The following is a 44,505-nucleotide window of genomic DNA, read 5'->3' on the forward strand; positions in this document are numbered from 1 at the left end:
ACGGGCGTCAACTGCTCTTTTTAGGCTAATCCGTCGTCGATGACGAGATGGCTCCACACCTCCAGGCTGCCTCGCCGCCTCGTCCGTGGCGGGACCGAGCTCATCTCGTTGCCGGCCGGCGCCAGCAGCTCGCGGATCCGCTCCAGTGAAAGCCCAGCCTGCTGCCACTTGCGGATCTCCAGGAGTTGCTCAGCGTGGCGCTGACCGTAATGCGGTCCGCGGCCAACCCCGAAGGGACGGTCCAGAAGACCGAGCTGCACGTAGTAGCGGACGGTTCGGCGTGGCAACTCGGCAAGGGCCGCCAGCTCGTCCAGTGTGAAGCGAGGGTTCTCAGTATCCATGCCGCAAAATATAGACACCAGAACTGATAATTTCTAGTGTCTATTTTATGCAGCGAATCGGGCCCAGCCTTCGCCTGCCAGTGCCGGGAGGAGTTCCGGAATGTCTGCTCCACGAAGCAGACAACTTCAAGTCAACAGTGTGGCTCCAAAAAATAAGCGTGTTGCCGCGATGAGATGGCGGCTACTGAATCGTTTGCTGGCCAGAGCCGGTTACCGCGCGCTGCTCGGGACCGTAACCTGGAACCACAATGAGACAATCAGTCGCATAGTGAGCTCGGGAGACGAATGTCGCTGTTACTGAGTGCCCGATGTCGCACCGGAGCCGTATCGGATACCCGCTTCTCGGAGGAGGATGGGTGGAGTGTCCCTCGCCCATTCGCCAAGCGCTGCTTTGTAGGCGCGAACGCCAGCCGCGCGCGTCGGGTATTAGATGCGGTTCTGCCGCTGCCGGTCGACGTGCTTATGGCAGCTCAGGGTCGTAACCGATCCGTCAGTCGCCGGACGGCGGGTGACCGGTATCAGGATCGAAGAGTCACCGCCTTTCGGGCGCTGGGTGACCGGTCCGGGCAGGTTGCGGGCATCTGCGAAGTATCAAACTGAACGAGGCCCCCGCATCCGCTGGGCAGATTAGCGACGCTGGAATAGTGTGGCAAGGATGGCGCGGATTAAGCCGAGACTGTCCGTTGAAATAGCATGAGCGACAACATCCGCCTCTCGGGCCGCAGTGCTTGCTCTCGCCGACACCGGCGCAGACGAGATCGACCGTAAGCTGCTTTCGCAGGACATTGACGCATTGAATCCCCGGATAGAGTCCGAATCGCCGATCGCCGACGACCGGATCGCCAAAGCAGCAAAGCAGCTCAAACGTCCGCCACAAGCGATTCGCGAGCGCTACGAGCGATCAGCGAAGCAGTTCGGCCTCAAGCTGGAGTGAACGGGCTCGTGGATCGAGAAGCTGTAAAATCGCGGCACCCCACGCGCCGTTTCATGGCTCGCGCCGAAGTGCGCGAGGGAGACCATTCGCCGGCGGGTCTTGCTCATCTTTGCGGCCGCGCCGCCGCCCCTCGACCGGCAGCGCTCGCGCGGACTGCCGTCCATCGGCACGACTGCGGAGCTGCATGATCGGGAGTTCGCGTCCCTTGCTGAGCTGCGCCCGCCCGGCAGCGGCGAGGACGGCACGGCACACCCCGAAACCGGCTGGCCCCAACTGTCGCACATGCATCTGCCCGCACCCGCCCGCCTGGCACGAGAGCGGTTAGAGCATCAAGGGGCTGGAGCGCCTGATGGGTGCGCTGCTCCAACTCGATGGCCAAACGGTCACTTGGTCCCAGCTCAATCCAGTTCGCCCTGAACTTGCGGGACCTTTAAGGTCTGTCCGCGGTTCCGCTCCTGCACGCTGGCGATGTTGCCGCATTCGGCGGGACCACGAGGCGCGACGAGACGCTGTCGCCGTCGCGTCGCGGCAGCATGCCCTTCCGAACGGATATGGTAATTTGGCGCTCGGTCCACCGCGACAGCTCGGAGGCGATGTTGGCCGGGACCGCCCCGGGCGAGGTGCCCGAGGACGACATCCAATACCTCATCGATCTCGGTCTCTGTCGGATGGCACCGGGTCGGGGCCTGACGATCGCCAATCCGATCTATCGCGAGGTCCTGCCCCGCATCTTGGCTTTTACGCCGCAGGCATCTTTGCCGCAGACCGCCCCGACCTGGCTGAATCCCGACGCGAGCTTGAACCCCGACCGCCTCCTGAACGCCTTCCTGGCCTTCTGGCGCCAACACGGCCAACCACTCTTGGGCAGCGCCGCCTAACACGAGATCGCCCCGCATCTGGTGCTCATGGCCTTTCTGCATCGCGTGGCCAACGGCGAGGGTACGCTCGAGCGCGAATATGCGATCGGCTCCGGCCGGATGGATCTGTGCTTGCGTTACGGGGCGGTCACGCTCGGCATCGAGCTGAAGGTCTGGCGCGACGGTGCGCACGATCCGTTGGCCGAGGGGTTGGTGCAGTTGGATGGGTATCTCGCCGGTCTTGGGCTCGAGGCGGGCTGGCTCGTGATCTTCGACCGCCGCACCGGCCAACCGCCGATCGCCGAGCGCACGAGCAGCGTGGAGACGCACAGCCCTCAGGGCCGACATATCCGCGTGGTGCGGGCTTAAACCGCGCTCAGCGCGGTATGCGATGCTTTTGGACGGGATCGGCCCCGGCAGGCTTGACGGCCATTGGAGTCTGCACGGTTTAAAACTGCCGCATCTTGATGTTCAGCGTCTGGATCCGGTAGGCGATCTGGCGCGGTGTCATGTTGAGCAGTCGCGCGGCTTTGGCCTGGACCCAGCCGGCCTCTTCCAACGCGGCGATGACGCGCTCGCGCTCGTCGAGATCGGGGTCGTTGAAGTCGATCGTGGAGGTCTTTGCGGGTGTGCTCGGCAGCGGCTCGCTTGCGAGCGCCGCCACGTTCAGGCCGGTCAGCTCGATCACGTCGCGGTCGATGATCCCCTGCTCGCTCATGACCGCGGCGCGCTCCATGCAGTTCTCGAGCTCGCGGACATTGCCGGGCCAGTCGTGCCGCATCAGGATGCGCAGGGCGCTGTCGGTGATCGAGAGCTCGCGCCCCTGCATGCGCGAGACCTTGTCCACGAGAAAGCGGGCGAGGTCCGGGATGTCCTCGATGCGCTCGCGCAGCGCGGGCATTCGGATCGGCATGACGTTCAAGCGATAGTAGAGATCCTCGCGGAACTCGCCGGCGCGCACCTCGGCCTCGAGGTCGCGATTGGTCGCTGCGATGACCCGCACATCGACCTTGAGCGTGCGACCGCCGCCGACCCGCTCGAACTCGCCCTCCTGCAACACACGCAGCAGCTTGGCCTGGAAGGCGGGCGTGATCTCGCCGATCTCGTCGAGAAAGAGCGTGCCGCCGTCGGCCTGCTCGAAACGGCCCTTGCGCTGGCTGATGGCGCCGGTGAAGGCACCCTTCTCATGGCCGAAGAGCTCGGACTCCAGCAGATTGTCCGGCAGCGCCGCGCAGTTGAGCTTGATGAAGGCGGCGCGGGCGCGCGGCGAGTTGTAATGGATGGCGTTGGCGATCAACTCCTTGCCGGTGCCTGATTCGCCCCGAATCAGGACCGTCGTGTTCCATTTCGCGACTTGGCGCACCTGATCGAAGACCAGGCGCATGGCGTCGGTGTGCCCGATGATGCTGTCGAAACCGTGGGTGCCTTTGACCTCGCGGCGAAGCTTGTCGCGCTCCTCGCGCAAGGCTTGCTGCTCGGCCTCGACGGTGCGGGCAAGTCGGACGGCTTGACCGATCAGATTGGCGACCATCTCCAGGAAGCGCGCTCGTTCCTCGAGCAGTCCGTCGGCGACGGGGGGCTGGGCTGCAAAGACGCCGATCGCGCTCCCTTCGCCGAGTCGGATCGGCACACCGATGAAGGGCAGGTCCGGATCGTAGAGACCGAGTCGGTCGAGGAAACGCGGCTCGTCGCCGATGCGCGGCAAGATCCACGGCCGATTGCGCGACAGGATGCTGCCGATCACGCCCTCGCCGGGCTGGTAGGCGATCCGGTCGGCGGCGTGGGGGTCGTCGGTGTGGAGCGCGCTGATCAGCAGCTCGCCGCGATCCTCGCTCAGGAGACTGACCATCCCGTGTCGAAGGCGTCCGCGCTCGTGCAGGACGCCGAGCACCTCGCGCAGGGTCTGGCGCAGATCGAGCGACCGGCTGAGCACGGAGCTCACCTCGAAGAGTGCGCTGAGTTGGGATTCGAGCAGATCCAGCCGGCAGGCTTGCTCGGCGCTGCCGGGGACGGGGAAGTCGGCATTCATGTGGGTTCGTGCAAGCTCAGTCGTCGGCGGAGACAGCAGTCAGTGAGAGGCGAATTCGGCAGCCATCGGTCATCTTCGGGTCGACCTCGATACTGCCTCCGTGGGCGTTGACGATCTCTTGACTGAGGGCGAGACCCATACCGGCCCTGCCCCGACGATTGCGCCAGCCGATGTAGAAGGGCTCGAACACGCGATAGCGGTCTTCGGACGGGATCCCGGGTCCGTTGTCTTCGATCTCGACCTCGACGGCCTCGTCGACCCGGCGGGTGGTCAGGCGCAGCTCGCGGTGCGCGCGGCCGGATTCGCAAAGTGCCTGAATAGCATTGTCGATCAGGTGCTTGAAGAGTGCGCGCAACTGGTTCTTGTGGCCCGGCAGCTCGGGCAAGACGTGCGCCGGGCGCCAGTCGACCACGATTCCCGTCGCCAACAGGCGGTCGGTTTCGAGCTCCAGGACTTGGCGCAGGAGCTCGTTGACGTTGACCATGACCCCGGCCTCGCGCGGCTCCTCGGGCAGTGCCGAGGTCAGGGTCGCGAGCGCCTTGGCGCCGGACACGCTGATCTGGTCAAGCATCCCGGCGAGCGTGTCGACGTTGCCGGCACCCCCGCGCACCATGGCCGCGGCGGCATTGATGACGTTGAGCGGGACCTGGATCTGATAGATGGCCGCGGCGAGCGCCTCGCGCATGCCGTGCATCAGCTGTTGCTCGGCAAGCCTGGCGCGCAGGTTCTCCAGATGGGCGCGCTCGATCTCGCGCCGCCGCGCGGTGACCTCGCTGGCCAGGAGCAGCAGACGCCGGTCTCCGGGGGCTTGGCGACCGAAATAGGTCCGAGCACTGGCGTCGGTCTCCTCGACAGGGGTCCCGGAGCAGGCGAACCAGCGTGGCCCCATCGAGCCCGGAATCTCGATGGCGACCTCGACATCTTTGAAACCGCGCCCCTCCAAACAGGCGGCAAAGGCATCCACGCCGAGCTGCTCGCTGACCGCCGCACGAAGGACATCGGCCGGCTCCTTGCCGCGTAGGTCACCGAACAGCTTCTTGTACTCCTGATTGTCCAGGATGATCCGGCCCTTGCTGTCGAGCAGGACGACGATCACGGGGGCCGCATCCAGAACGGTCTCGATGCGGGCCTTCTGTTGACGCAGCGCCCCCTCGAGCTCGTGAACCTTGGTCGCGTCGCGATGCATCCCGAGGAAGTACTGCAGATCTCCGTCGCGATCCAGGACCGGGGAGATGATCAGCTCGGCCAGATAGTCGACGCCCGCCTTCGTGCGGTTGACCAGGGTGCCGGTCCAAGTTTCTTTGCGCTGGATGGTTCGCCACAGCTGTTGGTAGACGCTGAGGGGTGTCGCGTTGCTCGAGAGGATCGACTCGTTCTGGCCGAGAACCTCCTCGCGGCTGTATCCGGTCAAGGTTTCGAAGGCACGATTCGCATAGAGGATCGCCGCTTTGTGGTTTGTGATGGAGATGGCTACGGGCGACTGCTCGACCGCCTCGAAGAAGAGGCGAGGGGGCAGCGGATCCAACGCATTGCCGCCCATCAGCGTCAGCGCCTCGACGACCTCGATCGGGGTCCCGTCGGGCGGGGAGGCCAGAAACTCGCCGAGTGCGTTGATGACGACCTGCTGGACGGTGTCCGGGGCTTCTCGGACCGGCACGGCGCTCTCCTGAATACGGATTTGGGTCAGTTGACGAAGCAAAGTTGATGCCGTCGGGCGTCAAGACGATCAGGCGGCTCCGGCCGGACCGCCGATCGATCCCTGTCGGCCGCTCCCACTCGATACCCCTGTGAGTTTTACGACATTCGCCGCGCAGTGCAACATGGATTTCTGTTGCCACCGCGACAGCCGGGATTTCGGCAGTCTTCCGGCGGGCATGTCGGCGACCGGCTCGGCGCGGCCTCAAGTCTCTGAGCGCTCGCCGATATTGGCCCGGTGATGGCGTCTCCGCGGTGCCCGCGGCTGTCTGCGGCGGACTCCCCGCGCAGCAGGCCCCGACACATGGCACTGCATTTGCTGAAGGTCGGACATCAAGGTTGGGACCCAAGGGCGTTCTCTCGATGGGCGAGTATGTCATGTTGATTCTCGGCACGGCGTTGGTCAACAACGTGGTGCTGGTCAAGTTCCTCGGACTCTGTCCCTTTATGGGGGTGTCGAACAAACTCGACTCGGCCTTGGGAATGGGCCTGGCCACTACCTTCGTCCTGACCCTGGCCGCGGTCGCGAGCTGGCTGCTCGAGTACTTCGTGCTCCAGCCGCTGGACATCGGCTTCCTGCGCATCCTGACCTTTATCCTGGTCATTGCCGCGGTCGTGCAGTTCACCGAAATGGCGGTGCGTAAGCTCTCGCCGGCACTTTATCAGGTGTTGGGGATCTTCCTCCCGCTCATCACCACCAATTGCGCCGTTCTGGGCGTGGCCCTGTTGAACGTCCAAGAGGAGCATGGGTTCCTCGAAAGCGTCCTCTACGGGTTTGGCTCGGCGCTCGGCTTCACGCTGGTCATGCTGTTGTTCGCCGGGTTGCGTGAACGCTTGGCGCTCGCGCAGGTGCCGGTTGCCTTCGCCGGAACGCCGATCGCCTTCATCGCCGCAGGGCTGCTGTCGCTGGCCTTCATGGGCTTTGCGGGGCTTGCGTGAAACTCCGGAACGCGCTCAGTGCGACAGGCAAGGATTGGTGCATCCCTGGGCGTCCGGTCCAGTCAACGGCCCTGGTGGGGCGCGTTCCGGAGGATGAACCCTTTGGGGATGCGGCTCACTGCATGGGCTTGGCGGTTTTCGAGACAGATGTCGAGAGGGTTCGGGCCGGGTTTCGGCAGGCAGTGGACTGCCCGTCCCTAGGGCACGGACCGGACCGCAACCGACACGACCGATTCTTATCCGAGATCAGAACACGATGATTGCAGCGATCTTCAGCCTCACGACACTCGGCCTGATTCTCGGCTGGCTCTTGGGCCTCGCCGCGCGCTACCTGAAGGTCGAGGGCAATCCGCTCGCCGAGCGGGTCGCCGAGCTCTTGCCCGGCTCGCAATGCGGGCAATGCGGTTATCCCGGCTGCGGGCCGGCGGCCGAGGCGATTGCCTCGGGCGCGGCCCCCGTGACCAGCTGTCCGCCCGGCGGCCGTGTCTTGGCCGAGGAGCTGGCGGGTCTCCTCGGGGTCAGCGTCGATCTGTCGGGCGTCGCCGACAAGGCGCCGGCGATCGCGCATATCCACGAGAACCTCTGCATCGGCTGCTGCAAATGCTTCAAGCGCTGCCCGACCGACGCGATCATGGGGGCCAACAACATGATCCACAGCGTCTTCGCCGACGCCTGTACCGGTTGCGAGCTGTGCTTCGACGTCTGTCCAACCGAGTGCATCGAGATGCGCCCGGTGACGCCCACGCTGCAGACCTGGTACTGGGCAAAGCCGAGCGCGCTGGCGGCTTGATCAAGGGCCTGAACCACAAAGGCACAAAGAACCCACATGAAACTCTTCAAGATCCGCGGCGGCGTGCATCCGCACGACAACAAGCACCTTGCGGCCGAGCAGGCGATCGAGGATCTGCCGATGCCTGCGCTGCTGCATATACCGCTGCAACAGCATATCGGCGCGCCGGCCAAGCCGGCCGTGCGTCGTGGCCAACGGGTGGCCAAAGGCGATCTGCTCGCACTCAGTCAGGGTGCCATCTCCGCCCCCGTCCATGCTCCGACCTCGGGTCGCGTGATGGGGGTCGGCAGCTACCCGGCGCATCATGCCTCGGGACTCTCGGTGCGGACCGTGACGCTGATGCCCGACGGCGAGGATCGCTGGTCGGACGAGATCCAGGGCGTCCCTGACCCCTTCGCCCTCTCGCCCGAGGAGATCTCGGCACGGGTCGCGGCGGCCGGTATCGTCGGCATGGGCGGGGCGACCTTCCCGTCGGCGGTCAAACTCAACCTGCGCACCCGCTATCGGCTGCACACCCTGGTTATCAACGGTGCCGAGTGCGAGCCCTACCTGACCTGCGACGATCGTCTGATGCGCGAGCAAGCCGACGCGGTCGTCGACGGGATCCGCATCATGGCGCACGCCCTGGGCGTGGAGCGCATCGTCATCGGCATCGAGAACAACAAGCCCGAGGCCCAAGCGGCGATGGCCGTCGCCGCATCGGTGGACCCGCGGATCCGCATTGCTCGTCTGCCCACGCGTTATCCGATGGGGTCCGAGAAACATCTGGTGCAGGCGCTGACCGGTCGCGAGACCCCTGCGCGCGGACTGACCGCGGACATCGGCGTCGTCGTGCACAACGGCGCCACCGCCTTTGCGGTCCACGAGGCGCTGCGTTTCGGGCGGCCGCTGGTCTCGCGCGTGGTGACCGTCAGTGGCGCCGCCATCTCCCGGCCGCGCAACCTCCGGGTGCCGCTGGGTGCGCGCGTCCAGGATCTACTCGACTATTGCGGCGGTTTCACCGAAGAGCCGACCGAGTTGATCAGCGGCGGTCCCATGATGGGTCAGCCCCTCCCGAGCACCCGGGTGCCGATGGTCAAGGGCAGCAACGGCGTATTGGCGCTCACGGCGGCCGAGGTCGCGCGGCACGAGCCCATGCCCTGTATTCGCTGCGCGACCTGCGTGCAGGCCTGTCCCTGCGGACTGGTCCCGCTCGACATGGCCGCGCATACCCGCGCCGGGGACCTGGAAGGCGCCGTGAGCCTCGGCCTGATGGACTGTATCGGCTGCGGCTCCTGCGCGTATGTCTGCCCGGCCCACATCCCGTTGGTGCAGTTCTTCAACTATGCCAAGGGCGAGATGGCTGCGCGCGGGCGTACCAAGCAGAAGCTCACCGAGACCAAACGACTCGCCGAGCAGCGCGCGGCTCGGATGGAGGCGATCAAGCAGGCCAAGCGCGAGGCCATGGCCAAACGCAAGCGCGAGGCCGCGGCACAGAAGGCAACCCCAGCGTCCACCAAAGTGTCCGGGGTCGAGCTGCCCGCGGCCGAGCAACCAGCGGCCGCCGCGGAGGCCTGAGATGCAAATCGAGACCCCGGCAGCACTCGCCGGCCCCTACGCTCACGCCCGCACCAGCATCCAGCGCACCATGGGTCTGGTGATGCTGGCGCTCTTGCCGGCGACGCTCTTCGGCTTCTGGCAGTTCGGCTGGCCGGCGATCTTTCTCTTCTTCGCCACCCTGAGTACCGCGGTACTTGCCGAGGCGGCCTGCCTGCGGATCGCGGGCAAGCCGCAACGTCCATACCTGCTCGACGGCTCGGCCCTGCTGGCCGGCTGGATCCTTGCGGTCAGTTTGCCGCCCTGGGCACCTTGGTGGATCGGTGCGGTCGGCGCCCTGCTGGCCATCGTGGTCGCCAAGCAGGTCTTCGGCGGGCTCGGTCAGAACCTCTTCAATCCGGCCATGGTGGCTCGGGTAGCACTCTTGATCTCCTTTCCTTTGGAGATGACCAACTATGTCCAGCCCATGCCGCTGTTTTCCGCCGATGCGCCGGGATTCCTGCAGAGCGTGGGGATCAGTCTCGGTCAACCGGGCTTCGATGCCGTCAGCGGCGCGACCCTGTTGAGTCACGTGCGCACCGAGCTCAGCCAGGGCCTCACCCTGTCCGAGATTCTCCCCGACATGGGTTACCTCTTCTCCGGCGCCGTCGGAACCATCGCCGGCAGCATGGGCGAGACCTCGGCCCTGCTGATCCTGCTCGGCGGGCTCTTTCTGCTGGCCAAGCGGGTCATCACCTGGCACACGCCGGTGGCCATGATCGGCAGTCTCGCGATCCTGGCGACCCTGATGAATCTCTATGACCCGGAGCACTATGCCGGCGCCCTCTATCACATCGTCTCGGGCGCGACGCTGCTGGTGGCCTTCTTCATCGCGACCGACCCGGTGACCTCGCCCGTCTCCAAGATGGGTCAGATCATCTTCGGGGCCGGCTGCGGCGTCCTGGTCTATGTCATTCGGACCTGGGCCGGCTACCCGGAAGGTGTGGCCTTCGCCATCCTGCTCATGAACGCCTGCACCCCCATGATCGACCACTATATCCGGCCGCGGGTCTACGGACGCGATCGTCGGGGCACGCCGATCGAATACGCCGACAACGCCGAGATGCGCAAATGACAGCCGTCGCCGAACCCAGCTATCGCAAACGCATCGGCTACCAGGCCGGTCTGCTCGGCGGCTTCACCCTGATTGCCGCGGCCCTCCTGGTGATGGGCGATATCGCCACGCGCGACACCATCGCGTTGCGCAAGGCCGAGGATCTCAAGGCGTCGCTGGCGGAGGTCATCCCGCCGGCGATCCACGACAACGATCTGCTGGCCGATCCGCTGACGCTCGAGGGGCCGGACGGGTTGCCCCTGACCGTCTACCGCGCACGACAAGGACTTCAGGTCACCGGGGTCGCCTATCGGGTGAGCGGAGTCGGCTATGCGGGCCCGATCGAGCTGCTGCTTGGGTTGGATGCCGCCGGAACTGTCCTGGGGACGCGCGTCCTCTCGCATGCGGAGACACCCGGGCTCGGCGACAAGATGGAGGTCGCCAAAGGGGACTGGATCCTGGGCTTCAACGGCTTGAGCCTCGGCAATCCGCCGGCCGAGCGTTGGGCGGTGAAGAAGGACGGCGGGGATTTCGACCAGTTTACCGGGGCCACCATCACCCCGCGCGGAATCCTCGCCGCCCTGCGGGGCGGGCTGGAGTTCTTCGCGACGCACCGCGACGCCCTGACCGCCTCCGCGGTCCTCCAGGTCGACAGCCCCGACGCGGCGCGCCCCGCACCGACCCAGCCGGGATCCTAGCCCTGCAGCACCTTAGCGCGAGACATTCCGCGAGATCATGGTACCGAGGCTCAGATGAACACAGCGACAGACACCAAGGATCGAACCCAGTGGGGCAAGATCGCCCGAGACGGCTTCTGGGACAACAACGTCATCCTGGCCCAATCGCTCGCCCTCTGCCCGCTCCTTGCGGTGACCGGGACGGCGACCAACGGGCTCGGCATGGGATTGGCGACCACCGCGGTGCTGGTGGCGTCCGGGCTCATGATCTCCTTGTTGCGTGGACTCATCACGCCCGACGTGCGTATCCCGGTCTTCGTCCTCATCATCGCGGTTCTGGTGACCCTGGTGGACCTTGGGCTCAACGCCTGGCTTCATGATCTGCACAAGGTCCTCGGGCTCTTCATCCCCTTGATCGTCACCAACTGCGCGATCCTGGGGCGCGCCGAGTCCTTCGCCTCGCGCAATCGGGTCATGCCCGCGGCCTTCGACGGGCTCATGATGGGTGTGGGCTTCACCTTTGCCTTGGTCCTGCTCGGTGCGATCCGCGAGATCATCGGCAGCGGCACCCTCTTCGCCAACGCAGCCTCTCTGCTCGGCGAGGGCATGGCGTTCCTGGAGCTTACCTTGATCCCGGACTATCGTGGTTTCCTGCTCGCGATCCTGCCGCCGGGCGGGTTCCTTGCGCTGGGCTTCCTGCTCGCGGGGAAGCGCCTGCTCGATACGAGGATCGCAGCGGCCAAGCGGATCCGGGCCACGGCCGGCGCGGCCGCCTGAAGCTGATCCGATCGCGTTCCGGCTCGCAGAGAACGCGTACCTTGTTTTTGAACGATCGAGGATTCGAGCAATGCACGTCGGTGTCGCCTACGCGGACAAATTCAAGCAGACCTGGCTGAAGCTCGATGTTCCGGACGGGAGCACCGCACGCGACGCGATCGAGCGGTCGGGTCTGCTGGACCAATTTCCGGAGATCGATCTGGCGGAGAACAAGGTCGGCATCTTCGGGCGCCTGATCAAGCTCGAAACCCGACTGAGCGACGGCGATCGGGTGGAGATCTATCGGCCCATCACCGCCGACCCGGAGACCGTCGAGCGACGCGACCAGCCCGGCGAGGACGACGCCGACTGAGCACCGGACGGGCGGCGCGAGGCGGCCCGTTGTCCTCGGTTGATTCGGTATCCGCCATCTCGTAGCATCGCACACAGGCTCTTCCGCCTTTGGCTACCACTCTAGGCCGGCGGAATCGATTCAACACAGAGGTTCGCCGTGTTCTCCAGGCTGACACATTGGATCGAGCAACGACCGGCGCTGCATCGCGCCGCCTTGCGTCTATGGCGACTCTTCCCGCCGAAAATGGCGGGCCTGCTCAAGCGCTTCATGGCCCGCGACTGGATCGTCGGCGCGGTCGGTGTTTTGGTCGATGCGAGTCGATCGCCGCCCGAGGTCCTTCTGATAGAGCACAGTTATCGTCGGCGTGGCGCCTGGGGTCTGCCGGGCGGGTCACTTGAATCCATGACGCAACGTCCGCGAGATGCCGGGGACGCAGGGCTGCCGGACGACGTGCTCGAGCGCACCATGGAGCGCGAAATCTTCGAGGAGCTCGGCATCGACGTGACCGGGATCCGCTTGCTGCGGGTCGATGCGATGCCGTTCGTGGAGGAGGAGCCGGGTTCGAATCGGCTCGATTTCTATTTCGCCTGCGAGCCCGCGATGGGCTTCGAGGCGCTGCGCCGGCAGATCGATTCGGGTGCCTTTGTTGCCCGATCCCCCGAGGTGACGAGTGCCCGTCTGGTGCCCCTGACCGAGCTTGAGCGCTACGACCTCTACTCCCCGCACGCCCGCCTCCTGCAGATCGATCTGCCGCGCTTGCGTCCCGATCTTGCCGTGTAAGAAGCCGGCTGCTTGGTGCGACGAGGCGGCCTGGTGCGGCGAGGCCGCCGTCAGCGGGCAAGCTCCCGATACAGGGCTAGATACTGATCCAGGATGGCCTCGCGACTGAAATCGCACTGCACCCGGGCATGGCCGCGCTCGGCGAGGCCGGCCATGAGCATCGGGTCGTTCAGGACCTCTCGAATCCCCCCGGCGAGCGCGACCGCATCCGCGCAAGAAACGGCCCACCCGTCTTCGCCATGCCGCACGATCTCCCGCGCCCCGCGAAAGTTGGCCGTCACCAAGGGCTTGCGCCAGGCCCATGCCTCCAGGATGACATTGCCCATCGGCTCCTCGTCCAAAGACGGGAAGACGACGAGATCCGCCATCTGCAGATAGGCCGATGGATCCTTCTGCCAACCGGTCCAGAGGATGCGTTTATCCTGTCCGACCTCGATCGCCTGACGATGCAGCGCCGGCCCCAAGGGTCCGTCGCCGACGATGATCAGACGCAGCGGTCGCCCCTCGATCGTCTCCGGGAGCCGAGCCATGGCGTCGACGAGGTGCCGATGTCCCTTGAAGCCGACCAGGCGTCCCAAGGTGACCATCACCAGTGCTTCGTCCGGGACGCCATGCCCCGCACGCAGCTCGGCCACCTGCTCGGGCGCCACCGGATGCACCGGCTCGGCAAAGTTGTAGATGTGATGGACCCGATCCGCCGGCAGGCCGTTTTGGATCATCCAATCGCAGAGCTGCTTGGTGTTGCCGATCCAGCCGTGGGCGTTGCGAAAGGGTCCGAGTGCGTAATAGCCGCCGAGCCGGGCGAGATGGACCGGCCCTTTCGACGGGCTCAGGTGTGTCAGCCGGGTGGCCCGTCCCATGTAGGTCTGGACGATGTCCGGGCGCACCCGGGCAATGGTGCGCGAGACGGCATCGCGCGAGAGCGGATCCCAGGTGGTGAGGAAGGGCAGGCGATGGACCTGGAGCGATCCGTAGTCGAGATCGTCGAGACCGCTGCCGCGGCGGATCGCGAGGTCGACGGGTGCTCCGCGCTCGGCGAGCGCAAGGCTGAAGCGGATCGCCCAACGCTCGGCACCGCCGAGGGCCTTGCTGGCGACCATTTGGAGACTGGATGGATCTGACATAAGCGACTGTAGCAAGGTCAAGAGGAAATTCGTTACCCCGGCCCGGAGCGCAGCGCAGCTTCGCGCGACAGCTCCCGATAGACCGCGAGGTTGCCGTTCACCATGGCGTCGATGGAGAACTCGCGTGCCATCAGGGCCTGTCCGCCTGCGCCGAGTCTTCGGCGACGATCGGGGTCGGAGAGCAGGGCCTCGAGCGCGGTCCTCAATGCCGCAATGTCGCCGGGAGGCACCAGAAGCCCGTTCTCGCCGTCGCGCACGGCCTCCGGGATGCCGCCGACGCGGCTCGCGACGATCGGCACGCCGGCGCTTGCGGCCTGGAGCAAGGAGACGCCGAGCCCCTCCATGCGCGCCGGGTGGACGAGGAGATCCAGGCAGGGCATAAGCTCGGCGAGGTCGTCGCGGAAACCGAGGAGCCGGACACGTCCGGTCAGACCCTTCCGGTTGATCTGTGCTTCGAGCGCATCCGCAAGCGGCCCCTTTCCGAAGAAGAGCACCCGCAGGCTCGGATAGCGATCCATCAACGGGGGCAGCGCCTCGATCAGATCGGCGTGCCCCTTGCGCTGAATCAGTTGGGCGACGACGCCGATCAGGAGGGCATCCTCGGGCACCCCGAGCCGGGCGGCGATCGACGCCCGTGCGCAGGGGCGGGCGTAGGTGGCGTAATCGACCGCGCTGCGCACGACCCGCAGCTTCTCAGCCGGCAGCCCCTCGGCAAGCAGCACGTCGCGAATCCCCTCCGAGATGGCCACCACGCGATCGAAGAGCCGGTACTTGAGCGCGACCAGCCAGCGCGGCTCGGGGTTGTCGACCCGGCGGGTGTGGATGACCGGCACGTCGCTCAGGCGGGCCGCGATGCCGCCCATGACGTCGGCACCGATGCGGCTGTGCAGATGTACCAGATCCGGTCGGCTCGCACGGATCAGGCGTCTCAGACGCATGACCATCGCCAGGTCCAAATCGCCGCGCATCCGAAGGCCATAGACCCGCGCAACGGGCGCAGCGGCCTCCGCCAAGGCGCATTCGGCGGGGCAGGCGAGCAGATTCTCGTGACCGCGCGCGGCAAGCCCGCGCAGCAGGTGCAGCACCTGATAGGACCCGCCGTAGAGGTGACGTCCGCCCTCGACATGGAGGATCCTCACGGCGCAGCCCCGAGCACGCCGCGGGCCGCGTCCAGGATTTCGTCGATCGTGATCAGACGCATGCAGGTGAAGGCCCCGTCGCAGGTCGGGCGACGTTTGCAGGGCGAGCAGTCGAGCTTGTGATACAGCACCCGCGCGTTGGCGCGGGTGGTGTCCAGATAGGGACAGGTCGAGCCGAAGAGGAGCAGGCTCGGGGTGCCGAAGGCGATACCCATGTGACCCAGGCCGGTGTCCACGCCGATCAGGAGCGATGCGCGCTCGATCAAGGCCGCGGCCTCGATGAGGCTGGTGCGACCCGTGAGGTCGACCAAGGAAGTGTCGGCGGCATCGCTGATCCGCGTCGCGGCCTCGCGATCCGCCGGAGCGCCGAGCAAGACCGGCGTCAGGCCGAGATCCGCCTGGATGCGCGCAGCCAGCGGTGCCCAACGCTCCTCGATCCAGTGTTTTTGCGGACGCGTCGTGAAGGGGCAGAGCACCGCATAGCCGTCGCTCAAATCATGCTCGGCGATGACCCGATCGGCGAAGTCTGCCTCGGTCTCGCCGTAATACACGGCCATCGCGAAGTCATCCGCCGGCAGACCCAAGGTCTGTGCCAGATAGAGATACTCCGATCCGATACGCCGGGGATCCCCGCCGCGCTGAACCGTGCGCGTCATCAGCCATTGGCTGCCCTCGCGCGAGCCCAGACCGATCCGTTCGCGAGCACCCGAGAGCCGGGTCAAGGCGCCGCTCTTGAGCAATCCCTGCAGGTCGATGGCGAGGTCGAAGCGCCGCTCGCGCAGAGTCGTCCGCAGTGCCGAGATACCGGACATCAGCTCGCGCAGTCGCCGCTCGCGCCACAGGCGCCGCCAGTGGCCGAGCGGACAGACGACGACCTCGTCCAGATCAGGATGTCGGTCCAGCAGGGAGCGATACTCGGGCTGCACCAGCCAGGCAATATGCGCCTGCGGATAGGCGCGTCGCAGGGCCGCGATCAGGGGCGAGGCGAAGACGATGTCGCCGATCGCCGAGAGCCTGACGACGAGGATCTTCACCCGCGATCGTCCCCCGGCGGCTCCGTCAGCTTTGCGAGACGGAAGCTGTAGGCCGCGCCGACGAGCAGGATCCAGAAGACCATCCAGTCGCTGCGCACCACGCGATAGTTGAACAGATTCCAGATCAGCACGAAGACGAGCGTGACCAGGAAGAGTCGGCAGAGATCTGCGGGGAGGCGTCCGGCGCGACATTCGTTGCCGGTCGAGCGCACCAGCGCCCAGACGAGCGCGACCGCCAGCAGCAAACCGACGCTGCCGAACTGAAACAGGGTCTCGGCATAGGCGTTGTGCAGGTGCGGCAGCCAATCGACGTTGTCCATGAGGGTGTCCGCTCGTCCGCTCGCGGCGATCCATTCGCGGCTGGTGCCTGCACCCCAGCCGAACCAGGGGCGTTCGCGCCATTTCTCGACGGTGAAGAGCAGGGCATTGACACGCAGGCCGACCGGATCGGAGGTCACCTCGGTCACATCGCCGCTGATCACCTGTTGCAGGGTGTCGGTCTGGTCGGTGAGGCGCATCTCGATGGTTTGATACTGACTCGACAGGATGACCCCGAGAGCGGCGGCGACCAGCAGGATCGGCGGCCAACGTCGGCGTGTCGGCGTTGCCGGCGTCGTCCGTCGCGCCCGCCATTCCAGAAGTATCAAGACCACCAGCCCGCCGAGGAAGGCGAGCCAGGAGCCGCGCGACTGCGACAGGAGTAGGCCCTCCAACAGGATCATCAGCCACATGGCCCAGAGCGTCACCGCGAGCCAGCGCCGCCAAGGTCGGTTGCGCACGGCCCAAAAGGCATGACGGGTTGCGAGGAGTCCGAGCGCACCGAGCCCGGCGAACATGCCGAAGGAGATCGACGGAAGGTAGGCATCGAACCGGGTCGAGAAGAAGGTGGCGTCGAAGGTCGCCCAGTCGATCTTGCGGAAAGTGGCGAGGGTGAAGCCCGCGAGCCCGAGCATCAGAATCAACCGAACCCGATCCGGCCGCCCGGCGGCCCAGTAAGCGAGGGGGATGAAGAGCAGCAGCTTTACCCAATCCGTCGCGTTGTCGATGACGGCCTGCGACAGCGCCGGGGTCGGCTCCGAAAAATAGGTGATCGCGCTGTGCACGGCGACATAGAGACCGAAGGCCAGGGCCAGCAGGGCGACTGGATCCCGCGCGAGGCGGCGCCAGGCGTCGAATCGGATCAGGAAGACCAGGCTCAGCAAGACCAGGCCGACGGTGGCCGGCGTGATCCCGAGCAGCCCGAAGAAGGCAAAGACATAGAGGCCGACGAGACCGGCGCGAGACCAACCGTCGGTCGGCGCGATACTCGGCTTGATGCGGGGCGTATCGGGCAAGGGCTGCGTCTCGACGGGTTCTCGGGATGAGGATGTCGCCTCGGGACGGGTATGATACGCGCGATCGCGCACTCGAGTGCACCGCTGCGCGGGCCACGATGGACGTTGCCGGCGGTGCATCGTCAGCCTCCGAAGCGCCGAGCTGCCCGCGTCGATCCGACCGCACTGCCCGAACAATTCGACATCCAACATAAGACTCGGCCCGATGCGACCGCCGTGTCGAGGACGCTTAATGCCCGTCACCCACTCGTCGAATCAACCCATCACCGAAACCTTGCCGAATTCGGCGTCGCGCCCGGTCTGTCTCTTCATCCCGAGCTTCGGCGACGGCGGGGTGGAGCGCATGATGGTCAACATCGCCCGCGGGATCGCCGATCGGGGTGTGCCGGTCGACTTCGTGGTCGGCCGGCGCGAGGCGCCCTTTCTGGACAGTCTACCGGCGACGGTGACACTCCATGCGCTCGGCCGTGTCCCGCTGCGGGAGCGACAACACTTCCTCGCCGAGTATGTCGAGCGTCGTCGACCCTCCGTTGTCCTGTCGGCCAAGACCGAGGACGATCGCATCGCGCTCGCGGTGAAGGCGGCCTCCTCGACCGATACTCGCTACTTCCTGCGCCCCGGCACCACCATGTCCGAGCGCTGGCGTGCGCGCGGGAAGAATCGGCTCAAACGCTGGTGGGAGCAGCGCGAGCTGCGGAGCCTGTTTCAGCGGGCCGACGGGGTCGTCGCCGTGTCCGAAGGGGTCGCAGCCGACATCGCCGAGGTCACGGGCATCGCCCCGAGCCGCATCCGGGTGGTGCGCAACCCCAACATCACGCCCGAGTTCTATGCACAGGCCCGGGAGCCGCTGGATCACCCCTGGTTCGGCACCGACCAGCCGCCGGTCATCATGGGCGTCGGCGGCTTACGGACCCAAAAGGACTTCGCGACCCTGATCAAGGCGTTTGCCTTGCTGCATGCGCGTCTGCCCTGTCGGCTGATGATCCTCGGACAGGGCCGCCAGCAGGGGCGCCTCCTGCGCCTCGCGCGGGATCTGGGCGTTGCGGACGACGTGGCCCTACCCGGCTTCGAGCCCAATCCTTACCGGTTCCTGGCGCGCGCCAAGCTCTTTGCCCTCTCCTCGCTCTGGGAAGGCTCGCCCAATGTCCTGACCGAGGCGCTCGCCCTGGGCACACCCGTGGTCTCGACCGATTGCCGCAGCGGACCGCGGGAGATCACCCGCGACGGCGCGTTCGGCGCACTGGTGCCGGTCGGCGATGTCGAGGCGCTGGCGGCCGCGATGGAAGAGACCCTGCGCGATCCGCCGCCGCCCGATGTCTTGAAGGAAGCGGTGCAGGAGTATCGGATGGACATCAGCGCACGGCGTTATCTCGCGGCCTTCGGGCTGATCGCCGAAGTGTGATCCGATAGGAGTCCGAGCCCGTCGAGGGATGTTTCCTGCCCACGGACAGGTACCGGTCACGGATGATTCAGCGGCCACGCCGGGGCCGGCGGCTTCACTTGGCGGCCATTGCTCTGACGCTTACGGTGTGAGCGGCATGAGCCGGGGCGTGTCGGGTTACCTCGACGCCGCGACGGGCCTGTCGTTCCAATGGCTCAACCGGCGCAGCCAATGTCGCTCCTTGACCTGGACGCGCTTCTACGCGTTTATCAAGCCCATACTCCCGGCGGCGCGGACCGTTCACGATCTCTAGCGTTCCTTTTCCCGCGCCGGCCTGGATAGACCGCTTTCGTCGGCTGATCGTCGCGATTTCCCGAGGCTCACGCAATCGTCACGGCGGGCGACAAATAGACATCCTGGATGGCATTCAGAAGCCGCACCCCTTCTTTCATGGGTTTCTGGAAGGCCTTTCGTCCGGAGATCAGCCCCATGCCCCCGGCCCGCTTGTTGATCACCGCCGTGCGCACCGCTTGGTGCAGGTCGTCCTGACCGGAGGGGCCTCCGGAGTTGATCATGCCGACCCGACCCATGTAGCAGTTGGCCACTTGGTAGCGCACCCAATCGATGGGATGACTGCCGGAGAGCTCCGAGTAGACCCGCGGATGGGTCTTGCCAAACCCGATGGCGGTGTAACCCCCGTCGCGGGTGGCCTGCTTCTGCTTGACGATGTCTGCCTCGATGGTGACGGCCAGGTGATTGGCCTGACCGGTGAGATCCGCGGCCTCGTGATAGTCGGTTCCATCGTGCTTGAAGGCGGCGTTGCGCAGATAGGCCCACAGCACCGTGACCATGCCCAGCTCATGGGCGCGGGCGAAGGCGGCGCTGATCTCCTGGAGCTGGCGCCTGGACTCGGCCGAGCCGAAATAGACGGTGGCTCCCACCGCGGCCGCACCCATGTCGAAGGCCTGCTCTACCCGGGCCCAGATGGTCTGGTCATAGATGGTCGGGTAGGTGAGCATCTCGTTGTGGTTAAGCTTCACCAGGAAGGGGATCTTGTGGGCGTAGCGTCGACCCACCGAGCCGAGCACGCCCAGCGTGGAGGCCACCGCGTTGCAGCCGCCTTCCATAGCCAGCCGCACGATGTTTTCCGGGTCGAAATAGAGCGGATTGGGGGCGAACGATGCCCCGCCCGAGTGCTCCACCCCCTGGTCCACGGGCAGAATAGACAGGTAGCCGGTGCCCCCCAAGCGGCCGTGTCCGAGTAAGGTCCCGAAGCCGCGCAGTACCCCTGGCTTGCGGTCCGACCCCATCATCACCCGGTCCACGAAGTCTGGTCCGGGTAGGTGCAGCATTGACTTGGGGATCCCCCGGCACGTGTGTCCTAAGAGGTCCTCGGCCTCGTCCGCCAACACACTCGCGACATCGGTCATTTGCTCTCTCCGTCGTGTCCGGTGATCGAAATGGAAATTTCGGTTCGTCGTCGCGCCGATCGGCATCGGCTCGCGCGCAGGAGCTGAACGTTTCGGGCCCTCATGGCTTCAGGGTGAACCGGTCCACCGTCCGAACCTCCGAATCGGGGCTGCCGGTGTCGAAGGCATAGCTGGTCACCGACCCGTCGGCGGTGTCGAGGATCGAGAAGACTGTGAGCCGATTGCTTGCGATGTAGGGCAGGACCTGGTCGCCGTCGGTTTCGGGTGCAATGTTCGGCGCAATGGGCTCGAGCCCGTTCGGGTCGCCCCGAGCGGCGGCGTTTGCGGGGTCCCGGGGTTGCGGCGGGACCGAGCGGCTCTGTCCGCTGCGGACATGAAAGGCCCCGAAGCTGTTGCCGACATTCGATGTTTCCAGATAGTGCACCCCTTGATCGAAGAAGCGATTCCAGAGGTGGGAGTGTCCATTCACGACCAGCTGCACACCGCCCTCTCGAAGCAGCGGCTCCAGGTCCCGAACCAGATGATCGTCCGAGCGCGGATACTCGTAGCGCACGCCCGTGAGTGTCCCGTTCGTGTCGTGCTCTTCGATGCGCATCGGATCGGTAAAGGGCGGCGAGCTGTTGGCGCCTAGGCTGTGGATGGGGTGATGCATCAAGACGACGCGATACTTCGCGTTTCGAAATGGGGGACTCGCCAGCTCGCGTTCGAGCCACGCAAGCTGTTCGCTGCCGCGGTCGATCCGCTCGAAGATGTGCTGTCCCCAGCCTTGGTCGAGTGGGTCGTCCGGGAGCGGGCCGACCTCGCGATAGCGGCCCGGGCGAGCGGCGTCCAGCTTGGGCGTGCGCCAGATCTGGGTGACGAAGAGTCCGACGACGCGGATGTCGCCGAAGGTCTCGGCCCAGTAGGTCTCGCCGCCGGAGGATTCATCCGGCAGTGTGAAGAGCTCCAGATAGCTGTCGAGGTTGAAGCTGTTGTCCTTGATCCATCGCGCGCGGATCTCCGGATCGCCGCTCGGATTGATCTCCCACGCACGCCTGTCGTAGGCCGTCTCGGCGACCTTGCGCGGCACGGCTGCGTTGAATTCGTCAGTAAGACCTCTGCCGGGCAGCGACCGCCCCATGACCTCGTGGTTGCCGATGACCGTGTAAACCGGGGCGTATTGGATCAGGCGCCCGCCCCGATAGCGTGTCTCGCGTCCCCGGTCGTCTTTGATGACGGCCGAAGCGCGGCCCTGCAGGGCCGGGAAGAAGGCCGTCCCGCGAGCGTCGTCGAACCACTGGGAGGCGCGATCCGGGTGATTGACCAGGTCGCCGACGACGAAGACGGCATCGACCCGTCCGAGGGTCTCCTCGACCTTCTGAAGGTTGGCGGGGGTCATGGGCAGCGTCTGGTGATCCGACGTCAGCAGGATCTTCACGGACCGACCAGGCGGCGGTTTGGGCGCGAGCGTGAACAGGTCGCTCGGCACCGTCCGACCCGAGTCGTCGAGGCTGAGCACCCGGTAGGGGACGCGCTCGCCCGGCCGAAGCCCGTCTGCCCGCGCGGCATGCCGCCAGAGCGGTCGCTCGACCGGGCCGTTCGGCGAATCCGCCGGGGGACGAGAATCACCGTCCTCGCGCATGCGCGAGAGTCGAACGGTGATGGCCTCGGACACCCGAACGGCGAGTTCGGCACCGCGGGGATCCTCTGCGAGGCGAACAAGGTCTTCGACCGCGACCTCCGCGACGTCGGCACCGTAGAGGAGCCAGTGGCGACGGCCCGCGAATTCGGTGACCCAGGCGATCTCGACCGAGTCGTCGGTCGGGCGCTGCAGATAGGGGTCGGTGAGGAGCTCGGGTGTGATGGGCTGATCCTCGGTGGGTTCGGCAATCATGTCGCGGGCACTTGCCAGGAGCAATCCGGATAGGATGTCGCATCAAACCATCGGTGCGTGCCTGAGCAATGATCAATCGCTCGAATGGGTCTTCGTGAAAGCCGGGGAGGCTCCCCGTCTCGATGACATGTGCATCGTCGATCATCAACAACGAAGCACCGGCGTCAAGACTTTGATCGCGGAAGGTGACGGGGTCAACCGCGAGCTTTCCCAAGCGGTATTTGATCGCCACTTCCCAAACGCTGGCCACGGAAACCATGCAAGCCGTTGTCGTCATGAGCTCTCGCGTCTGCTGTCGCAACCGCGAATCGCCCAGCAACCACCACAGCATGACCCGGGTGTCGAGCAGCAGTTTCATGCGCCGTGGAAGAGCTTGCCGACGTCGGCATCCGCCTGCTCGCCAAAGGCTGCCTCCTCCATCCGTATCGGACACCTCCCGGCAACGCACCGCACGTCTATTCCGCAACGGGAGCAACCAGGCCGTTCGGTTGCCCCGCGACCTCGAGATCGATGCCGAGGAGGTGCTGATTCGCCGTGAGGGGGACAGCCTCGTCCTGACGCCCAAACCACGCTCCCGGGATGACTATTTCGCACGAGGACGGCGGCTCTCGGCGGATTTTCCGGACACCATCGACGATCCGCTCCCTCGAACCAGAGATAACCTCTGATGCGTTGGATGCTCGACACCAACACCTGCATCTACACCATGAAACACCATCCGCCGCAGGTTCAGGCTCGACTGCGACGAGTGGCGATCGGAGAGGCGGGCATCTCCGCCATCGTCTTGGCGGAGCTGCGATTCGGCGTCTGCAAAGGTCGGCAACGGAATGACAATACGGCGGCCTTGGTGGACTTCTTGGCTTACTGCCTGGTGCTGGATTGGCCGCAAGAGGCAACCAGGGCCTCTGCCGAGATTCGTCATGCGTTGGAGGGGAAAGGGATACCCATCGGATCGAACGACCTCCTGATTGCTGCGCATGCCTACTATCTCGGTTGCACGCTGGTCACCCATAACCCGGGCGAATTCCAGCGGGTCGATGGATTGATGGTCGATGCAACTCCTCGCCGAGGGATGTTGCGCGAACGATCCGAAAGAACCAATCGCCCTACCCCACCCGTCGCGGCAGCCGCATGGCATCCAGATAGGCATCGGTACTCGCCTCGATCTCGTAGGGTCGGGCGGCGTCCCGAAGGAGCGCCTCGGGCGGCGGTGCGTCCAGGGTCTGCAGCATGGCCGCAGCCAAGGCGGCAGCGTCGCCGACCGGCACCAAGCGGCCGATGCGTCCGTCCTGGAGGATCTCGCGCGGGCCGCTCGGGCAATCGGTCGCCACCACGGGTGTGCCGACCGCGAGTGCCTCGATGATGACGAAGCCGAGTCCCTCCCAGCGCGAGGTAAAGGCGAAGAGATCGGCGTGGGCCATGAAGGCGTAGGGTTCGGGGACGAAGCCGGGCAGGGCGACATCCTCGGCCACGCCCAGCTCGGCGGCGAGCGCGAGCAGGCGCTCGCGGGCACGGCCTTGGCCCAGGATCATGAGGCGGCAGGGGCGTTGTGTCCGCACGCGTGCGAAGGCACGCAGCAAGGTCTCGAAGTCCTTGCGTCCGCACAGCTCGCCTGCGCCCAAGATCAGCGGCACGTCGGACCGGCCGAGCCAGGGGTGATCCGGACGTGCCAAGCTCTCCGTGAAGAGGGACGCCGGCACCACGGGCGAAGGCACCACGCGGATGCGCTCGCGCGGCAAGCCGGTGTAGCTCGCCATGTCGTCGGCCACGCCGGCACTGGTCACGATCACCTGATCGGCGAAGGGATAGAGCCGGCCCATCGAAGTGCGCTGTACCCAGCGCTCGAGCGCGCCGCGGGTCGCCAGATCGATCGAGATGGTCGTCCCCGAGCTGAAGACCAGGCGCGTCGGCCTCCCTGCGAGTTGGCGGGCGAGCCAGCCGGCAAGCAGTGCGGTGCGATTCACCCGATCCTTGTCCGAGAGCATCACGGCCGGGCGCTCGCAGCGCAGATAACGCACCAGCGCAGGCACGCAGGCATAGGTATGCCGCGAGCCCAGATCCACCACCGTGACCCCGTCCGGGATTGCGTCCAGGTGCGGCCCGTGCCGACGGACCTTGAGCAGATCGACCCGATAGCCACGACGCGCCAAGGCCGGAATCAGATGCTTGGCCGCACGGTCGACCCCGCTGTGACCGGAGGTCGAGAAGAAGCAGGCAATCCGTGGGGCGGTCGTCGCCATGGTCAGGTGCTGCTCGCGATCCAATCCAAGGGGTCCTCGTCGGGCGAGGGTGCGAGCCCGGGCTGCTCGATGAAGAGCCGATGCCAGATGGCGAACTGCATGAGACCGAACAGCTCGCGACTGCCGCCCTTGGCGGCCTGACGGGCGGCGACCAGGGCCGGGATGGACTCGGCGCGAAACCACTCGCGGATACCCCGGCTGCGCGCCAGACGCTCGCCGACACGGGCCGCGACATTGCCGGTCAGCCAGTCGCCGACCGGGACATGGAAACCGCGCTTGGGGCGCGTCAGATGTCCCGGCGGCAGCATGGGCTCGGCCCAGCGCTTGAGGAGCCATTTGCCCTGCTGGCCTTGGACCTTGAGGTCATCGGGCAGCGACAGGCCGAATTCGACGATGCGATGGTCGAGGAAGGGCACCCGTCCCTCCAACCCGAAGCCCATCAGCATGCGGTCGGTCTTCACCAGCAGGTTGTCCGGGAGGGCCGTGACAAGGTCGGTGTATTGGCGCCGTTGCAGGTCCGACCAGCGCCTCGGGGTCGACCGCCAGGCATGGAGAAAGGGCGCGCGATCCGGCGCCTTGATCGACCCGAGCGCCGGCCCGAGCAGACGTCGCGACCAGTGTCCCGACCACTGACCACGGGTGCGGAAACCGCCGCTGCCCGGGCTCAACAGGCCCTTGATCCAGCGTTCGGCCGGCGGCGGGCGATACCGGCCGTAGCCGGCGAAGACCTCGTCCCCGCCCTCGCCCGAGAAGACCACCTTCAGATCGGCCGCGGCGGTCTGGGCCAGAATCGAGGTCGGCAGGTTGGCGTAGTCGCGCATCAGCTCGTCGGCCGCCCAGACCGTGTGCGGGATGCGTGCGAAGACCTGATCGAGCTCGAGCGCCAGGGGGCGGTGATCCAGCCCGAAATACGCCGCGACACGCGCGGCCTCGTCCAGCTCGTGCGCCATCGCCGTGCCGCGATAGCCGACCGAGAAGCTCTTGATGCGACCGGCGCCGTGGGTGTGCAGCAGTGCGGCCAGCACCGCGGAATCCACCCCGCCCGAGAGAAAGAGACCGAAGGGGACGTCAGAGCGCATATGCTCGCGCATGGCCGCGTGCATGAGGCCGTCCAGTTCCGCTTGCGCCTCGTCGAGGCCGATCGTGCGGGGTGCGAGGTCGAGCGCCGACCAGTAGCGTCTGTGCTCGATGCGCAGATCCCGATCGACGATCAGGATCTCGCCGGGCGGCACCCGTCGGATGCCCTCGAGGATGGTCTCCTCGCCGCTCGCGAACTGATTCTGCAGAAATTGCCGCAAGGCGACCGGATTCACGCGCGGTTGCTCCGGCAGGATCGGCAGGAGCGCCTTGATCTCGGAGGCGAAGGCGATGCGGTCGGGCAGCCGCACGTAGAAGAGCGGCTTGATCCCGAGCCGGTCGCGCCCGAGGATCAGCCTCCCGGCCTGCGCATCGTGGAGCGCGAAGGCGAACATGCCGCGCAGCTCGTCGGGAAAATCCAGCCCGCGCACGGCATAGGCGTGCAGTATAGTCTCGGAGTCCGAGTCGGTGCGCGGCTCGCGACCCTGTGTGCGCAGCGCCGCATTCAGCTCGATATAGTTGTAGACCTCGCCGTTGGCCGCCAGCGCGAGCTGCCCGTCTGCCGAGACCATCGGCTGATGCCCGGTGGCGAGCCCGATGATCGACAGCCGTGTCTGCGCCAGCCCGACCGGGCCGTTGCAATGGATGCCGTGATCGTCCGGGCCGCGATGAGCCAAGGCCGCGGCCATCAGCCGCAGCGCGCTCGGATCCGGACGCACGCCGTCTCGCAGCATGAAACCCGCGATCCCGCACATCAGCGGGTCGACGCGGAGCGAGTGTGATGCGGGGTCTGGGTCAATTCCATGGCAGCGCGGGGATCCGAGTCATTGGCCTGGTGCATCCTGATCTGGGCACGACGACCTCGTCGGCTTCCGCCATTGTCGGACGAGCCGATCGGCCCTGACAAGGCCAATGCGCCGATCGACGCCGCGACTGCCGGGGGTATCGGTGCCTGGGCCGAACTCCGGCATCAAGCAGCAGGATCAGCCCCGCAACCGGAGCTTGAGAGAGGCCGCGGTGAGCTGTGACCCTTGTGCCTCCGGACGTGCTTGATCGGACACCCGCGCCTAAAGGCGCGAGCCTTCGATCTCGACATCGGCCCTGGCCCAGACCCGCTCGAACCTCAGTCTTATATCCTTGGCCTCCGCCGTTTTTCGCTGGACGGCCAGACTCTGCTCCAACCCGACCAGCGACCAGCCGTTGTCCGGGTAGATCTCGAGATCTTTGCGGTACACCGCCTCTGCCTCGGCCGGGCGCTCCACGGCGAGCAGTGCCAGCCCGAGGTGGTGGCGCGCCGGCACGTACCAGTCCGAGGGCTCGACGTACGTCAGTTCGTCTTCGAGACGTACCGCGGTTGCGAAATGCTCGACTGCGGCATCCGGCTGGCAATCCTCCATCGCGATCTCCCCGGCGAGCACCTCACGCGCGATCGCGAGGATCTGAGCCATGGTGTTGGTCTCCCAGATCCGAGTGGCCGACATCTCGGGGTCGTTGGCGATCCAGGTGAGCGCAGCAAGCGACTTCCTCGCCTCGTCCAGATCGAACGCGCGCGCTTGTGCCAGCCCTCGGGCAAAGTGCCAAATACCGGTCGGGTAGATCAGATCCTCCGCCGGCTTGGGTTCGGCGAGGAGCGCATCCCATCGGCCGAAGCGCACCATCACGAAGTAGGGCAGCGCCCAGTAATGCTGCAGGGTTGCATAACCGGCCTCGCGCATGAGCTGCTGATCCTGGTGGGCCTGCGTGTGCCGCGCAGCATCGAGGGCCTTCCCGCTCTTCCCGATAAAGCTCGCCGCCGCGGCGAGGAAGTGGTGGTTGTGCGGCATGTAGGCTACGGGGTAGAGACCCTGGGCATGGCACTGCGCGATGTAGGCGTCGTCGGCGACGATGGCCTTCTCGTTGGCGAGCACCGCCTCTGCGTAACGCCCGACACGGATATAGATGTGCCCCGGCATGTGCACCAGATGACCGGCGCCCGGTACCAGGTCGCGTAGCCGATCCGCCGCCGCGATGCCGCGCTCGGGATAGACCTTCTCGACGGCGTGGATGTAGAGATGATTAGCCAACGGGTGATTCGGGTGCTCGGCGAGCACGCTCTCCAGTGTCGCGAGGATGGTCCGGGTGACGGGCTTGGGCGAGCCGTCGTCCTCCCAGTAGTCCCAGGGCGTGGTGTCCATCAGGGCCTCGGCATAGAGGCTCGCCGCATCCGGGTCGTCGGGAAAGCGCTCGGCCACTTTGCCCATCGCCTTCGCATAGGTTTGGTCGAGTGCGCTGCGGTCATCGGGTGCCTGCTCGGCATAGCGCTCGGCGAGTGCCTCGATGTAGGCACTCTCGCGCTCGGTCGCCGAGTCCTTGAGGGCCAGGGCACGTTGCACGGCGGCATAGGCGCGGGGATTCTCGGCCACGTCCATCCCCGCGTTGATATTGGGGCCGAGCACCAACGACTCGCCCCAGAAACACATGGCGCATGCGGGGTCGAGGGTCTGCGCCTGGCGGAAGGAGCGCGCGGCCTCCTTGTGGTTGAAACCGAATGACAACACGAGCCCCTGATCGAAATAGCGCTGCGCCTGCGGCGAGTCGGTCGTGATGTCGTGATGGTGATTACCCATGCCCTCGAGTAACGGGGCGATCGGTTGCTCGGGGGCAGCCGCGGCAACCAGCGACATGACCATGAGCAAACCGCAAGACACTGCTGAAATGTCGCGAAGGTTCATGGAGACCTCCTTGGCGATGTTGAGACGGCACCGGAATCGGTGGTGACGGCATCCGGATGGGACCTGATGACGGCGGGGTCGGGACCGCGAGTCGCGGTGTCGAACGGCTGCCCCGGCACTGATCGGATACGCGTCCGGATACTGTTACTGACCTTAGCAGATAAAACCGATAAGGCCAGTCAGGTTTTTGCGGGGGCTGACGTATTCATACCGAGGACGATCGACCACGCTGGCCGTCACGGCGCCTGGACGCGTAAACTCGCGCCACGTCCGGGGCATGCGGTCTCCAACTTGTCGGGCAGGCCGAGCGACGGGTTCGCCGAGACGCGCCTGCATCCGGGTTCCGACTCGCCATTTTGTCCGATTCAACCCATGCGCATCACCGCCGTCTTCTTCTCTTACCTGCTCATTTGTCTCGTTCTGGCCGCCCTTTTGACCTATCCGGTCATGGCGACCGGCTATCTGGACGAGGACCCGCAGCGTGTCATGGGTCGCTTGGCGCAGGTCTTTATCCTGCTCGGGCTCTGGCCCTTTCTTAAGCGCCTGCAGCTCGCGGATCGGCGTTCGCTGGGTTACGGGATCCAGGGGCACGCGTTCCGACGCGCGGTCGCTCTGGGCTGGTTCGAAGGGGTGGCGATCCTCCTTATGCTCGCGTTGGCCCTCGTCGCCTTGGAGATCCGCCTGCCCGACGCGGACTTGGAGCTGTGGCCCTATCTGGCGAAGAAGGCGCTCCAAGCCCTGATCGGCGGGCTCCTGATCGGGGTGCTCGAGGAGACCTTTTTCCGCGGCGCGCTCTACACGGCGATCCGTCGGTGCGACGGTGTTGCCTCGGCCGTGGTCTGGACCGCGCTGCTCTACATGCTGGTCCATTTCATGAAGCCGAGTGGGTTGCCCGAAGGTGTGCCCTTTGATTGGGCTGGCGCGTGGCAGATGTTCGGCTCTGTCTTCATCGATGTCTTCCAGTGGAAGCATCTGAGCTCGATGGCGGCGCTCTTTATGGTCGGGGTCTTTCTGGCCCTGGTACGCGAGCGCACCGGACACATCGCTTGGGGGATCGGGCTGCACGCGGGCTGGGTCTTCGTGATTGGGGTCACGCGGCGGATGACCGACGGCAACCCCGAGGCCCCGACCGCCTTTCTGGTCGGCAGCTACGACGGCATCATCGGCTGGCTGGCTGCGGTTTGGATCGGCCTGCTGGCGCTTGTCTTTTGGGGATGGACACGACGAGAGAGGTCCGAGGAGGCCTGAGAGCCGAACGTCCCGGTGGTCGGATCAGCCGCATCCGCTGCTCTCAGTCGTCTCCACGCATCCAGCGGCGAACCTCTGGAAGGTGCCTGCGGCTGACCGTGAGCTGTTCAGCACAATCGCACAGCTTGATGAAGGAGCCTCCGTCCGAGCGTTTCTCCAAACCGACGACCCGATCGCGCGCGACCAGTGCGTTGCGATGAATGCGCAGGAAGAGCTGCGCGAACTCCTGCTCCAAGGCACGCAGCGATTCGTCGATCAGGAGCTCGCCATCGACATGGCGCACGGTTACGTATTTGTGCTCGGCGCGCAGGTAGATGACGTCCTGGATCTGCACGGTGCGCAGACCGCCTCGGTAATGGGCGCTGATCTGGCGTCGGTGGGCGGCCCGAGGTGGGTCCCGATCGCATGGCGTGGCCGGCTCGACACGGCGAGCCCGCGTCGGATGTTGCAGTCGCGTCAGTGTCTCGCACAGTCGCTCGGGGCACACCGGCTTCACCAGGCACCCCGCGAGCTGGTTGCCGAGCGCAGCCAGTGCCTCGTGCTCGAAGGCCGTCACCAGGACGACCGCCGGAGCGGGATCCAGCGCGGCCAGTGCGCGTGCCGCATCCAGACCGTTCATGCCGGGGATCTGCACATCCAGCAGCACCAAGTCGATCGGCTGCGTCCTGCAGATCTCGATCGCCTGCAGTCCGTCGGTCGCTTCGCCGGCCAGGGTGTAGCGCCCCTCGGTGTCGGCCAGCAGTCTCCGAAGCCGTTCGCGTGCCTGTGCTTCATCGTCGACGACCAGGATGTTCATAACCTTTTCCATGGATCAGGTCTGGACCGGGTTGACAATGGTGCGTTTTCGGTCAAGCAGAAAGTGCTGCAGGATGCGCCCGGTAAGCCCGGCGAGGGGCATCTTCAGGCGGACCTTCCGCCGACGTGGATGCTCGCTCTTAAAAGATAGCTCACGATCATTTTACTCGGGATTGCGCTGATGAAGACATGTCGTGTTCGGGCTCGGGGGGTTGCTCGGTCCCGGCTCCATGCGCGCGATCCATCCAGCGCTGCGCCAGCGTGTAGAATCCTCGAATCGCACCACTTCGGATCCCGCCGATGCACCAGCCAAGCTCTTCCGCCAAGCCCTGGGCCGGGCGCTTCAATGCGCCCACCGACGCCTTCGTCGAGGCATTCACCGCCTCGGTCGACTTCGACCAACGGCTCTATCGCTACGACATCCAGGGCTCGATTGCCCATGCGACGATGCTCGCCCGTCAGGGCATCCTGAGCCATGCCGAGCGCGACGCCATCGTCTCCGGGCTTGAGACGGTGCGTGAGCGCATCGATGCCGGTGCCTTCGAGTGGTCGATCCCGCTCGAAGATGTCCACATGAACGTGGAATCCGCCCTCACCGAGCTGATCGGCGATGCCGGGAAAAAGCTGCATACCGGGCGCTCGCGCAACGATCAGGTCGCGACCGATGTGCGGCTCTGGCTGCGCGATGAGATCGATCTGATCCGTGCGGCCATTGCGCGCCTTCAAGCGGCCTTGCTGGATCTCGCCGAGCGCGAGGCCGAGACCATCATGCCCGGCTTCACTCATCTGCAGGTCGCTCAACCCGTCACCTTTGGCCATCACATGCTGGCTTGGTTCGAGATGCTGGATCGCGATCGCGAGCGCCTGGCCGATTGTCGTCGGCGCATGAACGTGATGCCGCTCGGGGCCGCCGCGTTGGCCGGCACCACCTATCCGATCGACCGGGCCTACACCGCCGAGCTGCTCGGTTTTGATCGGCCGGCGGAGAATTCGCTCGATGCCGTGTCGGACCGTGATTTTGCGATCGAATTCACCGCTGCCGCGGCCATCCTCATGATGCACCTGTCGCGCTTCTCCGAAGAGCTGATCCTCTGGTCGTCGAGTCAGTTCGGCTTCATCGAGCTCTCCGACAGCTTCTGCACCGGCTCATCCATCATGCCGCAGAAGAAGAACCCGGACGTGCCCGAGCTGGTCCGCGGCAAGAGCGGGCGCATCTTCGGACATCTGATGGGACTGCTGACCCTGATGAAGTCCCAGCCCCTGGCCTACAACAAGGACAACCAAGAGGACAAGGAGCCCCTGTTCGACACGGTCGACAATCTCAAAGGCTCGCTCAAGGTCTATGCCGAGATGATGCGCGAGGTGACCTGCAGCCACGCGCGGATGCGCACCGCCGCCGCCCAAGGTTTCAGCACCGCGACCGATCTCGCCGATTATTTGGTGCGCAAAGGCATCCCCTTCCGCGATGCCCACGAGATCGTCGGCAAGGCGGTCGGACTGGGTGTGCGCGAAGGTCGCGATCTTGCCGAGCTGACGCTGGTGGAGCTGCGCGGATTCTCGGACGCGATTCAGGCCGATGTCTTTGACGTGCTGACGCTGGATGGCTCGGTCGCCGCACGCGACCACCTCGGCGGCACGGCCCCCGCCCAAGTGCGCGCCGCGATCGTCCGGGCCCGCGCGCGCTTAGCCGACATGGGCACGCACGATGCCGGATAGTCTGGATCAGCTCAACGCGCGTCTACTCGCCTTCGCCCGCGAGCGCGACTGGGAGCAGTTCCATTCGCCCAAGAATCTCGCGATGGCCTTGGCGGGCGAGGCCGGCGAGCTGCTCGAGCACTTCCAATGGCTGACCGAGCAACAGAGCGCCGAGCTGAGTGCCGAGAAGAAACGGCAGGTCGCCCATGAGCTGGCCGACATCCTCAATTACCTGGTCCGCCTGGCCGAGCGGCTGGACATCGACCTGCTGGCCGCCGCCGACGAGAAGATCGCCATCAACGCGGCGCGTTATCCGGCCGAGACGGTGCGCGGGGATGCGCGGCGGGCGGGCGAGTATGGAGACGAGGATGGGCGACTGGACGGTTCTGTTTAACGACGCATGTGCGACTGAGCGTCCATCCTTGCCGGAGGCTGTACAGGACGAGTTGCTGGCGTACGCTGAACTCCTTGAGCGCTTCGGGCCTAGCCTCGGTCGGCCTACGGTCGAGGGGTCGCGCGACGCGAAGAGGAGGTCGGGCATGAAAGGTCTTGACGACATTATCAACGCGTTGCCGGCGCGGCGCCGTGCGAAGATCTAAAGAGCGCGCTCGCTCATGACTCACGCCTTCAGGGTGGGCGCCCCCGATTCGACATCATGGGTTCGACAAGACCAACAGACGTCCCGCTCATGTCGGCCAAAGATGGAGTGGGACGTCCCCAATATCGCAACATCGGTCCTCACATGAGCACTTCCGTGCTCGACAGCCACGCCTTCGACCCGCGCGCGGCCGGTACCTTGTTGGCTGATTTCGATCGCCTGCTGGAGCTGATCGGCGATCGTGGACTCGCGCTTTCGCCGAAGCACGCCTTTGCCGCGTCCTCGCTGGAGGCGATCAACCAGCGGCTCGCCAAACCGGTGAGATTAGGGCTGAAGCGCGCCATGCAGAAGTCTTACCCTGTCGTCGGTGGACTCTATCTCCTGTTGCGTGCCAGCGGCCCGGGCCAGATCGATGCCGTCGCCAAGCCGCCGCGTCTGGTTCTTGATCCGACGATGCTGAGTGCCTGGTCTGCGCTCAACGACACCGAGCGCTATTTCGCCTTGCTCAAGGCCTGGTGGGGGCGTGGAAATAACGCCATGATCGGCGAGCCGACGCGTTGGAGCGGCGATCTGACGGCTCAAGTCATCGACTTCGCCAAACAGTGTCTGACCAGGGGCTGTCCGCGAATCGAGCACCCGGACGCGATCATCAGCCTGAAATATCGACCCGGCTTCGTCAATTTGGCCCTGCTCGAACTCTTCGGTCTGTTCGAGATTCAGGTCATGCCCCCGGAGGAGGGGCAAGGATGGCGTCCCAATGCGATCGCCCTGACGCCTTGGGGCCAGGCCCTGCTGTGCACGGTCGTGGAAGCCCGACATCAGGCGGGCGCGACCGAGGTCGAGGCCCTCGCAGCGGCGCTGTCCGTTGATTGGCTGTTCGATCCCATCACGGCCTTCGAGGACTGGAGCCGGTCCGTTCGCCCCGCGTTCCCGGAATGGCGACAGGATCTTCAGTCCCCGGAAGCGGACTTTCAGCCGGGAGCGCACCAGTTCAAGGTATCGCTCGGGGCGCGCTGCTGGCGGCGGATCCGCTGCGGTGGCGAGACCGACCTCGCGGCGCTGGCCTCGTCGATCCTGACCGCGTTCGATTTCGATGACGACTGGAGATTCGGGATCCTCGTCGAGCGCCCCGAGGCCGGACCCGTACCCGCAGCACCGCTCATTCTGGAACGCCATGGCGAGGCACCGGCGCAGTACGGGGAGGAGTGGGACGACTAACCTAAACCGCGTCCAGTGCGACACGCGTATTTTCGAGTGAGATCGACATTTTGTGCATCAACGATCCTTGGCGCGGACGCGGTTTAAACGGCAGACGCTCGATCATCAGGATGTGGTCGGCGAGGTTTACCGGCAATTGGCCAATGCGCTCGAAGGCCAACCCGACCGTCGCGGGGTGCGGGGCGGTCCGGATTTCGTCGTGGAAGTGCTCTCGCCAACGCTGCCTTGTGCTTTTTCGACTCCCCGACCGGATCAAAGCGTCTCGGCCGAAAAGGTATCGCACGCGGCGGTCCGCCACGTTCTCGCTCCGCCTGCCGGTCTTCCAACGCATGGGGTTGTCTCACGGGTCTGAACCGCGCAGGCTCCAGCGGCCGTCAAGTCTGCCGGGGCCGATGCCATCCAAACACATCGCATACCGCGCTGGGCGCGGTTTAAGGTAGACAGAAACGCTGGATCAAGGCCCGCAACAGGTCGAGCGTCGGCCTGATCCGATCCAGCTCCAGATACTCGTCCGGTTGGTGGGCTTGCGCGATATCGCCGGGGCCGAGCACGATGGTCTCCATCCCGAGCTGATTGAGGAAGGGCGCCTCGGTGCCGAAATTCACGGCCTCGGCGGTATGACCGGTCAGCCCCTCGGCGACACGCACGATCGCCGAGCCGGCGGGCGTCTCGGCCGGCGGGATGGACTCGAACAAGGGCTCGACGAACCAGGCCAGGCCGCGTCGGTCGGCGACGCTCGCGACCCGGCGGCTGAGCTCGGCGCGCACGTCGGTCGCGCTCAGACCGGGCAAGAGACGCATGTCGACATGCAGCTCGCATTCGCCGCAGATCCGATTGGGGTTGTCGCCGCCGTGGATGTGGCCCAGGTTGAGTGTCGGATGCGGGATCTTGAAGTCCGGGTGTCGATGACTGAGCGCGAGTTCGGAGCGCCAGGCCATCAGGGCGCCCATGACCTCGTACATGCCGTCCAATGCGTTGTTTCCGAGGACCGGGTCGCTCGCGTGTCCGCTGCGACCGACCAAGCGAATCGACTCGCCCATGACGCCTTTGTGCAGACGCACCGGCCGCAGTCCGGTCGGCTCCCCGATCACCGCGTAGCGCCCGAGCGGCCGTCCGGCCTCGACCAAGGCGCGTGCACCGTGCATTGCTGACTCCTCGTCCGCGGTCGCCAGGATCATCAGGGGCTGGGCGAGATCGGTCGCGGCCAAGCCGCGTGCGGCCTCGATCGCCAGCGCCAGGAACGACTTCATGTCCGACGTGCCGAGCCCGTAGAGGCGCCCGTCCGCTTCGGTCAGTTTGAGCGGGTCGTAGGTCCAGAGATGGGCGTCGAACGGAACCGTATCCGTATGTCCCGACAGCACAAGACCGCCTGGGCCGCTGCCGAGTGTGGCCAGCAGATTGGCCTTGTCAGGTTGTCCCGGCAGCGCCAGGATCTCGACCCGGAAGCCGGCCGACTCCAGCCAGGAGGCCAACAGGTCGATCACCGCCCGGTTGCTGTGGTCGAAGGCGGGGGTGACGCTGCTGACCGACAGGGTGCCGATCAGGCCTTCGAGCATGGTGGTGAGGGCCGGGGCCTGACTGGACATGGCGTGCTCCGCTGCATTGAGACTGAGGCTCGGACCGGTCGCCCGAGGAGATGTTGATTCGATCCGATGGCGCCGGCCTCGGACGCCTTGCATTTTCCTGCGTGACCTGTAGATTTCGCCGACTCTATCCCGCCTTTGCGGCTCCCGCCAGTCCTCGCGCCGATACCGAGTTCAGTGCCCACCCATTCGCACAGCGACATCGCTCACCCGCCGCCGCGCCTCCGCCCTGCTGCGCTTGCCGATATGGGGGCGCTGCTGCGGCTTGAGGGCGCGAGCTTCCAGAGTGACCGGCTGACCCGTCGCCAGTTCCGCTACATGCTGACCCGTGCGCAGGCGCGCACACTGGTCGCCGAGGACGTCGAAGGTGCGCTGCTGGGTTACGTCATGGTGCTCTTCAGCCGGGCGACCTCGGTTGCGCGGCTCTATTCGATCGCGGTCGCGGCCCGGGCGCGCGGCAGAGGGGTCGGACGCGCGCTCGTCGACGCGGCGGAGGAGGCGGCCTGGGAGCAGGAGCGCGCCTACATGCGCCTGGAGATCCGGCGCGACAACCTCGCCTCGCAGGCGCTGTTCGAGAGCGCCGGTTATCGGCGCTTCGGCGTGCTTTCGGACTACTACGAAGACCACATGGAGGCGCTGCGCTACGAGAAGACGCTCTCTCCCGGTCTGAAGCCTGAGCTCACGCGCGTGCCCTTTTACGAGCAAACGCTCGATTTCACCTGCGGGTCGTCGTCGCTGATGATGGCGATGCAGACGCTGCGCCCGAGCCTCGAGCTCAATCGAACCTTGGAGCTGCGGATCTGGCGCGAGTCCACCACCATCTTCATGACCTCGGGTCACGGGGGCTGCGGGCCCCTGGGTCTGGCGCTGTCCGCACAGGCCCGCGGCTTCGCCGTGGAGGTCTTCGTGAACGATCCGGGCGTGCCGTTGGTCGACTCGGTGCGCAGCCCGGAGAAGAAGGAGGTCATGCGCCTCGTCCACGAGGACATGCTGGCCGAGGCGCAGCGCTTGGGTATACCGGTCCACCAGGGCACGCTTAGCGTCGACGATCTCCAGCAGCGCTGGGACGCGGGCTCGGTGCCCCTGGTCTTGATCAGCTCCTACCGCATCTACCGCGAGAAATTCCCGCACTGGGTCGTGATCACCGGCTTCGACGAGCACTTCGTCTATGTCCACGACCCCTATGTGGACTACGCCAACGGAGAAACCACGCTGGACTCGATCGATATGCCGATTCCCCGCGACGAGTTCAGCCGGATGGCCCGGTATGGTCGGGTCGGGTTGCAGGCCGTCGTCCTCGTCTCCTGCTAGACCGCGTCCGGAGGGACAGGTGAGGTTTGCGGCTGGACTCGGACTCACAGGTATCGATCAACGCCTGAGGCGGCGCGGTCTAGGATTTTTTCTTTCATTCTTTAAATCACGCCTCTGCCGAGGCGCGTTGGCGGATAAGCCCGGAACCCAGATGCAACGTGACATAGACCCCACGAACGAGCGCGATTTAAATGGCTGAGCATTTGTTGTTGGTGGAACAGCAAGGCGATTGGAAGCCGGGCTTTCCGCGTCTGCCCGTGGTGACCGCGCGCGACTATCTTGCGGGCGGCGAGCTGGCCTCCAAGCGCGACCTGCGCGTGATCAACCTGTGCCGCAGCTATCGCTATCTTTCGGTGGGCTACTACTGCTCCCTGCTCGCCGAGGCGCGGGGTCACAAGGTCATCCCGAGCGTTCGGACCATCCAGGAGCTCTCCAGTCGCGAGCTCTACAGCCTGGCCACCGAAGAGCTCGACGCGCTGGTGCAGCGCCTGCTCGGGCGACGCAAGACCTCGGCACTGGCCCCGACCGCTTACGAGCTGACCATCTGTTTCGGCCAGTGCGATGTGAAGGAGCTGCAACCGCTCGCGCGCGAGATCTTCGAGACCTTCCGCTGCCCGATCCTGCGCGTAGAGTTTCGCCGCCAAGGCACCTGGCGCATCGGGGCCATCAAGGCCCTGCCGCTGGCCGCGGTGACGGCGGACGGGGAGGGGCCTTTGTTTGCGGCGCTGGAGGGCTATCTCTCGCAGCGTTGGCGCCAGCCGCGTGCACGCCTGTCCTACCGCTACGATCTCGCCGTGCTGCACGACCCGGCCGAGGAGCTGCCGCCCTCCGACGGCAAGGCCCTGCAACGTTTCGTGAAGGCCGGCAAGTCGCTCGGCGTCAACGTCGAGCTGATCCAGCGCAAGGACTACAGCCGGCTCGCCGAGTACGACGCTCTCTTCATCCGCGAGACCACGCGCATCGGTCACCACACCTTCCGCTTCGCCAAGAAGGCCGACAGCGAGGGCATGGTCGTCATCGATGACCCGGACTCCATCCTGCGCTGTACCAACAAGGTCTATCTCGCCGAGCTGCTCGCAGCGCATCGCATCCCGCGGCCCAAGACGCTGGTGCTGCGCAAGGAGAATTTGATGGAGGCCGAGCAGCTGATCGGTTATCCGATCGTGCTCAAGATCCCGGAGGGATCCTTCTCGCGCGGGGTCTTCCGGGCGGAGGATCGCGCCGGGTTGACGCGGATCGCGGGAAAGCTCTTCAAGGAGTCCGATCTGATCTTGGCGCAGGAGTATCTCTACACGCCCTTCGATTGGCGCATCGGCATCCTGGGTCGCCAGCCTTTCTATGCCTGCAAGTACCTGATGAGCGTCGATCATTGGCAGATCGTCAAGCATGAGAGCGACGGTCGTCATGAGCAGGGCGGGTTCGAGACCCTGCCGGTCGAGGCCGTCCCGCCCGCCGTCATGAAGACGGCGCTGAAGGCGGCCGATCTGATCGGCGACGGGCTCTACGGGGTCGATCTCAAGGAGACGCCGGCCGGTCCGGTCGTGATCGAGGTCAACGACAACCCCAGCCTGGACGCGGGTGTGGAAGACAAGGTGCTCGGCGACGAGCTCTACGCCCGTTTGATCGGTGAATTCGTGGCACGACTCGACCGCCGGCGCTCCGGCAAACGCTGACTGGAATACGATGACTCTATCCACCGACCCTCGCCCGTCGAGCATGCGTCTCTCGCGCTCGAAGGCGACCGCCCTCATCACGCCCGAGCAGATCGCCGCCTCGCACCTGGCCCGTTATCGCCCCTTGGTCGACGATTGGGACGCCTTTGCCGCGGCGCTCGGCCGACCGCTGCCGCCCTGTATCTGGGCCAACCCGACACGGATCTCGGTCGCCGAGCTGGCCGATCTGCTGGCCGAGCAGGGTCTGGAGTCGCAACCGATGCCTGGTCTGCCCGCTGCCTTGCGACTGCCCGAGGAGACCAAGGCCGGCCGCAACTGGTGGTACTGCGCCGGTCTTGCCCACGCACAGGAGGAAGTCTCGCAACTGCCGGCGATGCTGATGGACCTGGCGCCGGGTCAGCGGGTGCTGGATCTCTGTGCGGCACCCGGCGGCAAGACAGCGCAGATCGCCTTCGCATTGGGCAATCGCGGGACCCTCGTCGCGAACGACATCGCCCATGCGCGGATCAAGGCGCTCCAAGGCAATCTCGACCGGCTCGGCGTGGTCAACGTCACCACCACCTGCTGCGACGGCGCCAACTGGCCGAGCGCGAGCGGTCAGTTCGACCGCATCCTGGTCGATGCGCCCTGCTCGAGCGAGGGCACCCTTCGGCGCACTCCCTCCCTGTTGCCCCGGCTCGATCCGGACAGCGCGCTGCGCCTGGGGCCGCGTCAGCGGGCGCTGCTGCGCAAGGCGGTGCAGCGCTGTCGTCCGGGCGGGCGCATTCTTTATTCCACCTGTACCTTCGCGCCGGAGGAGAACGAGCTGGTGGTGGCCGAGATCCTCGCCGAGCATCCCGGTATGCTGCGCCTGCTGCCCGCATCGGTTCCGGGTTTCATCACGATGCCGGGCGTCACCCATTGGAACGGCCGGGAGCTTCCGCCCGAGCTGGGGAACTGTCTGCGGATCTGGCCTCACCATCGCGACACCGGCGGCTTTTTCATGGCGATCCTGGAGAAGGACGCGGGCTGCCCCGCCGAGCCGACGCCCGAGCCGGCCGTCCTCGACGACACGGATGCCGCCGAATGGCTCGCCGGTCTCGAGGCCAAATACGGCCTGGGCGGGGACTATTGGGCCGACTACCGCGCCAACCGCCAAACCCGACGTGGGTTGCACCTGATGGCCGCCGATCATGCGCCGCCCGCGGTCCCCGTAGCCGAGTCGAGCGGTTTGTTCTTTCATCGCACCAATGTCCGGCCGCCCAAGCCCAGTACAGGCGGATCTTTACTGTTCGGGCGCGATGTCACGCGCTTCGGTGTCTCGTTGGATACCGAGCAGCGCGATCGTTACCTGCGCCGCGAGATCTTCGACCCGACACCCGAGCAACGCGCCGCCACGCCGACTGGACAGATCATCGTGAACTATCGTGGTCATGTGCTGGGCGTGGGTGTGCTGCATCGCTCCGGGGTGATCGAGAGTCTGTTTCCGAGCCGCTGGAGTGGCTGCGCTTCTTAAAACGCGTTCCGATGGTGTTATGGGATGCTTCGGTGTTGGTTGCGCTTGGCCCCGTTCGCTCGGCTTGGAGCGGACGCGTTTTAAGGTCGTTTCAGGGAAAGGCTCGATCAGGCGTAGGGCGACTGAAGGCGATTTTCGGGAAAGGATCGACCGGCGTGTAGGGGCGCATTTGTTCGCCACTACAATCGACGCAAGTATTCCAGGCAGGCGCAGTCGGAAACCCTACTTTCGGACATCGCCTGAAGTGATGTCAATTTTAAGGAGAGTTGCGAGCGATGCGGCAATGCGATGGAAGGTTCGAGGTTGCGGTGATGTTGGCTTTGCTCGGCTCGGGGACTGCGTTCGCGCAGGAGCCGACCGGGCAGGTGGTGCAGGCCCCGACACCCGTCGCTCAACCGACGGTCGAGTGGGCGATCGCGCCGGAAGGCAGGACCTTGCCCGGCGGGATCGTGCTCGAGGAGGGCATGGTGTTGCCGCCGGGGACCGTGCTTCCCGGCGGGGCGATTTTGCCGGGGGCGCCTGCTGTCGCGCAGCCAAGCACGACACCGGTCCCTGCGGTCCCTCCGGTCGTCCCCGTCCCGACTCCCGAGCAGGTCTCGGCGCCGGCGCCGGAGCCGCTGACGGTGTCCCCGCCCGAGCCGACTCGGGAGCGACGGCTTCCCGGCCAGTCGACCCTCGGGGTTCCGCACGTCAGCGGCGGAATCGGTGCCTCCGAGCGCGAGGCGATGGAGCAGGTGAAGTCACAGTACAACCTGCGGCTCTTGTTCGCCGTCGCCGGCTCCGGGGCCTATCTGTCCAACATCCGCGTGCAGATCCAGGATGCAGCCGGGCCGACCCTGCTCAGCACCGTCACCGTCGGCCCCTGGCTCTACGCCAATCTCGCCCCCGGCGACTATGTCCTGACGGTCGAGCATGCCGGACAGGCGCAGACCCTCAATGTCACGCTCCCCGCGACCGGGGCCGTGGCCCAATCCTTCTACTGGCCCGCACCATGACACTCTCCATCCAAGCCCTCTACGACCGGCTGCAGCTCGTCCTCGCGGTCCCCGACGACGCCGAGATCCACGGCGTCAATACGCTCGACCAAGCCGGTTCGCAGGATCTGTGTTTCGCCGAGGAGGCGAGCCAAGCGGATGCCGTGGCGAGCAGCGCGGCTGCGCTCGTACTGGTCGGCGAGGGCTTTCCGGAGGTGCTCGGCAAGCGGCTGCTGCGCGTTGCCGAGCCGCGCAATCTCTTCTTCGAGATCGCGGATTGGTTCGCGCCGGTCGCGGCGAGCCAGGGTATTCATCCGAGCGCCTCGGTTCACCCGACGGCTCGGCTCGGGGAGGATGTGGAGGTCGGTGCCGGTGCGGTCATCGATGCCGATACCTGCGTCGGCTCGGGTTCGCGGATCGGTCCGGGGTCTTACCTGGGCATCGGGGTGCGGATCGGCAGCGACTGTCGGATCGGGTCCAATGTCAGCATCCTGCGCGATTCGACTTTGGGCGATCGCTGCATCCTGCATCCGGGTGTTCGGATCGGCGGCGACGGTTTCGGCTTCCGCTGGGACGGGACGGCGCACCGCAAGATCCCGCAGCTCGGGCAGGTGGTGATCGAGGACGACGTGGAGATCGGCTGCAACAGCTGTGTCGACCGGGCCACGCTGGGCATGACGCGAATCGGGCGGGGCACCAAGATCGACAACCTGGTCCAGGTCGCCCACAACGTCGATATCGGTCCGCACAGCATCCTGGTCAGCCAATCCGGCGTTGCGGGCAGCTCGAAGCTCGGGCAAGGCGTCGTCGTGGCCGGGCAGGTCGCGATCTCGGATCACGTGACCGTCGGCGACGGTGCACGCATCGGCGGCCAAGCCGGCGTCGTCAAGGATATTCCCGCCGGGGTGGCCGTCTTCGGGACACCTGCGCGTCCGGTCAAACAAGCCCTTCGCGAAAGTGCAGCCCTGATTCGCCTTCCCGCGTTGCTCAAACAGGTCGAGCGCCAGCAACAGACAATCGATCGCTTGGAACGCCGGCTGGCGGAATTGGACGGCACCTCTCTGAGCGCCCGATCACTACTGGACTCATCCGCGAGCACCCCGTCCACTGTAACCCCGTCAGGTGCCGGCAGCGATTGATATCAATGGTTTGTATGTGACAGCTTAATGACGGTCGAATCGCTTTTCCGGGTGATATTTGCTATAAACCTTACGGTTTTATCACCAAAACGACCGATGAACTGAGGAGATCCGATGTCCTTCAACGCGTTGATCCCGCTGCTGCTCGGCATTTTCGGGCTATGGGCGGCCTACTATATTTACAAGCTGGTGCTGGCCTATCCCGAAGGGGGAGAGAAGGTCAAAGCGATCGCCGACGAGATCCATCTCGGCGCCATGGTGTTCATGAAGCGCGAGCTCACGCTGTTGGGCATCTTCTCTTTCGTGGTCCTCGCGCTGCTGATCTGGTTCTTGGGCTGGAAGACCGGACTGGCCTTCGTCGTCGGTGCCGCGGCGTCCGCAAGCGCCGGTTTCCTCGGGATGTTTTCGGCGACCAAAGCCAACGTCCGCACCACGACCGCTGCACATACGTTAGGCGCACCCGCGGCATTGACGGTCGCCTTCTACGGTGGCTCGGTCATGGGTCTTTTGGTCGCCTCGCTGGGTCTCTTGGGTCTGGGTTTCCTCTATCTGCTCTTCGGCGGTCATCCCGAGGCATCGCACGCCATCCACGGTTTCGGCGTCGGCGCCTCCTCGGTCGCGCTCTTCTATCGTGTCGGCGGCGGTATCTTCACCAAGAGCGCCGACGTTGGCGCTGACCTGGTCGGCAAGATCGAGGCCGGCATCCCCGAAGACGATCCACGCAACCCGGGCGTCATCGCCGACAACGTCGGCGACAACGTCGGCGACGTCGCCGGTATGGGTTCGGACATCTTCGAGTCTTACTGCGGCGCGCAGATCGCCACGATTGCGATCGCCGCGACCATGTCGGCCACCACCCTGGCTGTATTGGGCTCGCAGTCCTCGCTGATGTTCCTGCCGTTGGCTTTGGCCTCGGCCGGTCTGCTCTGCTCGCTGGCGGGTATCTTTCTCGTCAAGTCCGTCTCGGCCAACAAGCCGGCCACGGCGCTTCGCACGGGCACCATCGGAGCCACGCTGCTCTTTATCGCCGTCTCCTTCCTGGTCGTCTGGATGATCGATGTTTCCAACCATATCTGGTGGTCGGTCCTAGCCGGTGCGGTCGGCGGCATCATCATCGGTCTGGTGACCGAGTACTACACCTCTGCCGCGCCGGTACGCCGCATTGCCAAGTCGGGCGAGACGGGTCCGGCAACCGTCATGATCTCGGGCTTGGCCGTCGGCATGCAGTCGGTGGTCATCCCGGTGCTGACCATCGCCCTGATCATCTATGTCTCCAGCCATATGGCCGGTCTCTACGGTGTGGGTATCGCTGCGGTGGGCATGCTGGCCACGGTAGGCATCACCATGGCGATCGACGCCTACGGTCCGGTCGCCGACAACGCCGGCGGTATTGCCGAGATGGGCGGTCTGGGTGCGGAGACCCGCAAGATCACCGACTCGCTCGACGAGCTTGGCAACACCACGGCGGCCATCGGCAAGGGCTTCGCGATCGGTGCCGCGGCACTGGCCGCCTTGACCATCATCGCCGCCTATATCGAGACGCTGCATGTTCTGATCCCGGACTTCGCCTTGAGTCTGGGTGATCCGGATGTCTTGATGGGGATGCTGATCGGCGGTGCGATTCCCTTCCTGATCGCCGCGATCACCATGACCGCGGTCGGCGATGCTGCCTTCGAGATGATCAACGAGATCCGTCGGCAGTTCCATGAGATCCCGGGCCTTTTGGAAGGCACGGCCAAGCCGGATACCGCCCGCTGCATTGACATCGCCACTACGGCGGCGATCAAGAAGATGATCCTGCCCGGCGTCATCGCCGTCAGCGCACCCGCGGTTGTCGGCTTCGGCATCGGTCCGGAGGCCTTGGGCGGCATGCTCGGCGGCGCTCTGCTCTCGGGCGTTCTGCTCGCCCTCATGATGGCCAACGCCGGCGGCGCTTGGGACAACGCCAAGAAGTTCGTCGAAAAGGGCAACCTCGGCGGCAAGGGCTCGACCGTGCACTCGGCCACCGTCGTGGGCGACACCGTCGGCGATCCCTTCAAGGACACCTCCGGCCCCTCGATGAACATCCTCATCAACGTCATGGCCATCGTCAGTCTGACGATTGCACCGCTGCTGGGCTGATCGCGTCCGGGTCGGTGTTTGCAAAGGGGCCGTGAGGCCCCTTTTTCGTTTGATCGGACTCATGGCGACCGCCGAACTGGCGTCGGCCGGTGCCATGGGCAGGCTGGAAAGCAGCGCGTTGATGCCGTCGGTGCGTCTCCGCTCGGGTCGTGCGAATAAATTCGTACCTACGGATAGGTTTCCGTTCCGTGTACAATCTCGGCTAACGATCAAACGTAGGTGCGAATTTATTCGCATCGGGTCAAACGCACCGTGCCTTACGATGACCTGCGAAAAGGTCGTTTCAGCGAAACGGGTCGGGCCTATTTCGTCACGTCGGTCCTGGCGGAGCGAGAGAAGCGCTACTTCAGCGATTTTGTCTGTGCCCGATGTTTGGTCGCCGAGATGCGGGCTTTGAGCGAGAGTCGCGCGGTCAATTCCTTGGCCTGGGTGGTGATGCCGGACCATGTCTCCATTGGCTACTTCAGTTGGAGGCCGCTTTGTCGCTGTCCTCGGTCCTGAAAGCCTTCAACCTAAAAAGAGCAGTTGAC

Annotated in this window: 37 protein-coding genes and 2 pseudogenes; 24 read left to right on the top strand and 15 right to left on the bottom strand. The window is 65.6% G+C overall.

What is annotated here, in order from left to right; genetic code table 11:
- Positions 1-20: 20 nt before the first annotated feature.
- The gene (locus B4N44_RS06550) at positions 21-341 is read right to left on the bottom strand and encodes a MerR family transcriptional regulator (RefSeq protein WP_296698256.1); all 321 of its coding nucleotides are present in this window, start codon (positions 339-341) and stop codon (positions 21-23) included.
- A 724-nt stretch (positions 342-1,065) separates the two neighbouring features.
- Between B4N44_RS06550 and B4N44_RS06555 the strand changes: the two genes are divergently transcribed.
- From B4N44_RS06555 to B4N44_RS06565, 3 genes are all read left to right on the top strand, one after another.
- Positions 1,066-1,275: a hypothetical protein gene (locus tag B4N44_RS06555; RefSeq protein ID WP_296698259.1), complete on the top strand. Its 210-nt coding sequence runs from the start codon at positions 1,066-1,068 to the stop codon at positions 1,273-1,275.
- Between the two features lie 533 nt (positions 1,276-1,808).
- Positions 1,809-2,153 (top strand): hypothetical protein, encoded by a 345-nt coding sequence (locus B4N44_RS06560; RefSeq protein WP_296698262.1) that lies wholly within the window; start codon positions 1,809-1,811, stop codon positions 2,151-2,153.
- A 27-nt stretch (positions 2,154-2,180) separates the two neighbouring features.
- Positions 2,181-2,501 carry a hypothetical protein gene (locus B4N44_RS06565; RefSeq protein WP_296698265.1) on the top strand — a complete coding sequence of 107 codons (321 nt, stop codon included), beginning with the start codon at positions 2,181-2,183 and terminating at the stop codon, positions 2,499-2,501.
- Between the two features lie 79 nt (positions 2,502-2,580).
- Here the strand turns inward: B4N44_RS06565 and nifA are convergent, their stop codons facing one another.
- Both nifA and nifL read right to left on the bottom strand, forming a co-directional pair.
- Positions 2,581-4,161: a nif-specific transcriptional activator NifA gene (gene nifA / locus B4N44_RS06570; RefSeq protein ID WP_296698269.1), complete on the bottom strand. Its 1,581-nt coding sequence runs from the start codon at positions 4,159-4,161 to the stop codon at positions 2,581-2,583.
- A gap of 16 nt (positions 4,162-4,177) precedes the next feature.
- Positions 4,178-5,818: a nitrogen fixation negative regulator NifL gene (gene nifL / locus B4N44_RS06575; RefSeq protein WP_296698272.1), complete on the bottom strand. Its 1,641-nt coding sequence runs from the start codon at positions 5,816-5,818 to the stop codon at positions 4,178-4,180.
- Between the two features lie 401 nt (positions 5,819-6,219).
- On the opposite strand from nifL, the gene rsxA reads away from it, so the two are divergent.
- From rsxA to B4N44_RS06615, 8 genes are all read left to right on the top strand, one after another.
- Positions 6,220-6,795, top strand: coding sequence for an electron transport complex subunit RsxA (gene rsxA, locus B4N44_RS06580; protein ID WP_296698346.1), 576 nt, complete (start codon positions 6,220-6,222; stop codon positions 6,793-6,795).
- 256 nt (positions 6,796-7,051) lie between these two features.
- Positions 7,052-7,585: an electron transport complex subunit RsxB gene (gene rsxB, locus B4N44_RS06585; protein ID WP_093037530.1), complete on the top strand. Its 534-nt coding sequence runs from the start codon at positions 7,052-7,054 to the stop codon at positions 7,583-7,585.
- Positions 7,586-7,621: 36 nt separating this feature from the next.
- Positions 7,622-9,142 carry an electron transport complex subunit RsxC gene (gene rsxC / locus B4N44_RS06590; RefSeq protein WP_296698275.1) on the top strand — a complete coding sequence of 507 codons (1,521 nt, stop codon included), beginning with the start codon at positions 7,622-7,624 and terminating at the stop codon, positions 9,140-9,142.
- 1 nt (position 9,143) lies between these two features.
- Entirely contained in the window at positions 9,144-10,235 is a 1,092-nt protein-coding gene (locus tag B4N44_RS06595; RefSeq protein ID WP_296698278.1) for an RnfABCDGE type electron transport complex subunit D, read from the top strand.
- Positions 10,232-10,912, top strand: coding sequence for an RnfABCDGE type electron transport complex subunit G (locus tag B4N44_RS06600; RefSeq protein WP_296698280.1), 681 nt, complete (start codon positions 10,232-10,234; stop codon positions 10,910-10,912). Before B4N44_RS06595 ends, B4N44_RS06600 begins: the two co-directional genes overlap by 4 nt.
- Positions 10,913-10,966: 54 nt before the next feature.
- Positions 10,967-11,668: an electron transport complex subunit E gene (locus B4N44_RS06605; protein WP_093037542.1), complete on the top strand. Its 702-nt coding sequence runs from the start codon at positions 10,967-10,969 to the stop codon at positions 11,666-11,668.
- A gap of 70 nt (positions 11,669-11,738) precedes the next feature.
- A complete protein-coding gene (locus tag B4N44_RS06610) occupies positions 11,739-12,020 on the top strand; it encodes an RnfH family protein (RefSeq protein WP_093037545.1) in 282 nt (93 codons plus the stop codon).
- 138 nt (positions 12,021-12,158) lie between these two features.
- A complete protein-coding gene (locus tag B4N44_RS06615; protein ID WP_296698289.1) occupies positions 12,159-12,782 on the top strand; it encodes an NUDIX hydrolase in 624 nt (207 codons plus the stop codon).
- Between the two features lie 50 nt (positions 12,783-12,832).
- Here B4N44_RS06615 and B4N44_RS06620 read toward each other — a convergent pair whose 3' ends face one another.
- The 4 genes from B4N44_RS06620 to B4N44_RS06635 are packed head-to-tail and all read right to left on the bottom strand — an operon-like array spanning position 12,833 to position 17,413.
- The gene (locus tag B4N44_RS06620) at positions 12,833-13,906 is read right to left on the bottom strand and encodes a glycosyltransferase (protein WP_296698293.1); all 1,074 of its coding nucleotides are present in this window, start codon (positions 13,904-13,906) and stop codon (positions 12,833-12,835) included.
- A gap of 32 nt (positions 13,907-13,938) precedes the next feature.
- Positions 13,939-15,045 carry a glycosyltransferase gene (locus B4N44_RS06625; RefSeq protein WP_296698295.1) on the bottom strand — a complete coding sequence of 369 codons (1,107 nt, stop codon included), beginning with the start codon at positions 15,043-15,045 and terminating at the stop codon, positions 13,939-13,941.
- Entirely contained in the window at positions 15,042-16,079 is a 1,038-nt protein-coding gene (locus B4N44_RS06630) for a glycosyltransferase family 9 protein (RefSeq protein WP_296698298.1), read from the bottom strand. Before B4N44_RS06630 ends, B4N44_RS06625 begins: the two co-directional genes overlap by 4 nt.
- Complete coding sequence (locus B4N44_RS06635) at positions 16,076-17,413, bottom strand: O-antigen ligase family protein (protein WP_296698301.1); 1,338 nt, start codon at positions 17,411-17,413, stop codon at positions 16,076-16,078. Before B4N44_RS06635 ends, B4N44_RS06630 begins: the two co-directional genes overlap by 4 nt.
- 232 nt (positions 17,414-17,645) lie before the next feature.
- On the opposite strand from B4N44_RS06635, the gene B4N44_RS06640 reads away from it, so the two are divergent.
- Entirely contained in the window at positions 17,646-18,815 is a 1,170-nt protein-coding gene (locus B4N44_RS06640; protein ID WP_296698304.1) for a glycosyltransferase, read from the top strand.
- A gap of 359 nt (positions 18,816-19,174) precedes the next feature.
- On the opposite strand, the gene B4N44_RS06645 is transcribed toward B4N44_RS06640, so the two are convergent.
- From B4N44_RS06645 to B4N44_RS19800, 3 genes and pseudogenes are all read right to left on the bottom strand, one after another.
- Positions 19,175-20,224 (bottom strand): class I fructose-bisphosphate aldolase, encoded by a 1,050-nt coding sequence (locus B4N44_RS06645; protein ID WP_296698307.1) that lies wholly within the window; start codon positions 20,222-20,224, stop codon positions 19,175-19,177.
- A 100-nt stretch (positions 20,225-20,324) separates the two neighbouring features.
- Positions 20,325-22,097: a metallophosphoesterase family protein gene (locus tag B4N44_RS06650; protein WP_296698309.1), complete on the bottom strand. Its 1,773-nt coding sequence runs from the start codon at positions 22,095-22,097 to the stop codon at positions 20,325-20,327.
- Positions 22,098-22,200: 103 nt separating this feature from the next.
- A pseudogene (locus tag B4N44_RS19800) lies at positions 22,201-22,455 on the bottom strand (type II toxin-antitoxin system VapC family toxin); the annotation flags it as partial.
- On the opposite strand from B4N44_RS19800, the gene B4N44_RS19895 reads away from it, so the two are divergent.
- Positions 22,454-22,765 (top strand): antitoxin, encoded by a 312-nt coding sequence (locus tag B4N44_RS19895; RefSeq protein ID WP_414718119.1) that lies wholly within the window; start codon positions 22,454-22,456, stop codon positions 22,763-22,765. The pseudogene B4N44_RS19800 and the gene B4N44_RS19895 overlap by 2 nt on opposite strands.
- Positions 22,765-23,151: pseudogene (locus B4N44_RS06665) on the top strand (type II toxin-antitoxin system VapC family toxin); the annotation flags it as partial. The gene B4N44_RS19895 and the pseudogene B4N44_RS06665, both read left to right, overlap by 1 nt.
- A gap of 52 nt (positions 23,152-23,203) precedes the next feature.
- Here B4N44_RS06665 and B4N44_RS06670 read toward each other — a convergent pair.
- The 3 genes from B4N44_RS06670 to B4N44_RS06680 all read right to left on the bottom strand — a co-directional run bounded on the left by B4N44_RS06670 (position 23,204) and on the right by B4N44_RS06680 (position 28,125).
- Positions 23,204-24,337: a glycosyltransferase gene (locus tag B4N44_RS06670; RefSeq protein ID WP_296698348.1), complete on the bottom strand. Its 1,134-nt coding sequence runs from the start codon at positions 24,335-24,337 to the stop codon at positions 23,204-23,206.
- A 2-nt stretch (positions 24,338-24,339) separates the two neighbouring features.
- Positions 24,340-26,169 carry an asparagine synthase (glutamine-hydrolyzing) gene (gene asnB, locus B4N44_RS06675; protein ID WP_296698313.1) on the bottom strand — a complete coding sequence of 610 codons (1,830 nt, stop codon included), beginning with the start codon at positions 26,167-26,169 and terminating at the stop codon, positions 24,340-24,342.
- A gap of 312 nt (positions 26,170-26,481) precedes the next feature.
- Positions 26,482-28,125, bottom strand: coding sequence for a hypothetical protein (locus B4N44_RS06680; RefSeq protein WP_296698316.1), 1,644 nt, complete (start codon positions 28,123-28,125; stop codon positions 26,482-26,484).
- Between the two features lie 372 nt (positions 28,126-28,497).
- Here B4N44_RS06680 and B4N44_RS06685 point away from each other — a divergent pair, with 372 nt between their 5' ends.
- Complete coding sequence (locus B4N44_RS06685) at positions 28,498-29,373, top strand: CPBP family intramembrane glutamic endopeptidase (RefSeq protein ID WP_296698318.1); 876 nt, start codon at positions 28,498-28,500, stop codon at positions 29,371-29,373.
- A 43-nt stretch (positions 29,374-29,416) separates the two neighbouring features.
- Here the strand turns inward: B4N44_RS06685 and B4N44_RS06690 are convergent, their stop codons facing one another.
- Positions 29,417-30,169 (bottom strand): LytR/AlgR family response regulator transcription factor, encoded by a 753-nt coding sequence (locus tag B4N44_RS06690; protein ID WP_296698321.1) that lies wholly within the window; start codon positions 30,167-30,169, stop codon positions 29,417-29,419.
- A gap of 299 nt (positions 30,170-30,468) precedes the next feature.
- Between B4N44_RS06690 and argH the strand changes: the two genes are divergently transcribed.
- The 3 genes from argH to B4N44_RS06705 all read left to right on the top strand — a co-directional run bounded on the left by argH (position 30,469) and on the right by B4N44_RS06705 (position 33,679).
- Entirely contained in the window at positions 30,469-31,884 is a 1,416-nt protein-coding gene (argH, locus tag B4N44_RS06695; RefSeq protein WP_296698323.1) for an argininosuccinate lyase, read from the top strand.
- Complete coding sequence (locus B4N44_RS06700) at positions 31,874-32,257, top strand: nucleotide pyrophosphohydrolase (RefSeq protein ID WP_296698326.1); 384 nt, start codon at positions 31,874-31,876, stop codon at positions 32,255-32,257. The genes argH and B4N44_RS06700 overlap by 11 nt, the downstream gene beginning before the upstream one ends.
- A gap of 348 nt (positions 32,258-32,605) precedes the next feature.
- Positions 32,606-33,679, top strand: a complete 1,074-nt coding sequence (locus tag B4N44_RS06705) for a hypothetical protein (protein ID WP_296698328.1) — start codon at positions 32,606-32,608, stop codon at positions 33,677-33,679.
- A 431-nt stretch (positions 33,680-34,110) separates the two neighbouring features.
- Here the strand turns inward: B4N44_RS06705 and argE are convergent, their stop codons facing one another.
- Entirely contained in the window at positions 34,111-35,265 is a 1,155-nt protein-coding gene (gene argE / locus B4N44_RS06710) for an acetylornithine deacetylase (protein ID WP_296698331.1), read from the bottom strand.
- Between the two features lie 243 nt (positions 35,266-35,508).
- Between argE and B4N44_RS06715 the strand changes: the two genes are divergently transcribed.
- The 6 genes from B4N44_RS06715 to B4N44_RS06740 all read left to right on the top strand — a co-directional run bounded on the left by B4N44_RS06715 (position 35,509) and on the right by B4N44_RS06740 (position 43,975).
- Complete coding sequence (locus B4N44_RS06715; protein WP_296698351.1) at positions 35,509-36,573, top strand: peptidase C39 family protein; 1,065 nt, start codon at positions 35,509-35,511, stop codon at positions 36,571-36,573.
- Positions 36,574-36,764: 191 nt separating this feature from the next.
- Positions 36,765-38,246 (top strand): RimK family protein, encoded by a 1,482-nt coding sequence (locus B4N44_RS06720; RefSeq protein WP_296698334.1) that lies wholly within the window; start codon positions 36,765-36,767, stop codon positions 38,244-38,246.
- A 10-nt stretch (positions 38,247-38,256) separates the two neighbouring features.
- Positions 38,257-39,741, top strand: a complete 1,485-nt coding sequence (locus B4N44_RS06725) for an RsmB/NOP family class I SAM-dependent RNA methyltransferase (protein WP_296698336.1) — start codon at positions 38,257-38,259, stop codon at positions 39,739-39,741.
- 311 nt (positions 39,742-40,052) lie between these two features.
- Positions 40,053-40,736 carry a carboxypeptidase-like regulatory domain-containing protein gene (locus tag B4N44_RS06730; protein ID WP_296698339.1) on the top strand — a complete coding sequence of 228 codons (684 nt, stop codon included), beginning with the start codon at positions 40,053-40,055 and terminating at the stop codon, positions 40,734-40,736.
- Entirely contained in the window at positions 40,733-41,854 is a 1,122-nt protein-coding gene (gene lpxD, locus B4N44_RS06735; RefSeq protein ID WP_296698342.1) for a UDP-3-O-(3-hydroxymyristoyl)glucosamine N-acyltransferase, read from the top strand. The genes B4N44_RS06730 and lpxD overlap by 4 nt, the downstream gene beginning before the upstream one ends.
- A 114-nt stretch (positions 41,855-41,968) precedes the next feature.
- On the top strand, positions 41,969-43,975 hold the full coding sequence (locus tag B4N44_RS06740; protein ID WP_296698343.1) for a sodium-translocating pyrophosphatase: 2,007 nt from the start codon (positions 41,969-41,971) through the stop codon (positions 43,973-43,975).
- Positions 43,976-44,505 lie beyond the last annotated feature (530 nt).

Source organism: Thiocapsa sp. UBA6158, assembly GCF_002423035.1.
Classification (GTDB): Bacteria; Pseudomonadota; Gammaproteobacteria; order Chromatiales; family Chromatiaceae; genus Thiocapsa.

Excerpts from the sequence above, each read along its gene's own strand:
- B4N44_RS06610 (WP_093037545.1), top strand. The coding sequence starts at position 11,739 with ATGCACGTCGGTGTCGCCTACGCGGACAAATTCAAGCAGACCTGGCTG.
- B4N44_RS06670 (WP_296698348.1), bottom strand. The coding sequence starts at position 24,337 with ATGGCGACGACCGCCCCACGGATTGCCTGCTTCTTCTCGACCTCCGGT.
- B4N44_RS06720 (WP_296698334.1), top strand. The coding sequence starts at position 36,765 with ATGGCTGAGCATTTGTTGTTGGTGGAACAGCAAGGCGATTGGAAGCCG.
- B4N44_RS06560 (WP_296698262.1), top strand. The coding sequence starts at position 1,809 with ATGCCCTTCCGAACGGATATGGTAATTTGGCGCTCGGTCCACCGCGAC.
- B4N44_RS19895 (WP_414718119.1), top strand. The coding sequence starts at position 22,454 with ATGCGCCGTGGAAGAGCTTGCCGACGTCGGCATCCGCCTGCTCGCCAA.
- B4N44_RS06645 (WP_296698307.1), bottom strand. The coding sequence starts at position 20,224 with ATGACCGATGTCGCGAGTGTGTTGGCGGACGAGGCCGAGGACCTCTTA.
- asnB (WP_296698313.1), bottom strand. The coding sequence starts at position 26,169 with ATGTGCGGGATCGCGGGTTTCATGCTGCGAGACGGCGTGCGTCCGGAT.
- B4N44_RS06680 (WP_296698316.1), bottom strand. The coding sequence starts at position 28,125 with ATGAACCTTCGCGACATTTCAGCAGTGTCTTGCGGTTTGCTCATGGTC.
- argH (WP_296698323.1), top strand. The coding sequence starts at position 30,469 with ATGCACCAGCCAAGCTCTTCCGCCAAGCCCTGGGCCGGGCGCTTCAAT.
- B4N44_RS06605 (WP_093037542.1), top strand. The coding sequence starts at position 10,967 with ATGAACACAGCGACAGACACCAAGGATCGAACCCAGTGGGGCAAGATC.
- B4N44_RS06565 (WP_296698265.1), top strand. The coding sequence starts at position 2,181 with ATGGCCTTTCTGCATCGCGTGGCCAACGGCGAGGGTACGCTCGAGCGC.
- B4N44_RS06650 (WP_296698309.1), bottom strand. The coding sequence starts at position 22,097 with ATGATTGCCGAACCCACCGAGGATCAGCCCATCACACCCGAGCTCCTC.
- B4N44_RS06715 (WP_296698351.1), top strand. The coding sequence starts at position 35,509 with ATGGGGGCGCTGCTGCGGCTTGAGGGCGCGAGCTTCCAGAGTGACCGG.
- B4N44_RS06550 (WP_296698256.1), bottom strand. The coding sequence starts at position 341 with ATGGATACTGAGAACCCTCGCTTCACACTGGACGAGCTGGCGGCCCTT.
- rsxC (WP_296698275.1), top strand. The coding sequence starts at position 7,622 with ATGAAACTCTTCAAGATCCGCGGCGGCGTGCATCCGCACGACAACAAG.
- B4N44_RS06640 (WP_296698304.1), top strand. The coding sequence starts at position 17,646 with ATGCCCGTCACCCACTCGTCGAATCAACCCATCACCGAAACCTTGCCG.
- lpxD (WP_296698342.1), top strand. The coding sequence starts at position 40,733 with ATGACACTCTCCATCCAAGCCCTCTACGACCGGCTGCAGCTCGTCCTC.
- B4N44_RS06730 (WP_296698339.1), top strand. The coding sequence starts at position 40,053 with ATGTTGGCTTTGCTCGGCTCGGGGACTGCGTTCGCGCAGGAGCCGACC.
- B4N44_RS06620 (WP_296698293.1), bottom strand. The coding sequence starts at position 13,906 with ATGTCAGATCCATCCAGTCTCCAAATGGTCGCCAGCAAGGCCCTCGGC.
- B4N44_RS06725 (WP_296698336.1), top strand. The coding sequence starts at position 38,257 with ATGACTCTATCCACCGACCCTCGCCCGTCGAGCATGCGTCTCTCGCGC.
- B4N44_RS06700 (WP_296698326.1), top strand. The coding sequence starts at position 31,874 with ATGCCGGATAGTCTGGATCAGCTCAACGCGCGTCTACTCGCCTTCGCC.
- nifA (WP_296698269.1), bottom strand. The coding sequence starts at position 4,161 with ATGAATGCCGACTTCCCCGTCCCCGGCAGCGCCGAGCAAGCCTGCCGG.
- rsxB (WP_093037530.1), top strand. The coding sequence starts at position 7,052 with ATGATTGCAGCGATCTTCAGCCTCACGACACTCGGCCTGATTCTCGGC.
- argE (WP_296698331.1), bottom strand. The coding sequence starts at position 35,265 with ATGTCCAGTCAGGCCCCGGCCCTCACCACCATGCTCGAAGGCCTGATC.
- B4N44_RS06685 (WP_296698318.1), top strand. The coding sequence starts at position 28,498 with ATGCGCATCACCGCCGTCTTCTTCTCTTACCTGCTCATTTGTCTCGTT.
- B4N44_RS06600 (WP_296698280.1), top strand. The coding sequence starts at position 10,232 with ATGACAGCCGTCGCCGAACCCAGCTATCGCAAACGCATCGGCTACCAG.
- B4N44_RS06705 (WP_296698328.1), top strand. The coding sequence starts at position 32,606 with ATGAGCACTTCCGTGCTCGACAGCCACGCCTTCGACCCGCGCGCGGCC.
- B4N44_RS06595 (WP_296698278.1), top strand. The coding sequence starts at position 9,144 with ATGCAAATCGAGACCCCGGCAGCACTCGCCGGCCCCTACGCTCACGCC.
- B4N44_RS06740 (WP_296698343.1), top strand. The coding sequence starts at position 41,969 with ATGTCCTTCAACGCGTTGATCCCGCTGCTGCTCGGCATTTTCGGGCTA.
- B4N44_RS06690 (WP_296698321.1), bottom strand. The coding sequence starts at position 30,169 with ATGAACATCCTGGTCGTCGACGATGAAGCACAGGCACGCGAACGGCTT.
- rsxA (WP_296698346.1), top strand. The coding sequence starts at position 6,220 with ATGGGCGAGTATGTCATGTTGATTCTCGGCACGGCGTTGGTCAACAAC.